57 protein-coding genes (2 of these 57 only partly in view) are annotated in these 55,807 nt (G+C 69.6%); 15 read left to right on the top strand and 42 right to left on the bottom strand.

Annotation, left to right across the window (positions count from 1 at the left end; translation table 11 throughout):
- Together ACZ5BU_RS17245 and ACZ5BU_RS17250 are read left to right on the top strand one after the other, a co-directional pair.
- Window positions 1–262, top strand: the final stretch of a protein-coding gene (locus ACZ5BU_RS17245) for an ATP-grasp domain-containing protein (RefSeq protein ID WP_465699935.1). It extends 689 nt beyond the left edge of the window; the window shows 262 of its 951 coding nt (coding positions 690–951); its start codon lies off the left edge, out of view; it ends in the stop codon at window positions 260–262.
- The gene (locus ACZ5BU_RS17250; protein WP_465699937.1) at window positions 259–657 is read left to right on the top strand and encodes an MAPEG family protein; all 399 of its coding nucleotides are present in this window, start codon (window positions 259–261) and stop codon (window positions 655–657) included. Before ACZ5BU_RS17245 ends, ACZ5BU_RS17250 begins: the two co-directional genes overlap by 4 nt.
- Window positions 658–796: 139 nt before the next feature.
- Here the strand turns inward: ACZ5BU_RS17250 and ACZ5BU_RS17255 are convergent, their stop codons facing one another.
- On the bottom strand, window positions 797–1,411 hold the full coding sequence (locus tag ACZ5BU_RS17255; RefSeq protein WP_465699939.1) for a TetR family transcriptional regulator: 615 nt from the start codon (window positions 1,409–1,411) through the stop codon (window positions 797–799).
- Window positions 1,412–1,500: 89 nt separating this feature from the next.
- On the opposite strand from ACZ5BU_RS17255, the gene ACZ5BU_RS17260 reads away from it, so the two are divergent.
- Window positions 1,501–1,707 (top strand): DUF7489 domain-containing protein, encoded by a 207-nt coding sequence (locus tag ACZ5BU_RS17260; RefSeq protein WP_465699941.1) that lies wholly within the window; start codon window positions 1,501–1,503, stop codon window positions 1,705–1,707.
- A 199-nt stretch (window positions 1,708–1,906) separates the two neighbouring features.
- Here the strand turns inward: ACZ5BU_RS17260 and ACZ5BU_RS17265 are convergent, their stop codons facing one another.
- The 6 genes from ACZ5BU_RS17265 to ACZ5BU_RS17290 form a co-directional block, all read right to left on the bottom strand.
- Entirely contained in the window at window positions 1,907–4,684 is a 2,778-nt protein-coding gene (locus ACZ5BU_RS17265; protein ID WP_465699942.1) for a hypothetical protein, read from the bottom strand.
- 28 nt (window positions 4,685–4,712) lie between these two features.
- Entirely contained in the window at window positions 4,713–5,423 is a 711-nt protein-coding gene (locus tag ACZ5BU_RS17270) for a hypothetical protein (RefSeq protein WP_465699943.1), read from the bottom strand.
- A gap of 294 nt (window positions 5,424–5,717) precedes the next feature.
- Window positions 5,718–7,304: an amidase gene (locus ACZ5BU_RS17275; RefSeq protein ID WP_465699944.1), complete on the bottom strand. Its 1,587-nt coding sequence runs from the start codon at window positions 7,302–7,304 to the stop codon at window positions 5,718–5,720.
- A complete protein-coding gene (locus ACZ5BU_RS17280; protein WP_465699946.1) occupies window positions 7,301–7,582 on the bottom strand; it encodes a hypothetical protein in 282 nt (93 codons plus the stop codon). Before ACZ5BU_RS17280 ends, ACZ5BU_RS17275 begins: the two co-directional genes overlap by 4 nt.
- A gap of 150 nt (window positions 7,583–7,732) precedes the next feature.
- Window positions 7,733–8,503, bottom strand: a complete 771-nt coding sequence (locus ACZ5BU_RS17285) for a maleylpyruvate isomerase family mycothiol-dependent enzyme (protein ID WP_465699948.1) — start codon at window positions 8,501–8,503, stop codon at window positions 7,733–7,735.
- 43 nt (window positions 8,504–8,546) lie between these two features.
- Window positions 8,547–9,710 carry an acyl-CoA dehydrogenase family protein gene (locus ACZ5BU_RS17290; RefSeq protein WP_465699950.1) on the bottom strand — a complete coding sequence of 388 codons (1,164 nt, stop codon included), beginning with the start codon at window positions 9,708–9,710 and terminating at the stop codon, window positions 8,547–8,549.
- A 135-nt stretch (window positions 9,711–9,845) separates the two neighbouring features.
- On the opposite strand from ACZ5BU_RS17290, the gene ACZ5BU_RS17295 reads away from it, so the two are divergent.
- A complete protein-coding gene (locus tag ACZ5BU_RS17295; RefSeq protein WP_465699952.1) occupies window positions 9,846–11,183 on the top strand; it encodes a UDP-glucose dehydrogenase family protein in 1,338 nt (445 codons plus the stop codon).
- Between the two features lie 3 nt (window positions 11,184–11,186).
- Here the strand turns inward: ACZ5BU_RS17295 and ACZ5BU_RS17300 are convergent, their stop codons facing one another.
- The 3 genes from ACZ5BU_RS17300 to ACZ5BU_RS17310 form a co-directional block, all read right to left on the bottom strand.
- Window positions 11,187–12,407 carry an MFS transporter gene (locus ACZ5BU_RS17300; RefSeq protein ID WP_465699953.1) on the bottom strand — a complete coding sequence of 407 codons (1,221 nt, stop codon included), beginning with the start codon at window positions 12,405–12,407 and terminating at the stop codon, window positions 11,187–11,189.
- A gap of 75 nt (window positions 12,408–12,482) precedes the next feature.
- Window positions 12,483–12,983: a 5-(carboxyamino)imidazole ribonucleotide mutase gene (purE, locus tag ACZ5BU_RS17305; RefSeq protein ID WP_465699955.1), complete on the bottom strand. Its 501-nt coding sequence runs from the start codon at window positions 12,981–12,983 to the stop codon at window positions 12,483–12,485.
- A 7-nt stretch (window positions 12,984–12,990) separates the two neighbouring features.
- Window positions 12,991–14,163 carry a 5-(carboxyamino)imidazole ribonucleotide synthase gene (locus ACZ5BU_RS17310; RefSeq protein ID WP_465699956.1) on the bottom strand — a complete coding sequence of 391 codons (1,173 nt, stop codon included), beginning with the start codon at window positions 14,161–14,163 and terminating at the stop codon, window positions 12,991–12,993.
- 154 nt (window positions 14,164–14,317) lie between these two features.
- Here ACZ5BU_RS17310 and ACZ5BU_RS17315 point away from each other — a divergent pair, with 154 nt between their 5' ends.
- The gene (locus ACZ5BU_RS17315) at window positions 14,318–14,878 is read left to right on the top strand and encodes a GtrA family protein (RefSeq protein ID WP_465699958.1); all 561 of its coding nucleotides are present in this window, start codon (window positions 14,318–14,320) and stop codon (window positions 14,876–14,878) included.
- A gap of 1 nt (window position 14,879) precedes the next feature.
- Here the strand turns inward: ACZ5BU_RS17315 and ACZ5BU_RS17320 are convergent, their stop codons facing one another.
- Window positions 14,880–15,764, bottom strand: a complete 885-nt coding sequence (locus ACZ5BU_RS17320; RefSeq protein WP_465699959.1) for a hypothetical protein — start codon at window positions 15,762–15,764, stop codon at window positions 14,880–14,882.
- A gap of 3 nt (window positions 15,765–15,767) precedes the next feature.
- Window positions 15,768–16,694 carry a hypothetical protein gene (locus ACZ5BU_RS17325; RefSeq protein ID WP_465699961.1) on the bottom strand — a complete coding sequence of 309 codons (927 nt, stop codon included), beginning with the start codon at window positions 16,692–16,694 and terminating at the stop codon, window positions 15,768–15,770.
- A 76-nt stretch (window positions 16,695–16,770) separates the two neighbouring features.
- On the opposite strand from ACZ5BU_RS17325, the gene ACZ5BU_RS17330 reads away from it, so the two are divergent.
- Window positions 16,771–17,982, top strand: a complete 1,212-nt coding sequence (locus tag ACZ5BU_RS17330; protein WP_465699962.1) for a GNAT family N-acetyltransferase — start codon at window positions 16,771–16,773, stop codon at window positions 17,980–17,982.
- Here ACZ5BU_RS17330 and ACZ5BU_RS17335 read toward each other — a convergent pair.
- The 6 genes from ACZ5BU_RS17335 to ACZ5BU_RS17360 all read right to left on the bottom strand — a co-directional run bounded on the left by ACZ5BU_RS17335 (window position 17,979) and on the right by ACZ5BU_RS17360 (window position 24,915).
- Window positions 17,979–18,614 (bottom strand): DUF1345 domain-containing protein, encoded by a 636-nt coding sequence (locus tag ACZ5BU_RS17335; protein WP_465699964.1) that lies wholly within the window; start codon window positions 18,612–18,614, stop codon window positions 17,979–17,981. The genes ACZ5BU_RS17330 and ACZ5BU_RS17335 overlap by 4 nt on opposite strands.
- A gap of 37 nt (window positions 18,615–18,651) precedes the next feature.
- The gene (locus ACZ5BU_RS17340; RefSeq protein WP_465699965.1) at window positions 18,652–19,266 is read right to left on the bottom strand and encodes a PH domain-containing protein; all 615 of its coding nucleotides are present in this window, start codon (window positions 19,264–19,266) and stop codon (window positions 18,652–18,654) included.
- A gap of 58 nt (window positions 19,267–19,324) precedes the next feature.
- Window positions 19,325–20,134: a biotin--[acetyl-CoA-carboxylase] ligase gene (locus ACZ5BU_RS17345; RefSeq protein ID WP_465699967.1), complete on the bottom strand. Its 810-nt coding sequence runs from the start codon at window positions 20,132–20,134 to the stop codon at window positions 19,325–19,327.
- A complete protein-coding gene (locus ACZ5BU_RS17350; protein WP_465699968.1) occupies window positions 20,131–22,758 on the bottom strand; it encodes a phosphoenolpyruvate carboxylase in 2,628 nt (875 codons plus the stop codon). The genes ACZ5BU_RS17345 and ACZ5BU_RS17350 overlap by 4 nt, the downstream gene beginning before the upstream one ends.
- Window positions 22,759–22,867: 109 nt before the next feature.
- Window positions 22,868–24,211: a hypothetical protein gene (locus ACZ5BU_RS17355; RefSeq protein WP_465699970.1), complete on the bottom strand. Its 1,344-nt coding sequence runs from the start codon at window positions 24,209–24,211 to the stop codon at window positions 22,868–22,870.
- A 77-nt stretch (window positions 24,212–24,288) separates the two neighbouring features.
- A complete protein-coding gene (locus tag ACZ5BU_RS17360) occupies window positions 24,289–24,915 on the bottom strand; it encodes a TetR/AcrR family transcriptional regulator (protein ID WP_465699972.1) in 627 nt (208 codons plus the stop codon).
- Window positions 24,916–24,980: 65 nt separating this feature from the next.
- Between ACZ5BU_RS17360 and ACZ5BU_RS17365 the strand changes: the two genes are divergently transcribed.
- Window positions 24,981–25,457: an SCP2 sterol-binding domain-containing protein gene (locus tag ACZ5BU_RS17365; protein WP_465699973.1), complete on the top strand. Its 477-nt coding sequence runs from the start codon at window positions 24,981–24,983 to the stop codon at window positions 25,455–25,457.
- Between the two features lie 21 nt (window positions 25,458–25,478).
- Here ACZ5BU_RS17365 and ACZ5BU_RS17370 read toward each other — a convergent pair whose 3' ends face one another.
- From ACZ5BU_RS17370 to ACZ5BU_RS17385, 4 genes are read right to left on the bottom strand one after another with little or no spacing between them, the layout of a single operon-like run.
- Window positions 25,479–27,809, bottom strand: coding sequence for a hypothetical protein (locus tag ACZ5BU_RS17370; protein WP_465699975.1), 2,331 nt, complete (start codon window positions 27,807–27,809; stop codon window positions 25,479–25,481).
- A 1-nt stretch (window position 27,810) separates the two neighbouring features.
- Window positions 27,811–28,233, bottom strand: a complete 423-nt coding sequence (locus ACZ5BU_RS17375; protein ID WP_465699977.1) for a hypothetical protein — start codon at window positions 28,231–28,233, stop codon at window positions 27,811–27,813.
- Window positions 28,234–28,270: 37 nt separating this feature from the next.
- On the bottom strand, window positions 28,271–28,819 hold the full coding sequence (locus tag ACZ5BU_RS17380) for a hypothetical protein (RefSeq protein WP_465699979.1): 549 nt from the start codon (window positions 28,817–28,819) through the stop codon (window positions 28,271–28,273).
- Between the two features lie 32 nt (window positions 28,820–28,851).
- Window positions 28,852–30,684: a hypothetical protein gene (locus ACZ5BU_RS17385; protein WP_465699981.1), complete on the bottom strand. Its 1,833-nt coding sequence runs from the start codon at window positions 30,682–30,684 to the stop codon at window positions 28,852–28,854.
- A gap of 90 nt (window positions 30,685–30,774) precedes the next feature.
- Here ACZ5BU_RS17385 and ACZ5BU_RS17390 point away from each other — a divergent pair, with 90 nt between their 5' ends.
- Window positions 30,775–32,352: an acyl-CoA carboxylase subunit beta gene (locus tag ACZ5BU_RS17390; RefSeq protein ID WP_465699983.1), complete on the top strand. Its 1,578-nt coding sequence runs from the start codon at window positions 30,775–30,777 to the stop codon at window positions 32,350–32,352.
- Window positions 32,349–32,549: an acyl-CoA carboxylase subunit epsilon gene (locus ACZ5BU_RS17395; RefSeq protein ID WP_465699985.1), complete on the top strand. Its 201-nt coding sequence runs from the start codon at window positions 32,349–32,351 to the stop codon at window positions 32,547–32,549. Before ACZ5BU_RS17390 ends, ACZ5BU_RS17395 begins: the two co-directional genes overlap by 4 nt.
- A 10-nt stretch (window positions 32,550–32,559) precedes the next feature.
- On the opposite strand, the gene ACZ5BU_RS17400 is transcribed toward ACZ5BU_RS17395, so the two are convergent.
- Together ACZ5BU_RS17400 and ACZ5BU_RS17405 are read right to left on the bottom strand one after the other, a co-directional pair.
- Window positions 32,560–33,822 (bottom strand): Maf family nucleotide pyrophosphatase, encoded by a 1,263-nt coding sequence (locus ACZ5BU_RS17400; protein ID WP_465699987.1) that lies wholly within the window; start codon window positions 33,820–33,822, stop codon window positions 32,560–32,562.
- Complete coding sequence (locus tag ACZ5BU_RS17405) at window positions 33,819–35,510, bottom strand: DUF885 domain-containing protein (RefSeq protein WP_465699989.1); 1,692 nt, start codon at window positions 35,508–35,510, stop codon at window positions 33,819–33,821. Before ACZ5BU_RS17405 ends, ACZ5BU_RS17400 begins: the two co-directional genes overlap by 4 nt.
- 95 nt (window positions 35,511–35,605) lie before the next feature.
- Here ACZ5BU_RS17405 and ACZ5BU_RS17410 point away from each other — a divergent pair, with 95 nt between their 5' ends.
- Window positions 35,606–36,754, top strand: coding sequence for a neutral zinc metallopeptidase (locus tag ACZ5BU_RS17410; RefSeq protein WP_465699991.1), 1,149 nt, complete (start codon window positions 35,606–35,608; stop codon window positions 36,752–36,754).
- On the opposite strand, the gene ACZ5BU_RS17415 is transcribed toward ACZ5BU_RS17410, so the two are convergent.
- Both ACZ5BU_RS17415 and ACZ5BU_RS17420 read right to left on the bottom strand, forming a co-directional pair.
- A complete protein-coding gene (locus tag ACZ5BU_RS17415) occupies window positions 36,734–37,072 on the bottom strand; it encodes an MmcQ/YjbR family DNA-binding protein (RefSeq protein ID WP_465699992.1) in 339 nt (112 codons plus the stop codon). The genes ACZ5BU_RS17410 and ACZ5BU_RS17415 overlap by 21 nt on opposite strands.
- Before the next feature lie 2 nt (window positions 37,073–37,074).
- Entirely contained in the window at window positions 37,075–38,484 is a 1,410-nt protein-coding gene (locus tag ACZ5BU_RS17420) for an MFS transporter (protein ID WP_465699994.1), read from the bottom strand.
- A 92-nt stretch (window positions 38,485–38,576) separates the two neighbouring features.
- Here ACZ5BU_RS17420 and ACZ5BU_RS17425 point away from each other — a divergent pair, with 92 nt between their 5' ends.
- From ACZ5BU_RS17425 to ACZ5BU_RS17435, 3 genes are all read left to right on the top strand, one after another.
- Window positions 38,577–39,128: a TetR/AcrR family transcriptional regulator gene (locus ACZ5BU_RS17425; protein WP_465699996.1), complete on the top strand. Its 552-nt coding sequence runs from the start codon at window positions 38,577–38,579 to the stop codon at window positions 39,126–39,128.
- Between the two features lie 85 nt (window positions 39,129–39,213).
- Window positions 39,214–39,399, top strand: coding sequence for a hypothetical protein (locus ACZ5BU_RS17430; RefSeq protein ID WP_465699998.1), 186 nt, complete (start codon window positions 39,214–39,216; stop codon window positions 39,397–39,399).
- On the top strand, window positions 39,396–39,812 hold the full coding sequence (locus tag ACZ5BU_RS17435) for a hypothetical protein (RefSeq protein ID WP_465699999.1): 417 nt from the start codon (window positions 39,396–39,398) through the stop codon (window positions 39,810–39,812). The genes ACZ5BU_RS17430 and ACZ5BU_RS17435 overlap by 4 nt, the downstream gene beginning before the upstream one ends.
- On the opposite strand, the gene ACZ5BU_RS17440 is transcribed toward ACZ5BU_RS17435, so the two are convergent.
- The 6 genes from ACZ5BU_RS17440 to ACZ5BU_RS17465 are packed head-to-tail and all read right to left on the bottom strand — an operon-like array spanning window position 39,809 to window position 45,203.
- Window positions 39,809–40,357 (bottom strand): hypothetical protein, encoded by a 549-nt coding sequence (locus ACZ5BU_RS17440; protein WP_465700001.1) that lies wholly within the window; start codon window positions 40,355–40,357, stop codon window positions 39,809–39,811. The genes ACZ5BU_RS17435 and ACZ5BU_RS17440 overlap by 4 nt on opposite strands.
- A 43-nt stretch (window positions 40,358–40,400) precedes the next feature.
- Window positions 40,401–41,714 carry a DUF58 domain-containing protein gene (locus ACZ5BU_RS17445; RefSeq protein ID WP_465700002.1) on the bottom strand — a complete coding sequence of 438 codons (1,314 nt, stop codon included), beginning with the start codon at window positions 41,712–41,714 and terminating at the stop codon, window positions 40,401–40,403.
- Window positions 41,711–42,685: an AAA family ATPase gene (locus tag ACZ5BU_RS17450; RefSeq protein WP_465700003.1), complete on the bottom strand. Its 975-nt coding sequence runs from the start codon at window positions 42,683–42,685 to the stop codon at window positions 41,711–41,713. Before ACZ5BU_RS17450 ends, ACZ5BU_RS17445 begins: the two co-directional genes overlap by 4 nt.
- Window positions 42,686–42,691: 6 nt before the next feature.
- Window positions 42,692–43,270: a hypothetical protein gene (locus tag ACZ5BU_RS17455; protein WP_465700005.1), complete on the bottom strand. Its 579-nt coding sequence runs from the start codon at window positions 43,268–43,270 to the stop codon at window positions 42,692–42,694.
- The gene (locus tag ACZ5BU_RS17460; RefSeq protein WP_465700006.1) at window positions 43,267–43,977 is read right to left on the bottom strand and encodes a DUF4129 domain-containing protein; all 711 of its coding nucleotides are present in this window, start codon (window positions 43,975–43,977) and stop codon (window positions 43,267–43,269) included. The genes ACZ5BU_RS17455 and ACZ5BU_RS17460 overlap by 4 nt, the downstream gene beginning before the upstream one ends.
- A gap of 17 nt (window positions 43,978–43,994) precedes the next feature.
- Window positions 43,995–45,203 (bottom strand): GNAT family N-acetyltransferase, encoded by a 1,209-nt coding sequence (locus ACZ5BU_RS17465; RefSeq protein ID WP_465700008.1) that lies wholly within the window; start codon window positions 45,201–45,203, stop codon window positions 43,995–43,997.
- A 95-nt stretch (window positions 45,204–45,298) separates the two neighbouring features.
- Between ACZ5BU_RS17465 and ACZ5BU_RS17470 the strand changes: the two genes are divergently transcribed.
- The gene (locus ACZ5BU_RS17470) at window positions 45,299–46,372 is read left to right on the top strand and encodes a CobW family GTP-binding protein (protein ID WP_465700009.1); all 1,074 of its coding nucleotides are present in this window, start codon (window positions 45,299–45,301) and stop codon (window positions 46,370–46,372) included.
- Window positions 46,373–46,380: 8 nt separating this feature from the next.
- On the opposite strand, the gene ACZ5BU_RS17475 is transcribed toward ACZ5BU_RS17470, so the two are convergent.
- From ACZ5BU_RS17475 to ACZ5BU_RS17490, 4 genes are all read right to left on the bottom strand, one after another.
- On the bottom strand, window positions 46,381–47,070 hold the full coding sequence (locus tag ACZ5BU_RS17475) for a maleylpyruvate isomerase N-terminal domain-containing protein (RefSeq protein WP_465700010.1): 690 nt from the start codon (window positions 47,068–47,070) through the stop codon (window positions 46,381–46,383).
- Between the two features lie 247 nt (window positions 47,071–47,317).
- Complete coding sequence (locus ACZ5BU_RS17480) at window positions 47,318–48,094, bottom strand: HpcH/HpaI aldolase family protein (protein WP_465700012.1); 777 nt, start codon at window positions 48,092–48,094, stop codon at window positions 47,318–47,320.
- Window positions 48,095–48,108: 14 nt separating this feature from the next.
- Window positions 48,109–49,638: an acyl-CoA carboxylase subunit beta gene (locus ACZ5BU_RS17485; protein WP_465700013.1), complete on the bottom strand. Its 1,530-nt coding sequence runs from the start codon at window positions 49,636–49,638 to the stop codon at window positions 48,109–48,111.
- A gap of 7 nt (window positions 49,639–49,645) precedes the next feature.
- On the bottom strand, window positions 49,646–50,809 hold the full coding sequence (locus ACZ5BU_RS17490) for an acyl-CoA dehydrogenase family protein (protein ID WP_465700014.1): 1,164 nt from the start codon (window positions 50,807–50,809) through the stop codon (window positions 49,646–49,648).
- 53 nt (window positions 50,810–50,862) lie between these two features.
- Here ACZ5BU_RS17490 and ACZ5BU_RS17495 point away from each other — a divergent pair, with 53 nt between their 5' ends.
- Window positions 50,863–51,264, top strand: coding sequence for a MerR family transcriptional regulator (locus tag ACZ5BU_RS17495; RefSeq protein WP_465700016.1), 402 nt, complete (start codon window positions 50,863–50,865; stop codon window positions 51,262–51,264).
- Between the two features lie 8 nt (window positions 51,265–51,272).
- Here the strand turns inward: ACZ5BU_RS17495 and ACZ5BU_RS17500 are convergent, their stop codons facing one another.
- The 6 genes in view from ACZ5BU_RS17500 to nirB are tightly spaced (at most 19 nt apart) and all read right to left on the bottom strand, a layout consistent with a single transcriptional unit that may run on beyond the window.
- Window positions 51,273–51,701 (bottom strand): SRPBCC family protein, encoded by a 429-nt coding sequence (locus ACZ5BU_RS17500; protein WP_465700018.1) that lies wholly within the window; start codon window positions 51,699–51,701, stop codon window positions 51,273–51,275.
- 19 nt (window positions 51,702–51,720) lie between these two features.
- Window positions 51,721–51,951: a DUF5652 family protein gene (locus ACZ5BU_RS17505; protein WP_465700020.1), complete on the bottom strand. Its 231-nt coding sequence runs from the start codon at window positions 51,949–51,951 to the stop codon at window positions 51,721–51,723.
- Window positions 51,948–52,661 (bottom strand): sirohydrochlorin chelatase, encoded by a 714-nt coding sequence (locus ACZ5BU_RS17510; protein WP_465700022.1) that lies wholly within the window; start codon window positions 52,659–52,661, stop codon window positions 51,948–51,950. Before ACZ5BU_RS17510 ends, ACZ5BU_RS17505 begins: the two co-directional genes overlap by 4 nt.
- The gene (locus ACZ5BU_RS17515) at window positions 52,658–53,785 is read right to left on the bottom strand and encodes a uroporphyrinogen-III synthase (protein ID WP_465700023.1); all 1,128 of its coding nucleotides are present in this window, start codon (window positions 53,783–53,785) and stop codon (window positions 52,658–52,660) included. The genes ACZ5BU_RS17510 and ACZ5BU_RS17515 overlap by 4 nt, the downstream gene beginning before the upstream one ends.
- Window positions 53,775–54,119, bottom strand: coding sequence for a nitrite reductase small subunit NirD (nirD, locus tag ACZ5BU_RS17520; protein WP_465700025.1), 345 nt, complete (start codon window positions 54,117–54,119; stop codon window positions 53,775–53,777). The genes ACZ5BU_RS17515 and nirD overlap by 11 nt, the downstream gene beginning before the upstream one ends.
- On the bottom strand, window positions 54,116–55,807 hold the 3' portion of the coding sequence (gene nirB / locus ACZ5BU_RS17525) for a nitrite reductase large subunit NirB (RefSeq protein ID WP_465700027.1). Its footprint extends 2,142 nt past the window's final position; only the last 1,692 of its 3,834 coding nucleotides appear in the window; the start codon falls outside the window, past its right edge — the gene reads right to left on this strand; its stop codon occupies window positions 54,116–54,118. The genes nirD and nirB overlap by 4 nt, the downstream gene beginning before the upstream one ends.

A 55,807-nucleotide genomic window follows, 5' to 3' on the forward strand; every position in this document is an offset into this window, starting at 1 on the left:
GCGCCCGGCCGGCAACGACTTCCGGATCGGTCCGCCGGTGGCACCGGCCGAGATCGACGAGGACGACCGCGCGATCGTCGCCGCCCTCGGACCGGAACTGCGCAAACACGGCCTGGCCATCGCGGGTGTCGACGTGATCGACGGCCGGCTGATCGAGGTCAACGTCACCTGCCCGGGCGGCATGCACAAGACCGACGCGCTGCTCGGCACCCAACTCAGCCACACGATCGTGAGCCACCTGTTCGAAGGAGCACTGCTATGAACCTCGACACCGTCACCGTTGTCTGCATCGCCCTACTGGGCATTCTGCTGTTCCTGCTCGGCGCCAACGTGACGCGCAACCGCGCGATCCGCGGCGGCGGCAACCAACTGCCGACCGATCCGGCGGACAAGCTCCTGATCGCGGTCCGCGCGCACGGCAACGCCGCCGAGTACATCCCGACGATGATCGTGCTACTGCTGGTCTGCTCGGCGCTGTCGAGCAGCTGGGTGATCGACGTACTCGCCGTTGCCTGCGTGGTCGTCCGGTTCGTCCACGCGTTCGCCATGCTGCGGTCCGCGACGCTCGCGAGCTACGGACCGCTCCGCGCCATCGGTGCCTCCGGCACCTATCTGGTCGGGGTCGCGCTCGGCGTCACCGCACTCGCGACGATCTGACCGTGATCGGCGTACTGCCGGTGAACTGCCGGAACACGCGGGCGAAGTGCTGGGCGTAACGGTGGCCCCTCTCCGACTGGGTTCAGCTGCAGCTCAGGGCCACGCCGGAGGGCTCTGCTCACCCGATCCGGAGGAGTCGTCACCGGTCTCGCGAGGGGACGAGCCCCTTCACCAGCGCGGTCAGGCCGAAGGTGAACTCGTGGTCCGGTCCCAGCCGCGCGAGCTGACCGGCCAGTGTGCGCAGGTGATCCGCCTCCGGGACGTCCGGCAGGCGGATGTTGCTGCCGTCGCGGGCGGTCTGCTGTTCGAGCGTGCAGCCGATCGTGTAGCGGGACACGGCAACGTACGCCAGGATCGCGTCCGCGCCGGTGAACCCGTGCCGTTCCAGGAACGACACCTGTGCGATCGCGTTCCCGAGCTCGGGCGCGCGCGGTCCGGCGAGCGCGACCAGCCGGGCACCGTCGCGGACCGCGAGCATCGCGCCGCGGAGGCTGTACGCGTTGCGGATCAGGAACTCGTGCCAGTCCTCGTCCGGCCGTGGCAGCCGCTCGGTGTGATGCCGGTCGAGCACCTCCGCGGCGACCGCGGCGAGGATCGCGTCCTTGTCCTTGAAGTGGTGGTACAGCGCCGGCTGCCGGATGCCGAGCCGCGCGGCCACCGCGTGCAGCGACAGCTTGTCCAGTCCGCGCTCGTCGAGAACCGCGATCGAGGCGGCCACGATCGCGTCGCGGTCCGTCCGTCGCTGCTGAGGCACCACCGCACCGTACCCGCGATCACCCGCCGCCGCGATGGTTATCGGTGATAAGGTTCAGCCGTCTACTCACCGTGACGAAGGAGTGACCGATGTCCGACGGAGATGCCTGGACCGGAGTCGTCGTGAAGAAGTCGCGCGCGATGTACGACGGCGCCAACCTCTACCGCAAACTCGAGGTACAGCTCGACGACGGCGAGACCCGCGACGTGAAGGTCAACCGCGACCTCTGGAAGTCCCTCGAGGTCGGCGACCGCCTGACCAAACAAGCAGGCGCCGACCCGCAGCGCGTCAGCTGAGGGCCTTCAACAGCCGGCGGGCCCCCGCACGTACAGATGTAGCGCTCCGGAGCATTGGCATAGGGCGGTTCGGCGTCGACCCTGGATATCCGATGCGCCTCCCCTGTTCGAGGGCTGTAGCACGCCGGTCGGGTACGAAGTACATGGGTGCTCCTCGCCGGTCGTTGCCCAGAGCACCAGGTTGCCCAGTGCTTCGGCGCTAGCCGGGAGGAGGTGGAATCGAGTTGCACGTTGCCGCATTGTTCAAGAGAGTCCAGGTTCGGCCGAGCAGATCGGTTGCCTGCGCGGCTGTCGCCGCAGGTGGGGCCGGCGGCGAGCTGCTCCCTGGGAACGGCGCGGTGCGTGTGGGCTGCAGGTACTTGAGCCAGCGCAGGGGCAGTTCACTGTCCGATCCGAGGTGCACCGCACAACTCGCCTGCCCAGATGCCGACGGAAGACCGCCGACCATCGCGTATTCGAAGGCGTTCCAGCCGTATCCGGTCGTACCGAGGACCACCGTCTCGCCCAGGGTCGCGCCACCGACCAGGCCCGAGCCGACCACGCCGACCGTATACGTCCAGCCCTCGATCAGCCTGTCCACCTTCCAGTTGTCGGGAGGCGGGTCGTTCGGGAGACCGAAGTAGCCGTAGATGACAGCAGCGGACAAGCCCGGCGTACCCCATCCGCGGTGCAGGCTCACGTACACCTCACCCGATTGGGTCACGGTCAGCGTCAGCCCGGCGACGTAGGCGTCGCTCGCACCTGAGATGTCGGCCGAGATGTAGTCAGGGCTCCGCTTCGGCCCGCGCACTATCGCCTTGAGCGCGGCGACCAAGTCGCACGTGGTGTGGTTGCCGACCAGCGCGAAACTGACCTGCGGCGCCGGCGGCAGCAGATAGTCCAGTCGCGGACAGGTAGACCCCGCGACGAGGTGGATCGAGTGGGTCACCCACTCGAGGGTCTCGACGCGGCGGGTCGACAGGTCGGTCAGCTTCACGGTCAGGTGGATGTCGTGGAGTACGGCGGCGTCGGTGAACACGTGCACCAGAATGTGCCGGGGAAAGTTGTCCTTCCACAGGTCGAACGTGGCGGGCTCAATACCGAACGGTTGCATCGCCTTGCGCACGGACTTGTCGTCGAGGTTGTTCCCCACGGACTTGACCAGGGCTAGGAGCCGCTGGAACTGCGTCTGCGTCGCGGGGGTGTCCGCGAAGGTGGTGTTCGCAGCTCCTCCCCGGCCGGGGAACTCCCAGTCGAACTCGGCGGCGCCCCAGCCTGCCGGAATCCCGTCGAGCTCCGGGTAGAAGAGAACGGGACTGCCGAGCGGCGACGCGGACGGCGGATCCATCCGGAATTCGGACCCCTTGTGCACCTGCACGCTCAGCGGCACGGTCAGCTCCGCCGTCCCCGGCACGGACCGTATTCCCCAGCCCGGAAGACGCAGCAGCGGGGCGTAGTTCCTGACCACGGAGTAACTGTGCCCGTTGCGCTCATAGACTCCAACGGTGATGACGCCGCCCGACGGTCCGACTTCCAGAGTCCTCAGCTCCTGTGTAGTGCCGCCAGGGCTGTACGCGTCGTTCCAGTCGGTGAAGGCAGGGGCGCCCGGCGGCGGCAGGCCGAGCGACGACGGATACGTCAGTACTGCGAGGAGTCCCTTGACAGGGATGCCGGCCGGAATGGACGCGGGCTGCGCCGCGACCAGAGCGCCCCAGGCGATGTACGCATGGCTGGTGAAGGACTGATCGCTCGACCCGCTACCAGGTCTGTGCAGCGTGACGACGAGCGTGTACGTGCCGGTGGTGAGATAGGTATGGTCAGCCCGAACGGTTCCCGTTGGCTTCTGCGGGTCACCCGAAAGCTCGACTGTCCCGGTGCTGGTCGCGGAGCTGTCCCCCCAGTCGACGGTGGCGGAGTAGCCGGCCGGCGCGAGCTGTGGGTTCAGAGCCGCGAAGTCCGCGACCGGAACCGAGACGAGCGGAACTCCGAAGCCCCCGTGAACATCGAGACCACGGCCTACCAGGAGGGCACTCCGGCCGCGGGCACCGCCCCACCGTGGGGAGGACCCGTTGTCGGGCGGGCCGAAGGCGAGCACCACGCGTTCGCCGGTTGGTCCGCCTGCCTGGAGGGCGACGAAGCGCTGGTCCAGACCCTGAAGCGCTCCCCGCTCCACCAAAACGGACGAGCCGTCCGGAGCCCAACTCGGCGACGAGTCGAAGCTTTGCGACGGCGTGTCGAGCCGGCGCGGATCGGAACCATCGGCGTTGGCCAGGCTGGTGCCCGACGGGGTGTAAGGGCGGGACGGGTCCCGCCACTCGGTGAACGCGATCTGGTTGCCGTCCGGCGACCACGCGGCGTCGCCGCCGCGAGGGATGACCATGGTCGCTGCCCCACCCTGCTGGGGCACCGTGTAGACACCCGGCGGATCGGTCCCGCCTGGGTCGACGACGAACAGGATCAACCGTCCGTCCGGCGACCACCGGCCGCTCCTGCCGAACGCGCTGACGGCACGGGTCCCCGTACCGTCGGCATTCATCACCGAGACGCCCCCGCCGGCCGCCGCCTGCGTGTACACCACTCGGCCGCCGTCCGGCGACCACGAGGGGTCTCCACCTGATCCCCGATCGACCGGATGCGACCCGTCTCCCGCGGCCAGCCAAAGGTGAGTGTCGGCGTTCGGACCGACGAAGTAGGCCAGTCTGCCGCCGTCCGGCGACAGCTCTCCGCCGTCGACGACCCCGGCAGAACCAGCTACCAACGTCGTGCGCCCGCCACCGTTGCCGTCGACGGCGCACAGCCCGAACGATGCCCCCGCCCTGCAGACAAAGGTGATTCGGGCCCCGGCAGTGTTCCCGGTCCCGGTGATCGGCGCGACAGTCGCAGCAGGGGCCGCCCCCGGGGGCGGGGAGTCCTTGCACCCGGCAACCAGGACCGCGATCGACAGGACCACGATTGCCGCGCCCGTCCCACGCCGGCGCTCCGGCGCACGGCGGATCATGGGCTTCGCGCGACGCGGGTACGTAACCTCATCGGAGCGGAATTGCCGGAGTGTACGGCGACTTGTTCGTGGCCACGGCCAGCTGGAAGGCTGCCATCGGCAGCGACTCCGGCAGGGCGGCGCTGAAAATATCCTCGGTCAGATCGGCGCCTGCGGGAATGGTCGCCGGTAGGTCCAGATGGTCCGTGAGCGACGACAGACTCAGCTGACACAGCTTCGGGTCGTGCTCGCTCCGGCCGCTGCTGATGTCCATGACGGAGACCCACGCCGCCGTGAAGCTGGTTGCCCCCGGCGCATTCTTCGCGCCCCAAGCTTCACAGTCCGGGTAGGGCCTGAACGCCTCCCCGGGCCCCTTCGTGGTGGTGATGCCAGGCAGGTTCTTCGAGTCGATGACCAGGACGAGGTTTCGTACGAGGTCGACGAACGGCGCGGGGCGATCGGTCTGCAGGTTGTGCTCGTTCAGCCGCAGAACAATGTTGGTCAGCCCTGGCGAAGCCGGGTTGGCCGGATCTGCGGTCGGTGACTCACCGGCGGACACCAGGCTGACGACGACCTTGAAGCCGTCGCTGCTGGTGATCAGCAAAGTTGGACCTCCGCCGGCAGCGCTGGAGCTCGCGCTGGGGCTGGGGCCGGACTGCGATCCGCTGCTGGCCGGCGGCGCGAGCGTCGCCGTCGCCCCGGGCGCTGACGCCGTACCGTTCCCACCGCAGCCGGTCAGCATGACTCCCAGCAACGGCAACAGCAGGGCTCCGCTGCGGAACCGAAGTCCGGCAGCATGGCTCCGGAGATGAACTCTCGACGGCCGCTCTCGCCCGGACTGGTCGCGATATGACTCCATAGGTCCCGCCCACGATTAGGTCCGAAACCTTCGCCCTCCGGGACCCGATGTCAGGTCAGGCAGTGGGCTGCTCAGCGGAAGCAGGGACACCCTCAGTGTACGCCTTGCCGATCGGGTCGGCCTACGACAGCGGCTACCGGATCACCATCTGCGCAGACGCCTGCGCAGAGGGTGATCCGACGGTCACCATGGCATTCATTGCATCAGGTCCGGAACCTCCTCGGCACGGATCCGGCCGCGGCTGGAGGCAGCAGTCTTGCGGGTGGCGGCGGTGGCTGGTGGGTCGGCGGGGCGGCGCTGGTGCCAGTCGGTGACACCTTGATAGGCAGCGGCGACGGCGAGCAGGCGGTCCTCGCCGAAGGGTTTTCCACCGAGGATGGTGCCGATCGGGATCCCGCTCGCGGAGAATCCGATCGGCAACGCCAGCTCGGGAAGGCCCAGTGCGTCGAACGGGGTCGGGCTGGTCTGTACGACGACGTCGCACTGGGCGAACAGATCCTCGAGGACCCGCTCGAGCAGCACGACCTTCGCCCGCTGACCGATCAGGTACTCGTTCGCCCCCAGCAACGCACCCTGCAGCCAACCAGTCACCGACACCCCGAAACCGCGCAGGTCCGACCGCAGCATCGGCAGGAACGGCTCGCTCCGTTCCGGCAACCGCACGTTGTTGAACGCCGCATTGGTGAGCAGGTCCCACTCGTCCGGCATCGTCACGTCGACAACCGACAGGCCATCGATCCCCGCGAGCACGTCGAGCGCCGTCTTGCGCGCCGCCGCGGTCTCCGACGTACCGCTGGTGAAACCGGGAATGACGCCGACCCTGGTCCGCCAGCGCATCCGGACGCGCCGGCCGACGCGCACCGGCGTGGCCGCACCGACGAGGTCCGGCACCGGCGGCAGTCCCTGGGTCCTCGGATCGTCCGGGTCCTCGCCGGCCATCGCGGTCAGCATGATCGCGGCGTCCAGCGCATCCCGCGCGAGGGTGCCGGGATGATCGCGGGTATAACTCAGCGGCACGATGCCGTGCAACGACACCCTGCCCATCGTCGGCTTCAACCCGGTCAGGTTCTGCGCGTTCGACGGCGCGGTGATCGAACCACCTGTCTGCGTCCCGACGCTCGACGTCGCCATCCGGGACGCCACCGCCGTCGCCGACCCGGACGACGAACCACCGGGATCCGTGCTCGGGTCCTCTGGCGTCCACGCGTTGACGGTGGTGATCCGCCCGTCCGGCGTGGTCGCCCGTGTCGTTGCCAACGGCCCCATCTGGGTCTTGCCCAGGACGATCCCGCCGGCCGCGGTCAGCCGACGGACCGCCGTCGCGTCGTACGGGGGCACGAAGTCGGCGAACAGGTAGGAGTTGGCGGTGGTCGTCACACCTCGGGTGTAGTAGTTGTCCTTGATCGCCAGTGGAATGCCATGCAACGCACCACCACGCGACCTGCCCAACGCCCGGGCACGATCCAGCGCCGCCTCCGCGAGCACCCGGTTGAACGCCTGGTACGTACTGTCGAAGCGCTCGATCCGGTCCAGGTAGGCCTCGACCAACTGCTCGGGCTTCAGCCGGCCCTGACGAATCAGCGTCGCCGCCTCCGCGATGGTCAGCTCACTGACGTCGACCGATCGCACCGGCACGTCGACCAGCGGCGCCGTACCCGTAGCCGCCGGGGCCGCATGTGCTACCGACGGCAACGCGACCGAACCGACCGTCGCCGCCGCCAAGGCACTCGCCCGGTGCAGAAACGAGCGCCGGTCCACCTGCGTGTCCAACGGCGCGCTCATCGCGCCTCCCGGACCACGTCGATCGATGGATAAAGCGTGGGTGGCGCAGCCTGCTGCGCCAATTGGGAATCGGCGGCGAACGTGTACGAACTCAACGGCAGGACAGTGGTCCGGACGAAGCTCCGCAGACTCGCCAGTACCGAGTCCTGTCCGGGGCTGCCGGTGTCCGGGTCCGGAGCGCTCCCGGCCGGCAACTGCTCGAGATCGATTCCGATCGATGCCAAGCGCGCCCGGATCATCGCATCCAGCTCGGCATCCGTGGGGTCACTGAGGCCCATGTCCCCTCCTGGTCGTGGCGGCAACCTGTCGGGCCCTTTATGTCACTCGCGACCGCCCCGAACGTTTCACCGAGATCGCCGGAACGTTACGGCTCCAGCCGCGTCAGGTGTTCCGTCACCGAGACCCCGGCCACCTCACGGCCGGCTGGTCTAGTAGCCAGGGAAGACCTTTCGCAACTCCTCGAGAGTGACGTTGCCGGTGACAGTCACGCCGGCGGCGCGTGTAGCACCGAGCCGTCCGCTCAGCAGCCGCACGACTGCCTCCGCCGGACCGTCGAACGTCGCCGTCGGGTCCTCGATCGCACCGGTCACGGTGACCGTGTCGGTGATGTGAATGCCGCCGCCCGGGATCGCCAGGCGAACCTCCTGGTCGACCTGATCGGCCTTGCCGGAGAAGCCGAGGAGGAATGCCAGCGGGCCGCCGAAGAGCTCGACGAGCAGCTCGGCCGAGTCCGGATCCACGGTCGCCGACGGATCGACTCCGACGCGCACGTCCCAGACATGATTGGCCACCTCGTTGAGCCGCATCGCGAGCGCGACGACCAGCGGCACCGGCTCCGGCAGGAAGCCAAGGTCGATCCGGAGTTCGCGCCGCTCGGCGTTGAGCGCCTCGACCGTGTCGAGGTAGGCCTGGTTGTACTTGACGAACCCGGCCGCCTGGTCGGCCGGGGACGAGGCGTCCCACCTGGCCCAGACCGACTGGTTGTCCTCAGCCTGGACGTGCTCGCCGGCGGCGGCCGCGATCGGCTTGCGGCCGATCTCGGCACCACTCCCGAGGTGTGAGAGCACCTGCGCGACAGTCCAGTCCGTCGCACCGCTCCCGGACCTCAGTTGCTCCTCGGACAAGGTCGGCACCAATGCGGCGAGGATGTCGTGGTTGGCACGCAATGCCGCGACTACGCGGTCGGAAAGTGTGGTCACAGGAAGCGCAACCTCACGGGCCACGACTTTCTTCCGCGAGCCCTCAGCTGAGGCCCTTCAACAACTGCCGGGCCATCACGATGCGCTGGACCTGGTTGGTGCCTTCGTAGATCTGGGTGATCTTGGCGTCGCGCATCATGCGTTCGACCGGGTAGTCGTGGGTGTAGCCGTAGCCGCCGAGGAGTTGGACGGCGTCGGTGGTGACGGCCATCGCGGTGTCGGAGGCGAAGCACTTGGCGGCGGCGCCGAAGTAGGTGAGGTCGCTGTCGCCGCGTTCGGACTTTGCGGCGGCGGCGTAGGTGAGCTGGCGGGCGGCCTCGATCTTCATGCCCATGTCGGCGAGCATGAACTGCAGGCCCTGGAACTCGGCGATCGCCTTGCCGAACTGCTTGCGTTCCTGGACGTAGCCGAGGGCGTAGTCGAGCGCGCCCTGGGCGATGCCGAGCGCCTGGGCGGCGATCGTCACGCGGGTGTGGTCGAGGGTCTGCATCGCGGTCGCGAAGCCGGTACCGGGCTCGCCGATCAGCCGGGACGCCGGGATCCGGACGTTGTCGAAGTACACCTCGCGGGTCGGCGAACCCTTGATGCCGAGCTTCTTCTCCGGCGCGCCGAACGACACGCCCTCGTCGGACTTCTCGACCACGAAGGCGGAGATGCCACGCGACCGTGCTGACGGGTCCGTCACCGCGAAGACCGTGTAGAAGTCGCTCACGCCGGCATTCGTGATCCAGCGCTTCACGCCGTTCAGCACGTACGAGTCGCCGTCGAGCACCGCGCGGGTCTTCATCGAGGCCGCGTCCGAACCGGCTTCCGGCTCGGACAGGCAGTACGAGAACATCGAGTCGCCCGACGCCACCGGCGGCAGGTAGCGCTGCTTGACCTCGTCCGAGGCGGACAGCAGCAGCGGCAGCGAGCCGAGCTTGTTCACGGCCGGGATCAGCGACGTCGACGCGCAGGCGCGGGCGACCTCCTCGATCACGATCACCGTGGCGAGTGCGTCCGCGCCCGCTCCGCCGTACTCCTCCGGGATGTGCGGGGCGTGGAAGTCCGACGCCTTCAGCGCGTCGTACGACGCCTTGGGGAACTCGGCCAGCTCGTCCACGTCGCCCGCGTGCGGCGCGACCTTGGCGTCGCAGACGTCGCGGACGGCCTCCCGGATCGCCTGGTGCTCCTCGGACAGCGCGTACAGCTCGAATGAGTTACTCACGAGTCACACAGTACGACGAACCATTGCCGCGCGGGGGGCGTCGTACGCCGAAAGTGACCAACAGCGCACGCCATGGAAGACCGGTGGCCATACTCCGGTCACGCGCTGATAACCATGATGGGTAGAGTCCCGGACATGAGTGAAGCGACGTCCCGTCCGCTCCGGATCGCCGTCATCGGCACCAACTACCTCGGCGCGAACACCGCCGCCGGAATGGCCGAGTTCGGTTTCGACGTGATCGGGGTCGAGATCGACGAGCACCGGCTCAAGCTGCTGAACGACGGCAAGGCCCCGCTGTACGAACCCGGGCTGGATCCGCTGCTGAAGAAACATGTGGACTCCGGCCGGCTGCGGTTCACCAAGGACTACAGCGAGATCGCCGACTGGGCCGACGTGCACTTCGTCTGCGTCGGCACACCGCAGCTCGAGGGCAGCGAGGCCGCCGACCTGGCGCAGGTGCACTCCGTGGTGACCATGCTCGCGCCGCTGCTGACCGAGCCGACCCTGGTGGTCGGTCGCTCCACGGTCCCGGTCGGTACGTCGAAGATCGTCGAGGCGCGCTTCCACGCCGAGTCCCCGGCCGGCACCGGCGTCGAGATCGCCTGGCAGCCGGAGTTCCTCCGCGAGGCGCACGGCGTCGACGACACGCTGCACCCGGACCGGCTCGTTTTCGGCGTCCAGTCCGACGCCGCCCAGGCCCGGCTGCGCGAGGTGTTCGCGACGCCGATCGGCGAAGGTACGCCGGTCGTCGTCTGTAACCTGCCGACCGCGGAGCTGGTGAAGGCCGGCGCGAACGCGTTCCTCGCCACGAAGATCTCGTTCATCAACGCGCTCGCCGAGATGGCCGACGCGACCGGCGCCGACGTCACCCAGCTCGCCGACGCGCTCGGGTACGACAAGCGGATCGGCCGCGGCATGCTGAACGCCGGCCCCGGCTACGGCGGCGGCTGCCTGCCGAAGGACCTGCGCGCGTTCATGCACCGGGCCGGTGAGCTCGGCGTCGAGGAGGTCATCACGCTGCTCCGCGAGGTCGACGACATCAACCAGCACCGGCGCGCCCGGATCGTTGACCTCACCCACGAGATGCTCGGCGGCGAGTGGTCCGGCAAGAACGTCACGGTGCTCGGCGCCGCGTTCAAGGCCGGTACGGACGACGTCCGCGACTCGCCCGCGCTCGACGTGGCCGGCCGGATCCAGCTGCACGGCGCGAACGTCACGGTGTACGACCCCGAGGCGATGGAGAACGCGCGCCGCGTCCGCCCGACCCTGCGCTACGCCCAGTCCGCCGTCGAGGCCTGCCGCGACGCCCACGCGGTACTGCACCTCACCGAGTGGCCCGAGTTCCGCGAACTCGACCCGGCCACCCTGAGGGACGTCGTCGCCACCCCGGTCGTCGTCGACGCCCGCCTGAACCTGAACGTCGACGCCTGGCGCACCGCCGGCTGGACCTATCGCGCCCCCGGCAAGCCCTAGCCGTCAGGAAACGCGGGCGTTCCGGATCACCGGACGGCCGAGAGCGATCAGGCCGATCAGCGTGATCGCGACGCCGATACCGAGGCACACGCCGGTGATCCGGATCCCCTGCACGTCCGCGAGGCTGCCCAGCAGCGGGTTCATCACGACCTGAGCCAGGCTCTGGCAGAGCACGATGACCGACTGCAGCCGCGACTGGTACTCGCTCTCGACCGAGTTCATCAGCAGCGGCAGTACGTGGCCGGTGAAGGCGCCGACGCCGATTCCGCTGGTCACCGCGAAGACGATGGCGAGCGGCAGCGCGTCCACCATGGACAGTCCGGCGAACCCGATCGCGGCGACCAGCAGGCCCAGCATCGCGACGACCCCAGGGCGCTGGAAGGCGCCCCGCATCAGGATCCGGATCGACACCACGCCGACGCCGATGCTCCGGGTCGCGATCAGGATCGCGGCCGTCTTCGCGTTCCAGTGATGATCGCGGGCCAGGAGCGGCAGCAGTAGCGCGTCCATCGGCATCAGCAGGCCCGCGGCCAGCGTCATCGTGATCAGCAGCGCCCGGGTGAGCGGCCGCCCGAACGCGGTGCGGACCCCCTCCGCGATCGACCGGAACATCCCGCTCCGCCTGGTGCCGTGCGGGGTCGTCGTACCGCGCAGCAGGTACAGGACCACGAGCATGATCCCGAAGGTGATCGCGTCGAAGCCGGCTGCGGCGGACATCCCGGCCCAGTTGACCAGCAGGCCGCCGACCGCCGTACCGCTGACCGCGAAGATAACCCCGGTGACCTGGAAACTTGCCAGCGCCCGAGGCACCTGCGGCGCCGGTACGAGCAACCTCGGCATCGCGCGCGACGAGGGCAGGAAGAACGCGTCGATGACTCCGACCACGACGGCGAGAATCGCCAGCAGCTCCACCGGTTCGCCCAGGGCACGCGTCACCGGCACCAGCGTCGCCGTCACCAGGAACATTGCCGTACAACTCACCAGCAGCACCCGGGGCGCCCCGAACCGGTCGCCGACAGCACCGCCGATCAACAACAGGACAGCTCTGGGAGCCGCGGCCAGCAACAGGATCAGACCGGCGACGCTTCCGCCGTGACGGGTGGCCGACCAGCCGATGCCGAAGTTCATCGTCAGGTCGCCGAGGAGGGATACGGCGGCGCCGAACAGCCAGATCCAGTAGCGGACCGGAATGCGCTGCGTATCCGATTCAGTGGGCGGAGTCACGATCGACGACCTTAAACGACATCCGATGGGATCTCATGACTACCCGCCCCCGTCCTGTGGAAACCAGCGCCCAGCTCAGCCTTTACGCAACTCTGCCGCCCCGTCACGCACCGTAGCGCCCTTCGCCCGGGCGACCTCCGCGAGCGACTCCTGGAAGCCGATCATCCGGCCCCGCAGCACCTCGTCGGAGGCGGCCAGGATCCGGACCGCCAGCAGCCCCGCATTCCGAGCGTTCCCGATCGAGACGGTGGCAACCGGAACTCCGGCCGGCATCTGCACGATGGACAGCAGCGAGTCCATCCCGTCGAGGTACTTCAGCGGTACCGGTACGCCGATCACCGGCAGCGGGGTCACCGACGCGAGCATCCCGGGCAGGTGCGCGGCACCGCCGGCGCCGGCGATCAGCACCTTGAGGCCACGCTCGTGGGCTGACCGTCCGTAGTCGATCATCTCGGTGGGCATCCGGTGCGCCGAGACGACGTCTGCCTCAAAAGGCACGTCGAACTCCGCACACACCTCGGCCGCAGCCTTCATCGTCGGCCAGTCGCTGTCCGACCCCATCACGATCCCGATCATGGTCGTCCTATTCGTCGATCGTTCCGGTCAGGTACGCCGCCGCGTGGCGTGCGCGTTCCCGGGTCTGTTCGAGGTCGTCGCCGTACGCCGTCACATGGCCGACCTTGCGGCCCGGCTTCACCGACTTGCCGTAGAAGTGCACCTTGAGACCGGGGTCGCGGGCCATGCAGTGCAGGAGTCCGCGGTGCATGTCCTCGACGTCGCCGCCGAGCACGTTCACCATCACGGTGTACGGCGCCCGCGCTGCCGGCGAACCGAGTGGCAGGTCGAGCACCGCGCGCAGGTGGTTCTCGAACTGGGACGTGACCGCGCCGTCGATCGACCAGTGGCCGGTGTTGTGCGGGCGCATCGCGAGTTCGTTCACCAGCAGGCGGCCGTCCCGGGCCTCGAACATCTCGACCGCGAGGACGCCGACCACTCCGAGCTCACCGGCGATCCGCAGCGCCGTCTGCTGCGCCTGCGCGGCCCGCTCCGGGGACAGGCCGGGCGCGGGCGCGGTGACCTCGACGCAGATGCCGTCGCGCTGCACGGACTCGACGATCGGGTACGCAACCGCCTGGCCGTGCGGGGACCGGGCGACGATCGCCGACAGTTCGCGGACGAAGTCGACCTTCTCCTCGGCCAGGATCGGTACGCCGCTGCCGAACGCGGTCGCGACCTGCGGGTCGTCCGGCCCGTCGACGAACCAGACGCCCTTGCCGTCGTACCCGCCGCGGGTGGTCTTGAGGATGATCGGGAAGCCGCCGACCCGCTTGGCGAAGTCCGCGACGTCGGCGGACGTCTCGACCACCTGGTGCGCGGGCGCCGGAACGTCGAAGGTGTCCAGCCGGGCGCGCATCACGGCCTTGTCCTGCGCATGCACCAGCGCGTCCGGACCCGGGTGGACCTTCACCCCGTCGGCCTCGAGCGCGTGCAGCAGGCCGGTCGGTACGTGCTCGTGGTCGAACGTCAGCACGTCGCACTCGGCCGCGAACCGCCGTACGGTCTCCGGGTCCTTGTAGTCGCCGACGGGGGCGTCCGCGACCGCCTGCGCGGCCGACACCGCCGGGCCTTCGGCGAGCACACGGAGCTGGACGCCGAGCGCGACAGCGGTCTCCTGGGTCATCCGGGCCAGCTGCCCGCCACCGACCATGCCGACCACCGGGGTACCGGTGGGGAGGTCCAACCGAGAGAACTTCACAGCCGTGAGCCTAATGTCCATACATCATCGGCCGTACGGCGGCCAGGTTTGACACTCTGGGGCGCGCGGGCGATTTCGGGGTCGGCCTGTTCGCCGGGTACCGTGGGAAGCTGCCCTCCCGTTGCGGTGTGATCACAGAAGGTTCCGAACCCCGTTGAAGCTCGTCACCAAGCTGTACCACCAGTTCCAGCACCTGGTGCACGAAGTGGCCAAGTTCGGTCTGGTCGGTGTCCTGGGGCTGGTCGTGGACCTCCCGATCTACAACTGGCTCGTGTTCAACAACCCGCTGGTCCTCGCGGACTCGGGCGAGGGCATGCTGCACCAGAAGCCGCTGACCGCGAAGCTGATCTCGACCACGGTCGCCACGATCGTGACGTACTTCGGGAACCGCTACTGGACGTGGCGGCACCGGGAGCGCAGCGGCCTGCACCGTGAGTACGTGCTGTTCTTCGTGCTGAACGGCATCGGCCTGCTGATCGCGGCCGGCTGTCTGGCCTTCTCGCGGTACGTGCTGGACCTGCACACCTGGCTGTCCGACAACATCGCGGCGAACTTCATCGGCCTCGGTCTCGGCACCCTGTTCCGCTTCTGGTCGTACCGGAAGTTCGTGTTCAAGGAAGAGATCCTGCTCGACGAGGCGGAACACACCCCGGCACCGGACTCCCCGGCCGAGCTGGACGGGGAGTCCACGGGCGATCTGCCCGTCGTGCGGTAGCTCAGTTGCCGGTCGCGACCCAGTGGAAGTACACCGGGTCGCTGAACTTGACCGGCACCTTGCCGAGGCCTTGGATCACGGTGCTCGTTCCGTTGGGCGCACCGACGGCGTACAGGTAACCGGCCTGGGTGTCCTTGTCGATCCCGAGCAGTACGAAGCCGTACTGGCCGCAGGTTTGCGCCATGAGCGTCTCGAAGCCCTGCCAGGTCGCGGCGCGGACGAGCTTCACCACGGGTTTGAGCGGCGCGGTGGCCGGGACGAGGATCGTGTACAGCGCGCCGCCGCGGGTGTTCGCGAGGAACAGGTCGTAGGTCCTGGTGGCACGCAGCAGTGCCATCGACTTCACCGCAGCGAACCCTGGTGCGGACGTCGGACTCCGCCACACGCCCTTGCTGTCGATGCTCCACCGGAACAGCGTGCCGTCGTTGCGTAGCCCGTAGGCGTTGTTCCGGCGCTGGACGGTGTCGGCGTACCCGGTCTGTTCGAGCGCGATGAAGCTCCCCCAGCCGCCGCCGATGCGCTTCGGCGGACGGTCCGCGGCGCCGCCGTCGGTCGCCGCGTACTGCGTGAGGTACAGCGCATCCCCAAGAACGCCGTAGCCGCTGACGAAGGACATGCTGATCCCGTCGTCCCCGAGACTCAGCGACGCGGTGATCCGCAGCGCGGCCGGCGGGTACACGTGCTGCGCGATGAAGCCGTTGAAGTTCGTTGTCGGCGGTCGCGTCGACGACACGGACAGCAGCTTGTGGTCACCGCCGGCGGTGACGGATCCGACGGCGATCCCACACGACGCCGCCGCGGTAGCTCGAGCGGGTGTCGTCGTCGCGGGCACGAGAGCTGTTGCGGCGAGCGCGGCGGCCGCGAGTGTTCCGAGTGGTTTGAACACTGGTCACTCCCCGGTGAGTGGGGCGCCGGGGTCCTTCAGGCGTGCGTAGGCGTTGTCGGCGAAGGTCGCGGGGACCTTGCCCAGCCCTTGGATCACGGTGCCCGTACCCGTGAAGCGACCGACGGCGTACAGGTAGGCCGTGTCGGTGTCCTTGTCGATGCCGAGCAGAATGGTGCCGTAGACCCCGCACTTCTGCGTGAGCAGGGTTTCGAATCCCTGCCAGGTACGGCTGCGGACCTGTTTCACCACCGGCTTCATCGGCGTGGTGAGCGGGATGTGAATCGTGTACAGCGCGCCGCCACGGGTGTTCGCAACGAACGTGTCGTAGGTCGCGGACTTGCTGACAAGCGCCATTGACTTGACCGCGCTGAACCCGGGCGCGGATCCGGTACTGCGCCAGACGCCCTTGCTGCTGACGTTCCACCGGAAGAGGACGCCGTCGCTACGCAGGCCGTAGACGGTCCACCGGGAGATACCGGCCTGGGTCGGACCCTGGTACTCGGCCTCCTCCACCATCGTGAAGTTCCCCCAGCCGCCCCCGATCCGCCGTAACCCTGCCGGAGGGTTGTTGACGATCCCGTCGCCGTGCGCGCTGTACACCGCCTGGTAGAGCGCGTCGCCGATGATCACGTAGCCGTACACGTCGTACTCGGAGCCGTCAGGGCCCTGGTCGATCAGGATCGACATCGTGGCCATGACCTTCACCTGGCCGGGTGTGAACGCACCGCGTCCCAGGACGCTCTTCGTCGCCTTGGGCGGCGCGGTCGACACGATGCCCACGGCGTTGTGATCACCTGCCGCGGTGACCGACGAAGCCGACAGGCCGCAGCTGGCTGCGGACGTGGCCGAAGTGGCGGACGCCGTGGCCGGCGTCAGCACAGCTGCTGCGGCGAGCAGGGCCGCCGATGTTGTTACGAGTGGTTTGAGCATTGGTACCGCCCCCTTTACCTGCCTTGATGGTCGCAAATGGGCTGCGGTTGTCGGCGGGGCGTAGGAAGATTCGGGAATGACCGAGATCCAGGTGCGGGCGGCGGAGGCCGGCGAGTACGGCGCGGTGCAGGCTGTGTTCGGCGGGGCGATGATGTTCGACCCGAAGCCGGACGAGCTCTGGCAGCAGCTGTTCGAGCCCGACCGGGCGTTGGTGGCGACCGACGGTGACCAGATCATCGGGACGACCAGGGCGTTGACGCGGGAGTTGTCGGTGCCTGGCGGAGTGGTGGACGCCGCGCACGTGACCGGTGTCGGCGTGCAGCCCACGCATCGGCGGCGCGGCGTGATGTCCCAGCTGATCGGGCGGCAACTGCGCGAGGTGCCGGAGGCGATCGCGGTCCTGTGGGCGAGCGAACCGGCGATCTACGGCCGGTTCGGGTACGCCACGGCCGCGTGGGGCGTGGAGTACAGCGCCGACCTGCACCGCGTTGGTCCGCCCAACGATCGGATCCGTCCGGGTGAGCTCGGCGTACTGACTCCTGACGAGGCGCTCAAGGAGCTGCCGGGGATCCTGCGCCGGCTGCAGGCGCGCCGACCTGGCGTGTCCGGGCGGTCCGACCTGCGCTGGCAGGCGCGCCTGCAGGACAAGCCGGACAATCGTGGCGGGCGGACCGAGCGCCGGATCCTGGTGCACCGCGACGAGACCGGCACCATCGACGGCTACGCGCTCTGGCGTGGGAAGCTGTCCTGGGGCCCGACGGGCCCGGCCAACGAGGTGTCCGTCGAGGAGCTGGTCGCGCCGGAGCTCCCGGCGTACAGGGCACTGTGGCAGCACCTGCTGACGATGGACCTGAGCGCGAAGCTCACCTACGAGCACGCCGCCGTGGACGAGCCGCTGCAGCAACTCGTCACCTATCCGACCGCCCTGGAGCGCCGGCTCGGCGAATCCCTGTGGCTGCGCGTGACCGACGTACCGCGTGCTCTCGAGCAGCGCCGGTACGCCGCACCGCTCGACGTCGTGCTGGACGTGACGGACAACCTCATCGAGTCGAACACCGGACGGTTCCGGTTGACCGCCGACGGTTCGGCGGTTACGTGCGACCGCACCGACGATGCGCCTGACCTGAGCCTGTCCGTGACCGAACTCGGCGGCGCGTACCTCGGCGGACGTGGCCTGACGGAGTTCGCCGCGACCGGCCGAGTCACCGAGCACACGCCCGGCGCACTCGGCCTCACGACCGCGGCCTTCGGCTGGCCGGTCGCGCCGGTGAGTCTGGAGGTGTTCTAGCCGCCGGAGCTGAGGCCGGCGACGAGGTTGACGGTGCCGGCCAGGATGACGGCGCCGAAGAGGTAGGACAGCAGGGCGTGACGCAGGGCGGTGTGCCGAATCTCGGAGGACTGCAGGTCGGTGTCGGAGACCTGGAAGGTCATGCCGATCGTGAACGACAGGTACGCGAAGTCCTGGTAGTCCGGTGAGGCATCCATGTGGAAGCTCACGCCGCCTTCCTCGTCCACGTAGTACAACCGCGCGTACCGCAACGCGTAGACCATGTGGACGCTGAACCACGAGACCGCGATGCTGGCGATCGCGTAGCCCGCCAGCAGGTTGCGCTGGCCGCCGTTGGCACTGGAGGCCTGGATCAGCAAGGTGCCGACCGCGACCAGGCTCGCGACCGCTGCCACCAGGAGTACCAGGTCACTGAGCGCCCGGCCCGGATCCTCCTGGGTCGCGTGCTCCGCGGTCCGCGCCGCATCCATCCGCCGGATCGTCAGCCACATCCAGACGACGAACAGCAGCGCCGCGACGTCCCAGCCGGCCAGCGGCGCGTACTTCCATCCGGCGGTCAGCCCAGCCACCACGGCCACGGCCAGCCCGCTGCCGAGCGTCACCGCCAGCCGCGCCCGCGACCGAGTGGTCACCCACCACGGATCGGACGGGCTCGCCATCGGACCCGGCTCAGCGGTCGTCGCCGGAGCTGAAGATCGTGCCGTCGTCGGGCCGCGGCTGCTCCGGCGGCTGGGGGCGGCGGCGCATGTGTTCCGGCGGGGCCTCGTCCTCGAGGATGCCGTCGCCGGGCTTGCCGTCGGGTCCGCCGAACAGCAGGTCGGACATCTGCAGGTGGACGTGCTCGACGTGCGGTACGTCGGGCAGTACGACCTGGCCGCGTTCGCCGGCGGACTCGATGTGCAGGGTGCCGCAGCCGAGCATCCGGTCGATCAGGCCGTGTTCGTAGGACACGTCGTTGATCCGCATCAGCGGGATGTCCCGGCCGGTGCGGGTGAGGACGCCGTGCCGGGTGATCAGCCGCCGGTTGGTGATCGTGTACGTCGAGAAGAACCAGTCCAGGAACGGCCTCAGCGCGAACGTCGCGAGGACCACCACCCCGACGGCGAGGATCGCGATCCGGGCCGGGGTCTGCAGTGATCCGGACGGCACGATCGCGGCCAGGAAGCCGCCCAGGCCCGCCACCACCAGCAACAGGAAGACCGGGCCGATCAGCGCCTTCCAGTGCGTGCGGGTGCTGACGACGACGTACTCGTCCTCGCCCAACAACTTCGCCGAGATCGCCATGACCCCAGTCTCACAGGTCGCGGGTTCGGTTGTCCCGTCCCGACACGATCCGTGGTTCTCAGGCAGTCCGCAGATGCGTGACGTCACCGGCGGCCAGCGGGCGCGGGCCGTCGGCGGTGTCGACGATCAGGCGTCCGTCGTCCGCCAGGTCGCGGGCGGTTCCCTCCAGGAAGGTGCCGTCGGGGAGTTCTACGCGGACGGCCTGGCCCAGCGTCGCCGACAGTTCGCGGTACTCCGGGAGTACTACGGACGGGTCCCCGTCGGTGTCTACCCAGGACCGATAGCGGGAGGCGAGTTCGCGGAGTACAGCGGCGATGACCGTGGCTCGGTCTGTGGTGGCGGCGTTTTCCAGCGCGAGGGACGTGGCGGCCTCGTGCGGCTTCTCGTCTTCGCGGAGGGTGACGTTCAAGCCGATGCCGACGACGGCGGCCGGGCCCTCGACACGTTCCAGGAGGATGCCGGCCAGCTTGCGGTTCTCGACCAGTACGTCGTTCGGCCACTTCACCTGGGCCGGGACCTCAGCAACGTTCCGTACGGCGGCTGCGACAGCCAACGGGACCAGCAGCCCCAGCCACGGCCACCGTGCTGCGTCAACGCTTGTTGGGCGCAGCAGGGCGGACATGAGTAAGGCAGAGCGGGGCGGTGTGGTCCACGTGCGGCCCAGACGGCCACGGCCGGACGACTGGTACTCAGCAGCGACCACCAGTCCCTCTGGCTGACCAGCTGCGGCTGCAGCCGCCACAACAGCGTTCGTCGACGGAGTCTCGGCGACAACGTCGATCTGCGTCCAGAACAAGCCAGGACGCACCAACCGCCCCCGCAGGAACTTCTCGTCCAGCGGGGGCCGTTCCAGGTCGCTGAAACTCATCCTGTGTTCTGCAGACCTGCAGCAACGCCGGACACGGTCAGCAACAGCAGGCGACGCGTACGGACGATCTGCTGCTCGTCGAGGGAGTCGTCGGTCCGCAGAGTGCGCAACGCCCGCAGCTGCAGGTAGCTGAGCGCGTCGACGTACGGGTTGCGCAGCTCGACCGCACGACCCAGCACGCGGCGCCCTTGCAGCAGCCGTTCCTCGTCGAGCACCTTCAGCACCCACTCGGTGGTCAGCGCGTGCTCGTCCATCATCTGCCGCGTGAGCTCGGGCCGGTCGCCCAGCTCGAGGTAGCGGCCGAGGATGCGCCGGTCCGTCTTCGCCAGCGACATCTCCGCGTTCTCCAGCATCACCTGGAACAGCGGCCAGTGCTGGTTCGCGTCGCGCAGCAGGTCGACGTCACCGACGGCCGCGAGCGCCGTACCGAGGCCGTACCAACCAGGGGCGTTCACACGTGCCTGCGACCATGCGAACACCCACGGGATCGCACGCAGGTCCTCCAGCGACGACACCGCGACACCACGCCGCGCCGGCCGCGAGCCGAGCGGCAGCTGGCCGAGCTCCTCCAGCGGGGTCACGGTACTGAACCACTCCGCGAAGCCGTCCGCCTTCACGAGCCGGTGGTACGCAGTACGCGCCGCCTCGTCGAGGGTCTTCTCCATGACCGCGAACCGCTGCGCCGCGGCCGCGGCCCGCTCCTCCACCGCAGGTGTCGACGCCAGCAGGGTCGCCGCGGTGACCTGCTCGATGTGCCGCTGCGCGATCGCCGCGTTCCCGTACCGGGCCGGGATCGCCTCGCCCTGCTCGGTCAGCTTGAACCGCCCGCCGACCGACCCCGGAGCCTGCGCCAGTACGGCGCGGTTGGCCGGGCCACCGCCCCGACCCAGCGCGCCACCGCGGCCGTGGAACAGGGTCAGCCGGATCGCGTTCCGCTGCGCCCACGCGGTGATCCGCGCCTGGGCGTCGTACAACGCCAGCGTCGCCGACACCGGGCCGACGTCCTTGGCGGAGTCGGAGTAGCCGAGCATGACCTCGAAGCGCCGGTCGTTCGCGGTCAGCCGGTGCCGGACCCGGGTCAGCTGGATCGCGTTGTCGAGCACCTCGACCGAGTTCTGCAGGTCCTCACCGGTTTCGAACAGCGGTACGACGTCCAGCTCGATCGGGCGCCCGTCGAGCGCCGCGTCGGCCAGCTCGTACACGGCGGCCAGGTCGCCGGCGTTCCGCGTGAAGGAGACGACGTACCGGCGGCAGGCCTCAGGGCCGAAGCGCTGCTGGATCTGGGCGATCACCCGGAGGGTCGCGAGCACCTCCTCCGTCTGGTCGGACAGCTCGCCGCCGCTGAGCACCTCCTCCAGCGCCTTCGCGTGGACAGAGGAGTGCTGGCGGATCTCCAGCTCGGCCAGGTGGAACCCGAACGAGTTCACCTGCCAGATGAGCTGCTGCAGCTCGCCGTACGCCTGCCGTGGTGCGCCTGCGGTCACGAGCGAGTCCTGCAGGACCTTGAGCTCGTGCAGGAAATCAGCGGCCCGCGGGTATCCGAAGTCGGCGTCACGGGCTCGCGTAGCGGCCAGACGGCGGGCAGCCAGCAGCAGGAGCTGCCGGTGCGGCTCAGCCGGCGAACGGGTCTCGATGTCGGTGATCAGCTCCGGGTTGACGGCCCTGGCGTCTTCCAGGATCCGCCGTACCGGGGCGGACGGCGGGGTGGTCGCGGCGTCCAGGGTCAGCGCGCGGCCGAGCTTCTCGGTGGCCTGCTCCAGCGCCCGGAGGACATGGTCGGCCTGGATCTGCATGGCCTCGCGGGTGATCGCCGCGGTGACGTTCGGGTTGCCGTCGCGGTCACCACCGATCCAGGAGCCCAGGTGGACGAAGGGGGCGACCATCGGCGTACGGGTCCCGGCGGCGTCACCGGCGAGCGCGTCGTCAAGCCGGCGGTACACGTTGCCGACGACGGTGAACAGGGTCTCCTCGAACACCGCCATCGCCGACCGGACCTCGTCCAGCGGCGAGGGACGACTGGTACGGAGCTGCGACGTACGCCAGAGCACGTCGACCTGCTCGACCAGGCGGCGCCGGTTCTCGGCCAGGTCGCTGTCACCGGCGCGGGGGTCGTGGCGCTCGTCCAGCAGCGAGGTGATCCGGCGGATCGTCGCCAGTACCGCGCGGCGCCGCGCCTCGGTCGGGTGCGCGGTCAGGACCGGGCGGAACTCCAGGCCGCTGAGCAGCGCGCGGGCCTGCTGCTCGCCGGAGTCGCGGGCGATCTGCTCGACGGCCTGGGCCAGCTCGGACACCACCGCCTCGCTGCCGGCCCGGTCACGCTCCCGGAGCACCCGGGCGCGGTGCAGCTCCTCGCTGAGATTGGTCAGGTGGAAGTAGCAGGTGAAAGCCCTCGCCACGTCCTCGGCGCGTTCGTGCGGCCACGAGGCGACCAGCTCTTCGGCCGCCGCGCCGTCGCCGGCGATCGTCAGCTCGCGCAGTTTCTCGACGTCGTCGAGCAGCGGCTGACCGGCGTACTCGACCAGAACCTTGCCGAGGATCTCGCCGAGCAGGCGGACGTCGGCCCTGAGTTCTTCAGGCACCTCGAACCGCGCGCGGGTACGGGTCTCACTTCCGGTCTCGGTCACGTTCGCCCACCCTATCGGCGGACGCCCGTCCACGCTGCCGAGTCCGCCCACTGGAAGCCGATCGTGACCGACCGTTCAGCTACTTCACAGTAGCCGGCACACTACGTCACTACTCCCGGCCACCGCGCTCCGGTTTGGCCGCCGGATAGTGCCGCGTTCCCTCGTTCGTCACCATCGTCACCGGCATCCCCGAGGCCGCGATCTGCTGTGCCATCTGCGCCCATCCCTCGGCCGTGGCCCGCTCGGCCTGGTGCTGGACGATCTGCCAGTCGATCGGTTGCCCCGCCCACCGGTCCGCCTCCTGCACGAAGCCGTCCGGGATGCGTCCACCCATGCGGTGGTCGTGCGCCCAGCGGATCGCGTTCGGCGTCCGGGCCTGCTCGTAGAGCGCGTCGAGCTGCCCGGCCAGCTGCGGATGCCGGGCCTTGGCCTCCTGCACAACCTCGTGCGTGCGCTCCGGGTGGGTCGCTTCGGTGATCGGTTCGTACCGATCTGCCTGGACACGCCGGGTGAAAGCTCCCTGCGGCGTCACGACCGTCTCCTGCTCGTAGCGCCCGTAGCTGGCCTCCGCCCAGTCCTGGTCCCGGACCGACAACTCGACAGCCTCCAGTTGCCCGTTCTCCGCAACACGCGTGGAGACTCTCGGGGTCTCGTTACGGTCCACGGCGCGCTCGTAGCCTGCGGCCAGCGCGCGAAGCTCGTCGTCGGCGACACCCGCGGTACTCAGGTCCTCGAGGGCCTTGCCGACCTGCTGCGGGTACATCAGCAAGCCCTCGGCGTACTCCGTCTCGATCGAGCGGAACTGTCCGTCCGCCCGGAGCGGGAACCGGCCACCCTCCTGCCTTTGCCCCTCGGAAACCTCCGCGTACCAGCCGTCCGGCTCCGACCGGATCTGCTGCAGGCCGGCGGTGTCGGCTCCGACGGTCTCGATCACCGGAAGACCACGCTCGGCGGCGAGGTCCGACAGCCACTCGGCGTCCCAGGCGCTGACCGGACCCGCGCCGTCCTGCTGCTGCGGAACGACCACTCCGGTGATCGTCACCCCGGCACCGAACGTGCTGTTCAGGTACACCGGCCGGCCCATCCGGCGTTCCTCCGCCATCAGGTCGTGACCGGTGATCGGGCCGTCGGAGGTGATGGTCAGACCGAGGTGTTCCGGCGGCATCGCGACGATCAGCCCGGCGTGCTCCGGCGGATGGTTCTCGTCGATCAGCATCGGGTTGTGCTCGATTCCGCCGTCCCGGGTGGCTTCCCACGGCTCACGAAGGCCGACGCGGTCCGGGTTCACCGTGTAGGCGTCCTCCTGATTCGCCCGCGCGATCCGGCTGTCCGGGTCGACCAGCGCGCGGAGCTTCGTACCGCGCGCGCTCAGTGGAACCATGACGTACCGCCATCCGGGGCCGTGCTCGCGTGGATCGGTGTCTCCGAGCAGTTCGTGGGACGCAGACTGCATGATCCTCCTCGACCGGGGCAACGCGCGGCCGGGCGGCCGCCGGAGTCGAGCAACCTATCGTGACGGCAGGTTCAAACTCAGACGTTGCCGAAGCCGGCGGCGATGACCTGGGAGACGGTGCGGGCCAGCTCTGTGGGGGTGCGGTCGGTGGTGCCGGTGACGAGCATCCGGGCGCAGGCCTCGGTCATCGAGGCGAGCAGTTCGGCGAGGACCGGGAGGTTCGCGTCCGGGTCGGTGACGCCGGGGAGCGACTTCATCAGCGTCAGGCGCAGGCTCTCGACCAGGAACGCGCGGGCCCCGCGGACGCGTTCGGCGACGACGGGCGCAGCGCCGTACTGCGCGCCGAACACGATCCGCCAGGAGTGCGGCTGCTTCGCGACGGCGGTGAGGAACGCGGTCAGGCCGTCGAGTACGTGCTCCGCGGGAGTGCCGACGCTCGGGTCCGGGGGCAGCGCGGCGACGATCGTGATCACCAGGTGCTGCTCCTCGCGGGCAAGCAGAGCCAGCAGCAGCTCGTCGCGGTTCGCGAAGCAGTCGTAGACGACCGGCTTGGTGACACCGGCGGCATCGGCGACGGACTGCATCGTCGTACCGGCGTATCCGTGCGCGGAGAACACCTCGAGGGCGGCGTCGAGGATCAGCGGGCGGCGCCGCTCCGGACCGAGATGCGGCGCCCGCCGGCGCTTGTCAGGGTCCCCAACCACTTGACAAACCTAGCGCACCATAGGAAATTCCTACGGTCTGGTAGGAACTGCCGCGGGGGTGGTCGATGACCGAACGAGGCAGTGCCGGTTGGCTCGAGTCCGAGGGCGTTGCCGCCTTGGACGCGAGCGAGCTGGCTCGGCTGGTCGACCGGACGTCGGAGCGGGAGCTTCGGCATCGACTCATCGGGGGAGTACGAGAGATCGCGTTGCGCGAGATCTTTCGCCGGATGCCGGAGTACCTCCGACCCGCCCGGGCCGCCGGGTTCGATGCTGTCATCAACTGGCAGATCACCGGCGCGGGCGGGGACGGCCGGGCGATCGACGAGTACTGGCTGCACGTCCAGGACGGCCGCTGCTCGGTCGTCACCCCGCGGGCCACACCCCCCGACATCTCGATCCGGACCGACCCGACCACCCTCCTGCGCATCGTGACCGGCAACGAGGACCCGGTCCTCGCCGTCCTCAAACAACGCCTCACCGTCCGCGGCGACCTCGCCCTGGCCGCCCGCCTCACCAAGCTCTTCGCCGTCGGCCCCGTCTGAAACCTTCTGGTTTGTAGGCCGTCACAGGCTTGGTACGTCGGTGGAGCGCGCCGCGGACTGCCCCACCTGATGAGTCCCACCGCGTCGTGCGGCAGCCGTCTGCCCCGCCACCGCCCGCGTCGCCCCAGCAGCCGGCGCCTGATGATCAAGCACCGCCCGCAAAGCCGCGACATCCTGCTCCCCCGCGGGCAATCCCCCACCAGCCGAGGCGCCCCCCTGGCCAGCCGGCCCTTGCGGCCAGCCCTGCTGCGGCTGCCCGTGAGCCACCGGCCCTTGAGCCGCTTGCCCCTGCGACCACCACTGCCCCTGCTGCTGAGCAGGCGGCTGCTGCTGAGCCTGCGGCTGATACTGCCCTGGCGCAGCCTGCTGCGGTTGGTACGGCGCGGACTGCTGCGACTGGTACTGCGCCGACTGCTGCGGCTGGACCTGCTGCTGTTGTTGCGGGTACGGCTGCACCGGCTGTTGCGGCCACCACTGCCCCGGCGGTTGCTGCTGAGCCTGCGGCTGATACTGCCCAGCCTGTTGCCACCGACCTGGCGCTTGCTGCTGCGATGGGTACTGCTGTTGCGATCGCCACTGCGGTTGCGGTTGCTGCTGGTACTGACCCGGCTGCTGGTACTGGCCTGGCCCTTGCTGTTGCGGTCGGTACTGCTGTTGCGGTTGCCATTGCGCCTGCTGTTGCGGTTGCTGCTGGTACTGACCTGGCTGCTGGTACTGCCCTGGCGCAGCCTGCTGCGACTGGGGGTGTGGCGCCTGAGCTTGCTGCCGAGACCTACGATGCCACCACCGGCGCTTCTGAGCCTGCTGCTGCTGCCCGCCCGGCCGTTGCGCCTGCGCCTGCTGCGACTGCCCCGGCTGCTGCCAGCCAGGCTGCTGCCAGCCAGGCTGTTGCCACTGGCCCGGCTGCTGTTGCGACGGGTACCCCGGCGGCTGGTGGAACTGGCCGGGTGCTTGCTGCACAGGCTGTCCGGGTTGCTGCCACTGCCCCGGCGCCTGCTGCTGAGGTGAGTACTGCGGGCCATGTGAAGCCTGCGGCGTCTGTGACTGGAACCGGCCAGGCGCCTGCTGCTGTTGCCACTGCGCCTGTGCCTGCTGCGGCTGCTGCCACCCCTGCGGCAGGGCTTGTTGACCTGGGGCCTGCTGGGCCTGCGGGTAGGCGGGCGCCTGCTGGGCCTGCGGGTAAGCCGGCGCCGGCTGCTGTTGCGGGTAAGCGGGCGCGGGCTGCTGCGGCGGCGGCTGTGGCGGCTGCTGCTGAGGTTGGCTTGGTGCCTGGTGCTGTGGCGGCTGCTGTTGCGGCTGTTGTTGAGGTTGGCTCGGTGTCTGCTGTTGGGGGGACAGCGGGCTTGGCTGCACCTGCCGCGTCTGCTGTTGGGGTTCGAGCCTGGGGAACTGGCGCTGGGTGTACTGCTGTTGTGGCTGGACCGTTGGTTGTTCGCGCGTGGTGGTCTGTTGGAGTTGCTGGGTTTGTTGCTGGGCCAGCAGGTCGCGGTAGTGCTTCTCGGTGGATCGGACCGTGTCTGTGGCGGCGTCGGCGATATCCATGCCGCGGGCGTGGGACTGCGAGCGGAGGTTGGGGGCCGTGCTCTCGCTCAGCGACTGGAGCTTGGCGAAGTCCTGGTCGATCTGCTCGGCGAGCTGCTGACGAACGCTCTCCTGCTGGTCGGCGGGAACCAGCTTGGGCAGGTCCGAGTTGTCGAAGAGAGTGTCGGCGGCGGCGCGCCCCTTCGACCGTGGTGGCTGGCTGGCCATCCGGCGGAGTACCTCGTCGCCGGTGATGTAGGCCTGAACGTTGGCGGCGTTGGCCTCGATGGCTACCTGGTTCGCGAACGCGCGCGCCGCGGGCTCGTACGCCGGGTACGAGTGCGGCGCCCGAACTGCCTTGATCTGGGCGGCCAGGTCGGGCGGCAGGACGCGGTCGGCGATCGCGTCGAGCTGGGCCTGGCTCCAGGCCTCGGTGACACCCTCCTCGAGCGGCCGGTACTCCATGGGCACGAGGTCGGCGTGCCACCGCGCGTGGGTGTGCCCTGCGGGACCGGCTAGATGGTTGAACTCGTGGATGACGGTCTTGAGCGCGTTTCGTCGCTCGATCCACTGGGCCTCCGTCGCCGGCTGTCCACGGGTGGCGAACATCTGCTGCAGCGGCTCGACAACCAGCTTCTGGTTGAGCTCCACCCTGCCGTCGGGGTACGCCAGGCCGCGGAACTCAGGATCGTTGGTGTAGTCCAGTTGCCCGGACCACAGCGACGTCCGCGAGCGGGACTCGATCGCGACCGCGTCCCGGACTCGCTCCCACAGCCCGTTGTCGAGATCAGGTACCTGGCTGGTCGCGCTGAGGGCGATCCGCTCGGCCATCTCAGTCCGCCACAGGCCCGAGGTCGATCACCGCGATGATCTCGGCCAGAGTCTCGTTCATCTCGAGCGCGGCGTCCCGCTCGCCGACCGTCGGAGCGGCGGACGCGATCCGCGCGATCTCCGTGATCGCGGCCTGTGCACGAGCGCGGCGCTCGGCTGCCGTGCCCTCCGGACTCGAGGCGCGCATCATCACGTCGGATGCCTCTCGTACCGTGACGCTCTCCGGGGTCCGGGCCTCCTGGACGAGATCGTCGAGGAGGCTCAGGTAGCGGATCGCCTTGGCCCGGTCGGCGTCCTCCGGCACGGTCGCGGCCTGGGTCCGGAGTCGTTCGACGGCCGCGGCCAGCTCGTCCGGATCGGTGAGCTCGTTTCCCCAGGCGCCCACGATCCGGCGCCGTTCGGCGTCGAATTCCCCGTAATTCATCCGATCATCATCGCATCCGGCCGGTCGAACCCGCCCGTCAACGGTCGCGGACAGGAGTGTTCGGGCTGCTGGTGGCGGCCGGACGCGACACCGGGGTACTGCTCGGCGCACCGATCCGGCTTGGCGAAGTCAGTGCCGAATCCCCCACGAACCTGGCGGTTTCGATGCCATCAGCCGGATTGCTCTCGCCGGTGGCGACAATGCCGGCCAGCGTCTCGTTCATCTCCAGCACCGCCGCACGCTCGCCGTTGGTCTGCGCGGCCGCGGCGATGCGAGCGATCTCAGTCATGCCGGCCTCGGCGCGGGCCTGCCGCTCGCCGGGCGTGCCCTCCGGAGTGGACGCCCGCAGCAGCACGTCGGAGGCCTCCCGCACCGACGCGCTCTCCGGCTCTGCTGCCTCGGCGACCAGATCGTCGAGGGCCGCCAGGTGCTGTGTGACCCGGTCCTGGTCGGCCGGGTCGGTGATGGTTGCCGCTTGTTCGTGCAGTCGTCGGACGGCGGCCGCCAACTGCGTCACGTCGGTGACATCGGTGCCCCAGGAATGGATGATTCGGCGGCGTTCGGTTTCGAACTCGGCGTACTCCACTGGTCAATCCTGACAGCCGAGGGGTTCGAGGGTCAGCGGCCGAGGTCGCGGGGTTTGGTTTGGGGGGCTGTGCCGGGGCGGGCTGCGGGAGACTCGGTGGGGCGGGCCGCGGTGTTCGAGGTCGCGGTTGCCGGGTCGCGGTGTGGGAGGAACTTGTAGCTGTGGTCGTCGTGCCCAAGCTGTACGCCTGTCCGTTCGGTCGTCGCTGTCTCGCGCTCGGCGACGAGGCGGCGGACCTCTGCGCCCAGCGCCTGCCCGTACGCGTACGACTTGTCCGCGAGGTCGGCCGTACCTGCGTCCTGCCAGGCGCGGACCTGGTCCGGCAGCAGCCGAAAGGCCTCCGTGACCAGCTGCGCGCCTTCTTGTACGACGGCCGCCCGGGCGTCACCCGGGATGTCGGACTCACGCACCAGTACCTCGACAGCCGCGGGCGCGATGCCTTCCGGATGCTGCCCCGCAAGCTCCCGGAGGGTCTGGCTCGGTACGGCGCCCCGCTCGTCGGCCTCGTCGATCGCGTGTGCGAAGCCACGTACGGCCGGTGCCCACGTCGTGTCGACGAACGGTGGCTCCGCCGCCGCGACCTGCGCGGCGAGGTCGGCGGGCAGCGTCCGTACGACGATCTCGTTGAAGTAGTCCTCGGAGAACGCGTGACTGGTGCCGAAGGCAAGCGCATCGAACTCGGTGGACCCGATCTCGCCGGTGCGTTCGGCCGGAACCGCCTGCGTGGCCAGCGTCATGCCGACCGACTGCACCGCGTCCCGGACGGCCGGCACCCGGTCGGCGGCGATCCAATCCGGCCCGTCGGCCGTCACCCGTCGCAGCACCCACGCCGCGCGATCCGCGTCGAGATAGATGGTGCCCGAATCGGTGTCATGGGCAACCAGGACGAAGTCGCGGGTGTACGGCATCGGCGCGAGCTCGCCGTTCCAGAGGGTTGCGTCGGCACCGGTCAGCTCGCGGATCGCATCCTTCGTCCGGGTGACGAACTCGTGGACCGATCCGGGCCGCTCGGCCGGCGGTTCCGCGGGCCGCAGCGGTGCCCAGCCCTTCGCCGCAAGGGTCTTGTGGATGCCCGCGACCTGGCCGTTGGCGCGAACACTCGCCGCGGTCAGCGCCTCGGCGCCCCAATTGGCGGCGAGGGTCCGCTCCTCGATCGTGGCGGCCATGACGTTCTCGATCTCGGACAGCGGCCGCGACGTCGCGAATCCCTCCTCCAGCCGGGCGGCGATGTCGTTCACCACGCTCTCCCGCAGCTTGCGTCCCGGCAGCGTCCGGAAGTCCGGTTTGGAGGCCAGCAGCAGCCGGGCCGCTGCGGTCGCGGTGCCGCCACGCCCGGCACGCACGAGATCCGCGAGTATGTCCTTCTCGACGCCGTCGGACCGCCCGATGATGCTGAGCACCAACGCCCGGGCGGCGACCGCGTCGCCCGTCTCGTCGGGTGCCGGGAACAACCCGATGTCGTCCGGCCGGCCGTTCGTGAACACGTTCGCCGCGAGCCGTGCCGGGGTCGCCAGCTCTGACCACGCCTGGCAGGTCGCCCGGCCCAGGCGGATCCGGCCCTCCGGGTGGGCGGGCGCGGGCAACGGGCGTTGCGGCTCCAGCGAGTAGGCGCAGTCGGCCGCGAGGTCCGTCAACAGCGCACGCAGCTGCGGCCGGTCGTCCTCCGCGCGTCCGCCGGCCGCTTTGAGCACGGCGTCCCGTCCGGGCGCAAGCCGCGACGGGAAGTCGATGCCCTCCGCCAGTCGCAGCAACAACGTCGCGTCGTACTCACGCAGCTCGGGCAACCGGTCGGGCACCGGCACCTCCAGGTCCTCGGCCACGACCTGCTGGACCCTGCGAACGAGCGCTTCGACCTTCGGATGCACGGCTGAAACCTACTGTCGAGCCGGGTTCACCGATCTGTTGCGGCGGAGGTCACAGGCGGTACGGCGTACTGGCGCGTAGGCTGCCCGTTCATGGGAGAGACCGTGAACATCCACACCACCGCCGGGAAGATCGCGGACCTCGAGCACCGGCTCGACGAGGCCGTGCACGCCGGGTCGGAGCGGGCGGTCGAGAAGCAGCACGCCCGTGGCAAGAAGACCGCGCGTGAGCGGATCGAGCTGCTGCTGGACGAGGGTTCCTTCTCCGAGCTGGACGAGTTCGCCCGGCATCGGTCGACGAGCTTCGGCCTGGAGGCGAACCGCCCGTACGGCGACGGCGTGGTGACCGGGTTCGGCACCATCGACGGCCGCCAGGTGTGTGTGTTCGCGCAGGACTTCACCGTCTTCGGCGGCAGCCTGGGCGAGGTGTTCGGCGAGAAGATCGTCAAGGTGATGGATCTCGCGATGAAGATCGGCTGCCCGCTGATCGGCATCAACGACTCCGGCGGCGCCCGGATCCAGGAGGGTGTGGTCAGCCTCGGCCTGTACGGCGAGATCTTCCGCCGCAACGTCCGCGCGTCCGGGGTGATCCCGCAGATCTCGCTGATCATGGGCCCGTGTGCCGGCGGCGCGGTGTACTCGCCCGCGGTCACCGACTTCACCGTGATGGTGGACGAGTCGTCGTACATGTTCATCACCGGCCCGGACGTGATCAAGACCGTCACCGGTGAGGACGTCAGCCAGGAGGAGCTCGGCGGCGCGCGGACGCACAACACCAAGTCCGGTAACGCGCACTACCTCGGCAGCGACGAGGAGGACGCGATCGAGTGGGTGAAGGCGCTCGTCGGTCACCTCCCGCAGAACAACCTCGAGGATCCCCCGGTGTACGACGCTCCCGCGGACCTCGAGCCGACCGAGACGGACCTTGCGCTCGACACGCTCGTACCGGACTCGCCGAACCAGCCGTACGACATGCACACCGCGATCGAGGCGGTGCTCGACGACGGCGACTTCCTCGAGGTCCAGGAACTGTTCGCGGCGAATCTGATCGTCGGCTTCGGCCGGGTCGAGGGCCGCCCGGTCGGCGTGGTCGCGAACCAGCCGATGCAGTTCGCGGGCACGCTCGACATCGACGCGTCGGAGAAGGCGGCCCGGTTCGTCCGCACCTGCGACGCGTTCAACCTGCCGATCCTCACGTTCGTCGACGTGCCGGGGTTCCTGCCCGGTACCGACCAGGAGTGGAACGGCATCATCCGCCGCGGCGCGAAGCTGATCTACGCGTACGCCGAGGCGACCGTGCCGATGATCACCGTGATCACGCGGAAGGCGTATGGCGGCGCGTACGACGTCATGGGGTCGAAGCACCTCGGCGCCGACATGAACATCGCCTGGCCGACCGCGCAGATCGCGGTGATGGGCGCGCAGGGTGCGGTGAACATCCTGCACCGCCGCGAACTCGCCGCCGCCGACGACGTCGAGGTCCGCCGGCAGGAGCTGATCACCGAGTACGAGGACCATCTGGCGAACCCGTACATCGCGGCCGAACGCGGCTACATCGACGCCGTGATCAAGCCCAGCGAGACCCGCGCCGAGATCGTCCGCGCCCTCCGCCTGCTCCGCACCAAACGCGACACCCTGCCCCCGAAGAAGCATGGGAACATTCCGCTGTGAACACTCTGAAGGTGGTCAAAGGCGATCCGACGCCCGAGGAGCTGGCCGCACTCGTCACCGTGATCGCAACCCGCGCCGCGGCACAACCACCCGCCCCCGAAACCGGCCGCGCCGGCAACTGGGCAACGTACTGGCGCAACGCCCGCACCCCGTTCCACCCCGGCCCGGGCCAGTGGCGGGCGTCTGCACACCCGTAACACTGCAGACTCAGACGCGCCGGAAGCGGACCAAGGGGTACGTCGGGGCCTCGCCGGTGTTGCGGATCGGGCCGGTGAAGGTGGTTGCGGCGTCGAGGACCAGGCCGTGGCGGGCGCCGACCGCGGTCAGGTGGGCGAGGGAGTCCTGGGAGCGGGTGTCGTTCGGGCCGCGGCCGTCGGCGTATCTGCTGGCTTCGGTCTTCTCGGTGGTGGTGACGAAGATGCCGCCGGTCCGCAGGACCCGGGCGACCTCGGCGATCACCGGTTCGCTGTCGTCGAGAAGATGAAGCAGCCAGACGGCGACCACCGCGTCACACCGGCGATCGGCCACCGGCAGCCGCGCGGCGTCCGCCGCCGCGACATGTCCGGGCAATCGGACTTTCGCCCGCTGCAGCATCGCCGTGGACAGGTCGAAACCGTGTACCAGGTTGCCAAGAGCAACAAGCTCGGCCCCGACGATCCCCGTACCCACAGCCAACTCCAGCACCCGCCGCTCCGCGGCGGGTGCGGCGGGTGCGGCTGCGGGGATCGAGGAGGCGGTGGAGACGCCGGAGGCGGGGGGTTGGAGGGGGTGGAGGAGGGCGTTGACGGCTGCTGCGGCCGCTTGGGCGCGGGGCTCGCCGCCTCGGGTTTCGTCGTAGCTGGAGGCTACGGATTCGTCGTACGTGAAGGGTTTCTGGGCGTTCCAGAGAGCCGGCCAGGAGATGCCTACCTCGGCGAGCATGCGACGGAGCAGCGGTAGCGAGAGGCCGACGACGTTGTGGTAGTCGCCCTCGATCGCGGTCACGAACGGGCCGCCCAGACCGTCGACGGTGAAGGCTCCGGCGACGACGAGCGGTTCGCCGGTCGCGACGTACGCGTCGATCTCCTCGTCGGTCAGGTCCGCGAACTGCACCTTCGTCGACGACAGTTCCCGCAGTTCTTGCTTGCCGGAGGTGTCGATCAGGCAGTGCCCGGTGTGCAGTACGCCGGTACGCCCGCGCATCAGCTTCCAGCGCTCCCGGGCGACGTCAGGCGTCTCGGGTTTCCCGTACGGCTGCCCGTCGAACTCCAGCACCGAGTCGCACCCGAGCACAGTCGCGTGATCGCTCAGGTTCGCGACCACGGCCCGCGCCTTCAGCGTCGCGAGCAACCGCGCCAGCTCGCCCGGGTTCTCCGCGGTCACGTCGTCCTCGTAGACGCCGGAGACGATCACCTCCGGCTCGATCCCCGCGCTGCGCAGCGTCTTCAGCCTGGCCGGCGACTTCGAGGCCAGGACGAACCGGATGCTCACAGCTTCGCCAGCGCCCGGCGCAGCGGGTCCAGCCCGATCGAGCCGAGGTTCAGCGCGTCCCGATGGAACTCGCGCAGGTCGAACGCGGATCCCTTGCGCTGCTTGGCCTCCTCCCGCGCCTGCAGCCAGATCCGCTCACCGACCTTGTACGACGGCGCCTGGCCCGGCCACCCGAGGTACCGGTTCAGCTCGGCCTGGAGGAACTCCTTCTCCATCCGGCAGTGCGCGCGGAGGAACTCGAACCCGAGCGCGGCGTTCCACCGCTCGCCAGGCCGCCACCCGAACGGGTTGTCCCGCGGCACCTCCAGCTCCAGATGCATGCCGATGTCGACGACCACCCGCGCGGCCCGGAAACCCTGCGCGTCCAGCATCCCGAACCGCGCGCCCGGATCCTCCAGGTAGCCCAGCTCCTCCATCAGGCGTTCGGCGTACAGCGCCCAGCCCTCGCCGTGACCGGAGACCCAGCAGGCGAGCCGTTGCCACCGGTTCAGCAGGTCGGTGCGCAGCATCGTCTGCGCGCACTGGAGGTGGTGACCCGGGACGCCCTCGTGGTACACGGTCGTGACCTCGCGCCAGGTGGCGAACTTCTCGACACCGTTCGGCACCGCCCACCACATCCGGCCCGGCCGCGTGGTCAGGTCCTCGCTCGGGTTCGTGTAGTAGATCGAGCCGTCCGACGTCGGCGCGATCATGCACTCCAGGGTGCGGATCTCCGCCGGGATGTCGAAGTGCGTACCGCCGAGCTCCGCGACGGCCGTGTCGGACAGCTGCTGCATCCAGTCCCGGAACGCGTCCTTGCCCTGGATGGTCCGCGCCGGGTCGTCGTCCAGCAGCGCGGCGGCGGCCTCGATGCTCCGGTCGCCGCCGTTCAGCCCGGCCGCGATGTCCTGCATGTCGTTCTCGATCCGGGCCAGCTCCTGCCAGCCCCAGGCGTAGGTCTCCTCGAGGTCGACCGTGGCGCCGAGGAAGCTGCGCGAGGCGAGCTCGTACACCTCCCGGCCGCACGCATCCCGCTCCGGCGCACGCGGCGCGAGGTCGGACGTCAGCCACGCGCCGAACTGGTCGAACGCCTTCCGCGCGGACGCGGCCGCTGCCTCGACGGTCGGCTTGACGGGACTGTCCGGCGCCTGCGCGGCGAGTCCGGCGAAGAAGTCGTCGCCGTCGGCACCGGTCCAGCTGGCGATCCGCTCGGCCAGCCCGGTCACCTGGCGGACCGCGGAGATCCGCCCGGCGCCGGCCTGCTCGAGCAGCGTGTCGCGGTACCCGTCGAGGGTCGTACCGATCTGGTTGAGCCGGATCGCGACGACCTCCCAGTCCTGGTCGGTGCCGGTCGGCATCAGGTCGAACACCTGGCGCAACGCGGCCGGTACCGACGAGATCGCGTTCAGCTGGTGCTGCGGTACGCCGGCCTCGTACCGCTCGAGCTCCAGCCCGAGCCGCTCCACGAAGGCGTCCTTGGCGACCTCCTCGCGCGGGCTGCCCGGCTCGATCGCCCGCGCCTCGGCGAGCGACCGCCGGGTCAGGTCGATCCGGGCCGCGAACCCGGCCGGGGTGAAGTCCGGCAGCTCGTGGTCGTGACCGGCGATCCCCATCTCGGTCGCACCGATCGGGTCCAGGACGATGTCCTGCTCGAGGTGCCGTTCGGCAAGCTGGTCGATCGGGCTGTTCGGCTTGTTGGCGTCCGTCACCTGGCCGACCCTACCCGTCGAGGGCGCTCGAAGCTGACCTGTTTGTTGCCGATACTGTGGCCGTTGCTCCAGCAAGAGGCACGAGAGGAACGGCGTTGAGCCAGCCACCCTACGGTCCGCCCGGCCAGAATCCGCCGTACCCGCCTTATCAGCAGCCCCCTGGGCAGTACGGCGGCCAACCGCAGCAGTACGCGCCGCAGTACAACCCGCAGTACGGCCCGCCGCAGCAGGGGCCCGGCTTCGGCTGGGGACCCAACTTCGGGCCCGGACCGGGTGGTCCCGGTGGACCGCGCTGGCAGCCGCCGCGGAAGAAGTCGAAGGCGCCCATGATCGCGATCCTGACGATCGTCGGGATCGGCGTCGTCGGCGCGGTGCTGATCGGCCTGGTGAAGAAGGCCGCCGATGACGTCACCACGCCGCCGGTCACGCCGACCCGGTACACGCCCAAGCCGGCCCCGTCGCCCACGGGCGAGCCGTCGTCGCCGACGGCAACGGGCTCGCCCAACGAGGCGTCGAGCGAGACGATCGTGGCGAAGAACCCGATCTACACCGTCGGGCAGATGGCCTCGGTCGGCTGCCGGGAACCGAACATCAAGCCGAACACGGCGCGGAACGCGGCCGCCTACTGGGCCGCGATCAAGCCCTGCCTGGACAAGTCCTGGAAGCCGCTGGTCGAGAAGGCCGGCTTCACGTTCACCCCGCCGACGATGACGTTCTGGTCGGGGACCACGGTCTCCAACCCGTGCGCGGGTGGTGCCGTCAACGTGCCGTTCTACTGCTCGGCGAACAACATGCTGTACATGAAGGTCGACGTGTTCGTGAAGGCGTACACGGAGTACCCGGGTGATCCGATCGGCGAGGCGTACGCGCGGATGTGGTACACCCGCTCGGTCGCGCACGAGTTCGGCCACGGCGTACAGAACATGACCGGCATCCTGCAGGCCGCGAGCAAGCTGCGGTACGAGCAGGAGGACTACGCCGGCCAGACGCGGATGACGCGCCGGATGGAGCTGCAGGCGAACTGCTTCGCCGGAGTGTTCCTGGCCGTGAACAAGGCCAGCTACCCGATCAACGGCAACCTGCTCTACGTCTGGAACAAGTACGTCGTGACCGCGGGCGACAAGCCGGAAGAGGGCGACCACGGCAGCGTCGCGAGCCAAGGCCGGTTCATGGGCAGGTCCTTCATGACCGGTAATCCGGCCAGCTGCAACACGTTCTCGGCGTCACCGGCCAACGTCAGCTGACAACTCCGGTGGCGCCACCTGCCGCCAGGAGTCGATCAGGATGTCGTGCAGCTCGTCGGCGTCCTCGAGCGCGGCGAGGCGGGCTCGAACCCAGTTCGAGCCCGCTTCGTGTTTCGGTACCCAGAACTTCTCCGGCTCCGCGGCGATCAGCTCCTCGCGCTCCAGCCGCGGGCACCGGACCGCGAACGACGTCTGGTCGTCCGGCACCGTGACGAACATCCGCCCGGCGACGTCGAACGTCGGATGCCCCCAGCGTTGCTTCTCCACCGTCTCCGGGAAGGACAGCGCGATCCGTCGTACGTCGTCTGCGTCGAGCACGGTCACACTGTAGAACGTCGGCGTCCCGGCAGCAGGAGGGCGACGAACGTACCGGCGGCCACGATCGCGGCGCCGGTCCAGACCGCGGGGACGATGCCGGCCGCGAACTCGGTCGGCGATGCGTACGAGCCGGCCGAGGCGAACACCGACGCGAGGATCGCGACGCCCATCGCGACACCGACCTCGCGGATCGTGTTGTTCGTCCCCGACGCCACGCCCCGGTCGGCCTCGGAGGCGCTGTCCATCACGACACTCGCCGACGGCGCGAACGTCAGCCCCATGCCGACGCCGGCGAGGACGAACGGCGCGACCATGTCGCCGTAGTGCGTCGTCGCCGTGGTGATCAGCGCGATCCAGCCGAGCGCGGTCGCGAGGAACGCCTGGCCGATCACGATCAACGTACGCGCACCGACCCGGTCGACGACCAGGCCCGCGATCGGTGCGACCACGAGCGGCGCCGCGGTCCACGGCAGCGTCCGTACGCCGGACTGGAACGGCGTGTACCCCTGCACGACCTGGAAGAACTGCGCCAGCAGGAAGACCGACCCGAACACCCCGACCGCGAACGTGAACGCCACCACGTTCACCACGCTGAACGAGCGGACCGAGAACAACCGCAGCGGCAGCATCGGGGCGTCCGCACGACGCTCCCACGCGATGAACGCGGCGAGCAGTACAACGCCCGCGATCAGCGTGCCGAGTACGCCGGCGGACGTCCACCCGTCGTCGGCGCCGTGCACGACGCCCCAGACGATCGACAGCACACCGGACGTGGCGAGCACCAGACCGACCAGGTCGAGGCGTTTCGCCGTACCCTTCGACTCGGTCAGGACGCGGGCCGCCAGCAGTACGGCGACGACGCCTGTCGGGACGTTCAGCCAGAAGATCCACTGCCAGTTCAGGCCGTCGACGACCGCGCCGCCGACCACCGGGCCGACAGCGACGCCGAGCCCGGAGATACCGCCCCAGATGCCGATCGCGGCGCTCCGCATTTTCTCCGGGACAGCGTCCGCGAGCAGGGTCAGTGACAGCGGCATCACCGCCGCGGCACCGATGCCCTGGATCGCGCGGGCGCCGGTCAGCATCCACGGCTCGGTCGCCAGCGCGCAGGCCGCCGACGAGAGCGTGAACAGCGCGATCCCGGCCAGGAACATCCGCCGCCGGCCGAGCCGGTCGCCGATCGCGGCCGCGGTCAGCAGCAGCGCGGCGAAGGCCAGCGTGTAGGCGTTCACGAACCACTGCAGGTCGGACAGCGACGCGTTCAGCTCGTGCTTGATCACGGGCAGCGCGTTCGTCACGACCAGGTTGTCGAGCGTGACCATGAAGGTCGGGATCCCCACGGCGGCCAGCACGACACCGAGTCCGCGGGTCGCCGGTGTTGCCTGCCTGTCCTCGATGGCGGTCGACGTCATCTCTCCACCCCTTGTTGTAATTGACTGATAACAACCTCGATGACGAGAGTATGCATTGACTGATAACATGTCAACCGATGAGAGGAGAACTGGTGACTCCCAAGGTTCGGCTGACCGCCAAGGAGCGCGGCGACGAGGTACTGCAGGCCGCCGTCCAGGCGTTCGCGGCGTCCGGCTACGCGGGCACGAAGACCGACGAGATCGCCCGGCTGGCCGGCGTCTCGCAGCCGTACGTGATCCGCCTGTTCGGCACCAAGCAGCAACTGTTCCTGGCCGCTGTCGAGAGTGTCTGCGGGCAGATCGAACAGATCTTCCGCGAGGCGGCCGCCGAACGCCCCGATCTGGCCAGCCTCGGCAACAACTACCACCGCCTACTCGCCGAGCCCGAACTCCTCCTCGTCCTCATGCACGGCTTCTCCGCCAGCGGCGACCCCGCCATCGGCGACCGCGTCCGCCACCACTTCGGCAGCATCTACCACCTGATCCGCGACCTGACCGGCGCGACCCCCGTCCAAACCCGCGAATTCCTCTCCGCCGGCATGCTCATGACCGTCATGTCCGCCATGCAGGTCCTCGGCCCCAACCCCATCCCCACCCCCTGGGCCGAAGAACTAGCCAAAACCTTCGACGACGAAGAGCCGTAGAAGAACAAGCAGAAGCAGGCATTGCTGTGCCCGGTTGTCGGGCGGTCGTGGGATACTCGGCGTAGTCGATCCTGGAGGTGACGTCGTGACCGCTGACAACGCTGAACACTCGGCGCGGCGGCGTGCGATCGCGTCGGTCGACGAGCTCTTCCGGGACGCCGCTCCGGTGCGCTCCGCCGAGGACCTCGCCGAGGACGGCGTCTTCGACGACGACGAGGTGCAGGACTTCCTCACCGATCTGAGTGAGACGCGGCGGGCCGACGTCGCGTGAGCCCGCGCAGGATCATTCTCGACACCGACGTCGCTTCCTTGAGCATCAAGAACGCCCTTCCTCCGGCGTTGCTTCGCGAGCTGCTGGGCGCCCAGGTCGGCATCACCTTCGTCACTCTGGGCGAGCTGAGCCGCTGGGCACATCTCCGCAACTGGGGGTCCACGAAGACAGCTGGGCTTGAGGCTTGGCTCAGTACGCGCCCGATGCTGCCGTACAACGAGGCCGTGGCGCGGCGGTGGGGGGAGAGCTCGGCGTACGCGACCAAGCGGGGCCGCCCGCGCCCCCAGAACGACAGCTGGATCGCGGCCTGCTGTCTCGTCTATGACCTGCCGCTGGCGACGCTCAACGTGAAGGACTTCGCGGACTTCGTCGAGTACGAGGGCCTGCGGATCGTAGGGCACGAAGAAGGCTAGTTGCGGTTTGGTTTTTGGCTTGTGGTCAGCCAGATGGTGGTGGCGGTCAGGGTTGTGGCGGTGGCGGTTATGGCTAGGGAGCCGGGGAGGTTGGCGTGGTGGATCAGGGCGGCCGCGCCGGCTGCTGCGGGGGCCAGGAGTAGGGCGATGGTGCCGGGGAGCCACCAGCGGTTCAGGGCGTTGGGGTGGACTCGGGCGTAGGACGGGAGTTGGGCGGCGAAGGCGGTGGCCAGGTGGAGGGTGGCCAGGGCCATCGCGGTGAGCGTCAGGGACCAGGTGATGGTGGCGGGGGCTCGCATCAGCCAGCCAAGGGTTGTCACCAAGAGGAACAGCGTGGCGGCGACCGAGTCGGGGATGACCACGGCGGCCAGCAGGAGTGGTACGGCAAGGTAGACGACGAGGTCCAGCTGGTCCCACGGCTGCAGGGCCGGTACGACGATCGCGACCGTGCCGGCCAGCCCGATGACGAAGCGGGCCAGGAGGACCGCGCGGCTCGCCGCCCGCAACTCCGCCAGCCATTGGGTGATCTTCTCGTCGGCGGTCATACGCAGCTCCTCGCGAGCCCAGATGGGCGCTGCTCGGTGGTGCTCATGAGCGGATCCTCGGGGCGGCGGACAGGCGGGCGGCGTCTCGTAGGACCTCGTCCAGGGTCCCGGAGCCCTGCCAAGGAACGGTTGGTACGCCCAGGTCGCTCAGGCGGTCGAGGTCGCGGCGGCGTTCCAGCAGGCGCAGACGCCAGGCGAGCGGCCAGGAACGGGTGTCGTGGGCCTCGATCTCCATCGTCGACGCGACGTCGGGTGGCAACGTGTCGATCGCGATCACCGTGCAGCCGGAGTGGACCAGCGTGACGATGTAGCCGAGCATCGTCTGGCGCAGTAGCGGGCTGAGGACCAGCACGAGGCTGTCCGAACGGACCCGGTGCCGCCGGGCCAGCTGCTGTTCGTCTTGTTGGCGTCCCCGACGATCCGCGTGAACGAGCGTGTCGAGGATCCGGCGCAGATGCCCGCGCCCGCTCCCGGAACGCACGCCGCGGAACAGGCTGCCGGTGTCGATCAACCGGACCCGGTCGCCGTTGCGCAGGTAGTGTTCGGCGATCGCGGCGGCCGCGCGTACGGCAGTGTCCAGGCTCGAGGACCGCCCGTCGATCCCTTCGCTGATGCCGATCTCGCCGCCGGTGTCGACCATGATCACGACCTCGGTGTCGCGGTCCGACCAGGTCGACGTCACGTGCAGTTCCTGCGTCCGCGCCGACACCGCCCAGTTGATCCGCCGCAACCGGTCGCCGGTACGGAACGGCCGTACGCCGGCCAGCTCCGTACCCTCCCCCGGCCGCCGGGACCGGTGCAACCCCACCAGCCCGGCCGGACGCGGTACGGCGTCCACCGCCTCGAACCCCTCCCGCAACGGCAGCGTGGTCACTGCCAAAGTCCCGGCCGACGTCACCTGGACCCGGTACGCCCCGACCGCCGACGTCGCCGTCACCGTTGGCCGCTCCAACGAACGCAGTCCCCAGCGCTTGGACCGGACGCCGACCTCGAGCGTCACCTCGCCGTGCGCGACCGGTTCGGCGATCGCGGCCTGCGGCGGGTCGTACTGGAACCACGCGGTTCGCGGGAGCGCCGCGACGATCAGGTCGATGTCCGGGTCGACGGATCCGGTGTTCGAAGGAGCCACGCGCAGGCGGTACGTCGTACCCTGCCCCTCGAACAGCACGTCCGCGTCCAGCTCGGTCCGTACGTCGGGCCGCTCGTGCGGCCGGAAGTACCGCCCCCAGCCCGCGAGGAACAGCAGCGGCAACCCGAACACAGCCGCGTCCGGACGCCGCAGCAGTACGGCGGCACCGAGCAGCACCGCGGCGACGACAACCACCCGGATCTGCGCGTGGGTGGGTCTCCAAGTCATTTGACGACCGCGACCGTGGGCGGCGCCGGGACCGACCCAAGGACAGTACGAACCACAGTCGCCCCGGTCACCTCGTGCAGCCACAGCTCGGGCCGTACGGTGATCCGGTGCGCGAGCGCCGCGACGGCGACCGCCTTCACGTCTTCCGGTACGACGTAGTCGCGCCCCTGGATGACCGCGTACGCCCGGGACGTCAGCAACAACGCCAACGACCCGCGAGGCGACGCGCCCACCAGGACCTGCGAGTCCCGACGGGTCGCCGTCGCGAGGTCCACGCAGTACTGACCGACGCTGTCGTCCACCGTCACCGTCTCGACCGTACGCTGCGCCGCGAGCAGACCGGCGGCATCGGTGACCGCCTCGACCGACTGGTCCTCGGTACGGCGGCTCATCCGGCGACGCAGTACCTCCCACTCCTCGGCCGGACTCGGGTACCCGAACCCGATCCGCAGCATGAACCGGTCGAGCTGTGCCTCCGGCAACGGATACGTACCCTCGTACTCCACCGGGTTGGCGGTCGCCAGTACGTGGAACGGCACCGGCAGCGGGAACGTCTGCCCCTCGACCGTCACCTGGTGTTCCTGCATCGACTCCAGCAGCGCGGCCTGCGTCTTCGGTGGCGTCCGGTTGATCTCGTCCGCGAGCAGCAGCCCGGTGAAGATCGGGCCCGGCCGGAAGACGAACTCAGACTCCTTCTGGTCGTACACGAACGCGCCGGTGACGTCCGACGGCAACAGGTCCGGAGTGAACTGGACCCGCCGGAACTCCAGTCCGAGCGCCTGCGCGAACGACCGCGCGGCCAGCGTCTTCGCCAGACCTGGGTAGTCCTCCAGCAGTACGTGCCCGCCGGCCAGGATGCCCGCGAACACGAGCTCGAGCGCCTCGCTCTTCCCGACGATGGCCTGGCCGACCCGCTCCAGCACCTGCCGGCTCAGCTCGGAGACCTCCCCCAGCGTCAGCTCCTCAGTCACTGTCCCTCACAGGTTCTCGATGGTGTGGATCGCGTCCTCGATCTCGCCGAGCGACGCGGTGCGTCTGTCGTCACCGCTGATCAGCGCCCAGTGCCGGTCGCCGACGATGGCGCGGGCCCGGTCCGGCTCACGCGTGGGGTCGACGCCGTGCTGGTGCACCAGGCGGTCGGTGGCCAGCTCCAGCAGCAGCGGCCGGATCCGGCGCACGAAGGTCTGTGATCCTTCACCCGCGCGCCGTTCGCGGCTCGACTCCTGCAGCCAGGTGGCGAGGAACTGGGTCCGGGTGTCGCTGTTCTGGGTACGGTTCCCGGCCGTTCGGTCGTCGTGCCGGCCCGGCCAGCTCGTCTCCAGGACCTGCGGCAGCATCAGCCGGATCGCGAGCGAGATGAGACCGACGGCAAGCGCCGTCACCACGAACCACAGCGGTCGCGGCGCCATCCCGGCCGCGCCGAAGATCGCCACCAGTACGAGGCTCGCGAGCACGGACAGGCCGAGGTGCTGCAGCAGCAGCTTGTTCGGCATCCGCCGCTTCTGCTTCTCCGGCGGCGGCCCCTTCTCCTCGAGGGCAGACCATCGGTACGTCATTCGCGCACCTCCGCGGCAGCTACCGAAAGCTCCTCGCGCAGCCGGAGCAGCGCCGTACGGGCCACGGTCCGGGCCTGTTCGGTCGAGCCGTGGGTGGAGTACCGCGCCTCCCGGTACAGCTCGCCGAGCCGGATCAGTTCCGGCTCCGAGATCCCACCGACGCCGAGCACCCGGACGGTGAACTCGGCCGGCGTCTCGGACGGGTCCCGCGGTACGCCCGCCGACGCGGCCGCCTCCTCCAGCGCGACCCAGCACGCCACGACCGCGTCGGTTGCCGTACCGGTCTCGATCTGCGCGAGACCGGTGTCGACGGCCTCGGCCAGCCGCTCGGCCTTCACGCGTTCCCAGTCGGTGTCGTCGGGCTCGCGTTTCGGCAGCCGGACCCGGCGGACGATCCGGAAGATCACCAGCGCGATGAGCACGACGATCGCCGCGACGATCAGGTAGATCAGGGTCTGCCACAGCGCCAGCAGCCAGCCCGGGGTGTCGTGCTGCGGCAGGATCCGCGGCGTCGGCGTGCCCTGCGGCGTCGGCGGCGTCTGGGTGACAACCTTCGGCGGCAGCGTCCGGGGCTCCGCGCGCAGCGTGCTGTCGCTCACCGGCCGCACCGGTCCGCTCGCGGACGCGAGGACGACGAAGCCCGCCACCACGAGCCCCACGAACAGGACGACGGCCGCCGCGAGCGCACCCCTACGCTGCGTCTGCATCTGGGCAGGTTACCCCGTCAGAAGCCTGTGTCGAGGAACGGAAGCCGGGATGTGGAAAACGCTTCCGAAGCTGCGTCCAGGGAGTCTGCGGTGTGCTCAGCGACCAGACCGGCGCGACCGAGCCTCGCCAGCGAAGGGCGGCCGAGGTAGACGGCGCCCAGATCGCGGACGTCGAGCGTGAGGTCGGCGGCGCGCGAGGTCGACTCGCACGCGGCGCCGTCCGTACCGCCGGACAGGTGCCACCGGCCCGCGTTCCACGGCAGGAAGTCGTCGACGATCTCGAGCACCACGTCGACGTCCCGCGCGTACGTCCGCCCGGCGAGCGCGCGGGCGACGTCGACCGGCCGCAACCACAGGCCGTCCCGCGTGATCGCGCCCGGCGCCCGCGGGTCGAGCAGCAGGTCCAGCAGCGGGTCGTCGGACGCGAGCAGCTCGCAGTGCGTCTGGCTGAGCAGATCCGGTTCGAGCAGGTACCGCCAGAGCGCCGCATGCGCCGCGATGTCGACGGCGTGCACGCGCTGTACGTCGACGTACCCCTTCTCGGCCCGCTTGGTCCGGTAGTAGGCGAAGCCGACGAGTTCACCGTCCCGCTCGGCGACGACGCAGCGGAGCTTGGACGCGCTCGCGAGGTCACTCACGACGGTCGCGCTGATCGTGTACTCCTGCCAGCGCTCGTCGTGCTGGAACATCCCCGGGCGTTCCAGCGCGAGCCGGTTCCGCAGCTCCGCGCAGCGCGGCAGGCTCTCGCGGACGTCGACATACCGGATCCGCACGTCGTCGATGCCGTCCACCGGACGCAGCCCCCGGGACGCCTTCGGTACGACGACCTCCTGGTGATCGGCCGCCAGCCCGTACCCGAACCGCGGGTAGATCACCGGCTCGCTCGCGGTCAGCGCCGCCAGCGGCTCCCCCGCCGCGTGGACGTCGGTCAGCTGCGCACGCATCAGGTCGCGCAGGATCCCGCGCCGCCGGTGCGTCGGCCGGACCCCGACCATCGTCACGCCCGCGACCGGCAGTTGCCCGCCCGGTACCGACATCCGCTGCGAGAACGTGCCGGTGTGCCCGACGAGTTGACCGTCCTCGCTCGCGACGATGCTGCGTTCGGCTTCCCAGATCCTCCGCTCGGACTCGTACTGCTCGTCGGTCCACGGCGCGGAGAACGCCACATCCAGGAGCTCGAGGAGCTCTTCCCACCCGCCCGCGTACTTCCCGATCTCGATCGCCATGTCCCTTGCCTACCAGAAGATCGGGGCCCGCGACCGGGATTTTCGGACACGCCGTACGGGTAGACTGATGAAAACCGTTTTCATATAATGACGGCATGACCGCCCAGGCGAAAACTCCGTTGTCCTTGCTGGTGGGGCTTTCCACGACCCTGCGGGCGCCCGTGCTGGAAGCGATGACCGATGCAACCACCGTGGTCGTCGTCGTGGACCAGGACGAGCTGCCCGAGCGCGGCGTGCTGACCTGGCGGGTGCAGGACCGGTCCGGTCCGATCGACGCGGGTGAGTTCACCGTCGGCGAGGACTGCGGCGGATGCCAGTTGATCGAGTCGCTCGTGCCGTTGCTGGAGGCCCTCGTCGCTCGCCGTCACTGGAATCACGTCGTACTGGCCGCGCCAGCGGCGATGGAGGCAAGGCCCCTGGTTAGCACGCTGGTGTCGGCTTTGCCGGAGATCGTCGTCGACACGGTCACCTGCGTCGTAGACGCCGTACTGCTGGTGGAGCAACTGTCCGGCGACGAGCTGCTCGCGGAGCGCGGTCTCGCGCTGGGGTTACCGGATCGGCGCAATGTCGCGGAGCTGACGGCACGCCAGATCGAGTACGCGGACGTGTGTGTGCTGGCCAATGCGCATCGGAGTACGGCGGCCGTCCGGCTCGGGCACCTGCTGGAGCATCTGAACCCGCGGACCTCAGTGGTGCCGGCTGGTCTGTCCGGCGTACCGGACGGGCCGGTGGCGCGGACCGGGCGGTTCGACTTCGACGCGGCCGAGGCGTGGGCGGGTGAGCTCGCGACGTCCGACCGGGTTCAGCCGAGCGACGACGGCGTGACGACGGTGCTGTGGACGTCGACGCGACCCCTACACCCCGCCCGGCTGAACGATGCACTAGAGGACATCGTCAACGGGGTCGTCCGCAGCCGCGGTGTCGTCTGGCTGGCGAACCGCCCGACGCAACGGGTCCGCTGGGAGTCGGCCGGCTACAGCGCCTCCCTCGGCATGCTCGGCGAGTGGTCCGAGACCGAGCACCTCGCGGAGTGCACCGTGGTCGCGACCGGCATGGGCCTCGACCCGGCCCGCCTGCAGGCGATCCTGGACGCCTGCCTGCTGACGGAGTCCGAGCTCGCCAGCCTCGACTGGAGCGATCTGGACGACCCGTTCGCCGGGGTGTTCTAAGGCGTGTCTTAGGCCAGCAAGGGCAGGCGGCTCGCGTACGGGCCGAGCATGTCGTGGTCGGCCTCGTCGAGCGGGAGCCGACCGGTCGCCTTCAGGACGTACGTCGTGGTGTCCCAGGCGATCACGTCCCACGCCTCGGGGCCGAACAGGCCGTCGAGCGTACGGGCGGTGACCTGCAGCGCCTCCGGATCCGGCTCCGGTGCGCCGGGCAGTCCGACGATCAGGTCCAGGTGATGAACCGTTGCCTCGAGCACCAAAGTGGCGACGAAGTCCTTGGCGCTCAGGACGTGGCCCTGGGTCTCGACCCGGTGGCCCTTCGTCGCCAGCCCGGCCGCGGCCGCACGGACGGCGGCCCCGGACACCTCGCGCCAGTGCTGCACGAGCTGCGCCGGTTTCCGGTACGCCGACGCGACGGTGGTCACGAAGCTGGTGTCGCCCTGCGGCGGGACGTCCTTCCAGTACGTGACGAAGTCCCGGTCCGGCGCGACCACGGCCGGGCTGGCGAACGCGATCAGCGCGCGCTCCGCGTCGTACAGCAGATGCACGAGCAGCGGACCGACCGGCATGCCGGGGCAGCGGGTCTCGCGCCGGAAGTCCGCGTCGCTCAGCCCCTGCACCGTTTCGGTCAGCCGCCCGTAGGCCCGTCCCAGCGTCGCCGCCAACCCCAGCGGCAACGCGCCGCGCTCGGGTGCCTTCATCCCGGCCTCCTCGATCTGCTTCCTCCGAACCTAACCCGAGAAGGCGCCGAGGTGTTCCGGACCTGCACCACTCATCAACCTGCGCAGGCGGCCGATCGCCGCGACCGGCGGAGCGTGAACCGCGCCGGCGACAGCTGGTTGATGAGTGGTGGCGGACCGCCACGCCATCGCAATTGCGGCTTCGCCGCCGCCGTGAGCGGGAACCGCCCGGCGTGCGGTGGATTGTGATGGCGTGGAGGTCCGGGTGCTACGACCGAGCTGTCTCCAGGTGGGCCGCCGCGATCGCCTCGAGGTGGCTGAGGTCCGACGAGACCGTGGCGAACGTGTAGCCCTGGTCGAGCCGGAGCTTCGCGGACTCGCCGTCGAAGGTGTGGATCCCGGCCGCGATCCCCGCCTCGCGGGCGGTCCGCGCGATCAGCTCGATCGCCTCCTCGAACGGTCCGTCCACCTCGGGGTCGCCCGGGAACCGCGCACCGAGCGCGAGGCTGAGGTCCGACGGCCCGACGTACACGCCGTCCAGACCGGGCGTCGCGCAGATCTCGGCAACGTTCTGAAGGCCGGGCAGCGTCTCGATCATCGCGAGGACGACGGTTGCGTCGTTGCTGTCCGCGGGCACCGGGCCGATCCGCAACGAGGCCCGCATCGGCCCGTACGACCGCGCCCCGGCCGGCGGATACTTCGCCGCCCGCACCGCACGCGCCACGTCGACCGCACTGTCGACCAACGGCACGATCACGCCGGTCGCGCCCGCATCCAGCGCCCGCCCGATCGCCGTCGGATCATTGGCCTCGACCCGTACCAGCCCCACCGACGCCCGCGGCCCGACCGCCGCGCCCGCGTCGATCGCGAGCAACCCGGTCATCAACCCCTGGTACCCGATCAACCCGTGCTGCCCGTCCAGCACCACGTAGTCGTACCCGAGCCGCCCGATCCGCTCTGCCGCCGCCGGCGAATCCAGCGTGATCCAGTACCCGACCAGCTTCTCCCGACCCCGAACCTTCAGCGCGAAATCGTTGGCACTCATGGCCCGGACCCTACCTACACCGGCGGGACCCCGTGGCGGCGGTGGGAGAAGGTCCGGTCCTTGGACTGGGCGGCGGCGAGACGGGCGATCAGGTCGGTGCGGAGGTTCTCGGGTTCGACGATGGCGTCGATGACCAGGTCGGCGGCCAGGCGGAGGATGTCGATGTCGGTCTCGTACTCCTCGCGGAGCTTGGAGACGTACTCGACCCGTTCGGTCTCGTCGGTGATCTCCTGGATCTTGTTGTAGTACACGGCGTTGATCGCCGCCTCCGGACCCATCACCGCGATCTTCGCCGTCGGCAGCGCGATGCACGCGTCCGGCGAGAACCCCGGGCCGCACATCGCGTAGAGCCCCGCGCCGTACGCCTTCCGGACGATTACCGACACCGTCGGTACGGTCGCCTCGGACACCGCGGTGATCATCTTCGCGCCGTGCCGGATGATCCCGGCCCGCTCCACCTCGCTGCCGATCATGAACCCCGGTACGTCGCACAGGTACACGAGCGGCACGTTGAACGCGTCGCACAGCCAGATGAACCGGGCCGCCTTGTCCGCGGAGTCGACGAACAGTACGCCGCCCTTGACCGCCGGCTGGTTCGCGACGATCCCCACCACCTGGCCGGCCAGCAACCCGAACCCGGTCACGAGCTCGGGCGCGTACGACGGCTTGATCTCGAAGAACGTGTCCGCGTCCACGACCGCGTCGATCACGTCGTGGATGTCGAACCCGATGCTCTCCTCGGCCGGTACCAGGTCCCGGGTGAAGTCGCGGCCCGCTTCCGAGGCGTCGTACGACGGGGGCCGCGAACGCCACGAACCGGGCAGGTAGGAGAAGTACTGCTTGGCGAGCTCGATTGCCTCGGTGTCGTCGGACGCGAGCAGGTCGCCGCAACCGGAGACGCTGGTGTGCATCCGGGCGCCGCCCATCTCCTCCAGCGTCACCTTCTCGCCGACCACCATCTCGGCCATCCGGGGCGAACCCAGGTACATCGACGCGTTGCCGTCGACCATGATCACGATGTCGCAGAACGCCGGGATGTACGCGCCACCGGCGGCCGACGGGCCGAACAGGCAGCAGATCTGCGGGACCTTGCCGGACAGCGCGACCTGGTTGTGGAAGATCCGCCCGGCGCCGCGGCGGCCCGGGAACAGCTCGACCTGGTCGGTGATCCGGGCGCCGGCGGAGTCGATCAGCCAGAAGATCGGCAGCTCGTCGCGGATCGCGACCTCGGTGACGCGGACGATCTTCTCGACCGTACGGGCGCCCCAGGAGCCGGCCTTCACGGTCGGGTCGTTGGCGACCAGCAGCGCGGGCCGGCCGTCGACGAGCGCGCGGCCGGTGACCACGCCGTCCGCGGGCAGGCCGGGGTTCAGCGCGTTCGCGAGCTGCGCGTCCTCGACGAAGCTGCCCTCGTCGACGAGCAGCGCGATCCGGTCGCGGACGTACAGCTTGTTCTGGTTCTTCAGTTTCGCCGCAGCCTTCTCAGGCGGCGCCAGGGTTGCCTCGCGAGCGACCTTGACCTCGGTCCAGTGATCGTGGGTCATGCGGCCATCATTCCACCGGGAGCCCGAGGCTCCGCGCGATCAGCATGCGCTGCACCTCCGACGTACCCTCGCCGATCTCCAGGATCTTCGCGTCGCGGTAGAACCGGGTGACCGGGTACTCCTCCATGAAGCCGTAGCCGCCGAACACCTGGGTCGCGATCCGGGTCGCCGTCACCGCGGACTCGGTCGCGTACAGCTTGGCGACCGCGGCGGCCTGCTTGAACTCCTGCATCGAGGCCCCGGCATCCTTCAGCGCGGCGGCCCGGTACACGAGCAGCTCGGCGGCGTCGGCCATCACCTTGAGGTCGGCGATCTGGAACGCGACGCCCTGCTTACGGCCGATCGGTACGCCGAACGTCTGCCGCTCGCCGGCGTACTGCACCGACATCTCCAGGCAGGCCCGGATACAGCCGAGTGCGACCGCGCTGATCGCCACCCGGCCGTCGTCGAGCGTCGCGAGGAACTGGCCGAAACCCTTGCCGCGCTGCCCGAGCAGATTCCCCTCGGGGACGCGGCAGTTCACGAACGACAGCGGATGCGTGTCGGAGGCGTGCCAGCCGAGCTTGTCGTACGCCGCCTCCGCGGTGAATCCTGGCGTACCGCTCGGGACGATGATCGTGGAGATCTCCGGCTTGCCGTCTGCGCGCTCACCGGTGCGGGCCGTGACGGTGACCACGCTTGTGATGCTCGAGCCGGAGTTGGTGATGAACTGCTTCGAGCCGTCGATCACCCACTCGCCGTTGTCCAGTACCGCGCGGGTCTTGGTGGCGCCGGCGTCCGACCCGGACTCCGGCTCGGTCAGTCCGAACCCGGCCAGCTTGGTGCCCGCGACCAGGTCGGGCAGCCAGGTGGCCTTCTGCTCGTCGGTACCGAACGTCAGGATCGGGTTGATCCCGAGCCCGACCGCCGCCTCGAGCGTGATCCCCATCGACTGGTCGACCCGGGAGATCTCCTCGATCGCCACGCACAGGCTGGTGAAGTCGCCGCCGGCGCCGCCGTACTCCTCCGGCGCGGTCAGCCCGAACAGCCCGAGCCGCCCCATCTTCTGCACGACCTCCACCGGGAAGTAGTGCTTGCGGTCCCACTCCGCCGCGTGCGGCGCGATCTCCGCCTCGGCGAAGTCGCGAACGCTACGACGGAACTCCTGATGTTCCGCGGACAACTCGAACATGCGGCACTCCTTCGTGCTTGACGCTTACGTAAACGTAAAGCACGCTAGGCAGCATGCACAACACCCAGGTGCAGACCTGGTCGATCGCCGAACTGGCCGCCGAGTACGACGTCACGCTCCGCACGATCCGGTTCTACGAGGACCGCGGCCTGCTCACCCCCGAACGCCGCGGCACCACCCGCGTCTACCACCCCCGCGACCGCATCCGCCTGGCCCTCGTCCTGCGCGGCAAACGCCTCGGCTTCTCCCTCGACGAGATCGCCAAGATCGTCGACATGTACGACGCCGAACCCGGCGAGGAAGGCCAACTCGTCTACCTCCTGGACCAGATCACCGCCCGCCGCCAGGAACTCGAACAACGCCGCCAAGACATCGAACAAACCCTCCAAGACCTAGCCGAAGTAGAAGCCCGCTGCCACGCGGACCTACAAGCCCTCCGCACCCGCAAGGGCTGAGCAACGCCTCAGCTTTCCAGGATCTCCTTGGCGCGGTCGAGGGCGGCGACCTCGGCGTGCATCGACTGCTGCACGGGTCCGCTCATCAGCAGTTTCTTCAGGCCGGTCAGTTCGGCGGTGAGTTTGAAGGTGACCTCGGTGCCGTCGTCTACCGTGGCGAACCGGTAGTCGCCGACCGGGCGCACCGGGCCTGCGGTCACCTCGAAGGCCAGGTGGGTGTCGGGTTCGTACGCCGTCACCCGGTAGTCGGACGGGATCGCCCAGCCACCAGGACCCGCGATGCGCTGCCGGTACGTCGTACCCAGGCCGATCGGGCCGCTCCGGCTGATCTCCTTCACCGCGGGACGCCACTTCGGGGCGTTCTCGCCGTCCGCGAAGAACGTGAACACGTCCGCGGCCCGACGGTTGATCCGGACCGTGCGTTCAGCCTCAGGCATCGTGCCCCCAACAAAACCGCTAGGTGGTCTTGCGCCGCCCGAACAACCAGTACACGACCGGTCCCGCGCCGACCGAGTTGAACAACGTCAGGAACGCCGCCCACAAGGGTTTCGGCCCCCGGACCTGATCCGCCGGACGCCGGGCAAGGTCCGCGAGCGCGATCGCCTTCAGTACGCTCTCGACGACAGCCCCAGCCACCACCAGCCGCCGGCTCCGCGGACTCAGCTCATCCCACTTCTTCCCGCTCACACCCCCACGATGCTCCCCGCGCCGTCCCACAAGCAAGCACCGGCCTCGGCCCGCGCGGCGTCGTACCGGCGGAGGGCGAGGGTGGCGAGGCGGGGGTCGGGCGCCAGGGGTGGCGTGACGAGGTGGGGGCCGGCGTGGCGGTGGACGAGGGTGTTGAAGAAGCCGGGGGCCAGCAGGTACTTCGCGATGGCGAGGCGGCCAGGGGTACGGGCGACTACGGCGGGGAGGCGATCGCCGGCGCCGGAGATGTAGCCGATGTGGACCGGGCGGTCGACCCGCTGGGCGAGGAGCGTGGCCGTTGTCTCGCAGTCGGCGAGGGCGCGCGGGTCGGACGAGCCGGCCGCGGCCAGGACTACCTGGTCGATGCGCGACAGGTCGCCGAGGCGGTCGGCGAGGATTTCGACCAGTACGGGGTCGGGGCCGAGGGCTGCAGCGGCGTGGACGCGACCTGGGTACCGGCGGGCTTCGGCGGCCACGTCGACGTACACGTGGTAGCCCGAGCTGAGCAGGAGCGGTACGACAACTGCCTCGTCCACGTCGGTGGTGATGCGGCGCACGAGGGACGGCAGCGCAGGCGTGAGGACATCGACGAAGCCCAGCGAGATCGGGAGGTCCGGGCGTTGCCGGGCCATCTGGCGGACCAGCTCGTGGACGACCGCGATCCCAGCAGGATCAGCCGTTCCATGGGCCACCGCGACAAGGTCGGTCATGTAGGAACTCCCGCCGGTTCGACGGCCAACCGATAACCACGTCGTACGACCGTCCGCACCAACTCAGGCCGTCCGACCGCCGTACGCAGGCGGTTCACCGTCACCTCCACCGCGTGCACGTCCTCCGCACCTGGCAGCACCGCCAGCAGCTCCGGCCGCGACACCACGTCCCCACCGGCCGCGACCAACGCAGCCAGGACGGCCCGCGGACCAGGGCCCAACGGCAGTACGACGCCGTCGAGCACCGCCGCGCCGCCGCGGATCACCAGCTGTCCGAACGTCGTCTCGATCGAGCGCGCGTTGTCGTCGGTGAGCCGATCCGTCACGATCCGGATCAACGCCCCCAGCCGGAACCGGTCGGGCACCAACGGCTCCAACCCCAACGCCACAAAGGGTCCTGCCGTCACCGGGCCGACGCATGCGTTCAGCACCCGCCCGGTCCGCAACGCCGCCACCAACTCGTCGTACTGGCCGTTCAGCGCCGCCGCGTCGAGCATCGCCTGCGCACCCGGCGCCGACGTGTGCACGACGGCATCGACCGTCCCGCCGCACACCTGCGAGATCATCCGCTCGACCACCACCGGATCCGGCGCCGGCCCCCACCGGTACACCTCCAGCCCCCGCACCGAAGCACCCGCTGACCGCAACGCCTCCTGCAAAGCAGGGTCCGACAACCCGTGCAGCTGTACGACGATCTTCCGGCCGCCGACACCCTGCTCCCGCAGCCAGTCCACGACCTCGGCCGTCGTCTCGGACCGCGCCGACCAGTGCTCGACCAGCCCGGCCGCCCGGATCGCGCCGCGCGCCTTCGGACCGCGGGCCAGGATCCGCGCCTGGTCCAGCGTCCCGAGCAGCTCCGCCGCAAGCCCCGCGGTGTCGGCCGCCTCGACCCACCCGCGGAACCCGACGGCCGTCGTCACCACCACGTCGTCCGGCGGGTTCGCGATCACCCGCCGGGTCGCCTCGAGCAGCGCGTGGTCATCGGCGACCGGCACGATCTGCAGCGTCGGCGCGTGCAGCACCTTCGCGCCGCGCCGTTCGAACGACGCGACCAGGTCGTCCGCGCGCCGGTGCGCGGTGACCGCGATCGTGCAGCCGCTGAGCGGCCCGTTCCTAGTGGTCACCCGAACCCACCACGACCTGACCGTCGCGAACCGTCACCGGGTAGACCGGCAGCGACACCGACGGATCGTCCAGGCACACTCCGGTCCGCAGGTCGAAGACCTGCTTGAACATCGGCGACGCGACCGTCGGTACGTCGCCGCGGCTGCCGACGATACCCCGCGACATCACGTTCGCCCCGCTGAACGGATCCTGGTTGCCGAGGGCAAACACCTGGTCGTCGTGGGTACGGAACAACGCGATCTGCGCGTCGCCGAGCAGCGCGGCGACGCCACGCTCCGGCAACAGCGCGTCGAAAGCGCACACCACCGTCGAACCAACAGCCGCGATAGTCATCGGCGTACCTCCAGTCGGGGGCCGGCCAGCAGTACCGGCTCGAGCTGCCCGCGTTCGGCCGGGGTGGCCGGGCGCGGCTGGTTGCGCTCGACCACGTACCGCAGGTCGGCGTCGGGCTGGTCGGGGGCGTTCACGAACGACACGAACCGGGCCAGCTTGTCGGGGTCGTTCAGCGTCGCGCGCCACTCGTCGACGTAGGTGTCGACGTGCCGCGCCATCGCGGCGTCCAGGTCGGCGGCGATCCCGAGGCTGTCGTTGAGTACGACGTCCCGCACCTGGTCGAGGCCGACCTCGCGCAGCCACACCGACGTACGCTGCAACCGGTCGCCGGTGCGGATGTAGTACATCAGGAACCGGTCGATCGCCTGGAACAGCTCATCGTCGGTCAGGTCCGACGCGAGCAGCTCGGCGTGCCGCGGGGTCATCCCGCCGTTGCCACCGACGTACAGGTTCCAGCCCTTCTCGGTCGCGATCACGCCGACGTCCTTGGCGCGCGCCTCGGCGCACTCGCGCGCGCAACCGGAGACGCCGAGCTTGAGCTTGTGCGGCGACCGCAGCCCGCGATACCGCAGCTCGAGCGCGATCGCCATCCCGACCGAGTCCTGGACGCCGTACCGGCACCAGGTGGAGCCGACGCAGGACTTCACGGTCCGCAACGCCTTGCCGTACGCGTGTCCCGACTCGAACCCGGCGTCGACGAGCCGCTTCCAGATCGCCGGCAGCTGCTCGATCCGGGCGCCGAACAGGTCGACCCGCTGACCGCCGGTGATCTTCGTGTACAGCCCGAAGTCGCGCGCCACCTCGCCGATCGTGATCAGCCCCTCGGGTGTGATCTCACCACCGGGGATCCGCGGTACGACGGAGTACGTACCGTCCTTCTGCATGTTCGCCATCACGTGGTCGTTGGTGTCCTGCAGCGTCGCGCGCTCGCCGTCCAGGACGTGCCCGGCCGGGTCGATGCTGGCCAGGATCGAGGCGACCACCGGCTTGCAGATGTCGCAGCCGCGGCCGGTGCCGTGCCGTTCGACGATCTCGCTGAAGGTCCGCAGCTCGGTGATCCGGACCACGTCGAACAGCTCGGCGCGGGACAGCGCGAAGTGTTCGCAGAGCGCCTTGCTGACCTCGACACCGGCCTTCGTCAGCTCGGTGTTCATCAGCGTCTTCACGATCGGCAGGCAGGAACCGCAGCTCGTGCCGGCCTTGGTACGTCCGCACACGGACTTGATGTCGGTGCAGCCCTCGTCGCGTACGGCGCACCGGATCGTGCCGGCGGAGACGTTGTTGCACGAGCACACCGGCGCGTCGTCCGGTAGCTCGAGCTGGACCGGCGCGGCGCCTTCGGGCAGCAGGAACGCGGCCGGGTCGGCGCCGAGTTCACGGCCGACCATCGGGCGGAGTCCGGAGTACGCCGACGCGTCGCCCACCAGGATGCCGCCGAGCAGGGTACGGGCGTCGTCGGACAGCACGAGCTTCTTGTAGACCCCGGCCACCGGGTCGGCGTACACGATGTCCAGCGCGCCTTCGGTCGTACCGAACGCGTCACCGAAGCTCGCGACGTCGACGCCGAGCAGCTTCAGCTTCGTCGACGTGTCCGCGCCGGGGAACGTCGCCTCGCCACCCAGCAGGCGGTCGGCAACGATCTCCGCCATCGTGTAGCCGGGGGCAACCAGTCCCCAGACCCGGCCGTT

The sequence above is a fragment of the Kribbella sp. NPDC031520 genome, assembly GCF_055580825.1.

Bases quoted from the DNA above. Each gene is read 5' to 3' on its own strand.
- ACZ5BU_RS17265 (WP_465699942.1), bottom strand. From the start codon at position 4,684: ATGATCCGCCGTGCGCCGGAGCGCCGGCGTGGGACGGGCGCGGCAATC.
- purE (WP_465699955.1), bottom strand. From the start codon at position 12,983: ATGATCGGGATCGTGATGGGGTCGGACAGCGACTGGCCGACGATGAAG.
- ACZ5BU_RS17250 (WP_465699937.1), top strand. From the start codon at position 259: ATGAACCTCGACACCGTCACCGTTGTCTGCATCGCCCTACTGGGCATT.
- ACZ5BU_RS17345 (WP_465699967.1), bottom strand. From the start codon at position 20,134: ATGAGTTTCAGCGACCTGGAACGGCCCCCGCTGGACGAGAAGTTCCTG.
- ACZ5BU_RS17390 (WP_465699983.1), top strand. From the start codon at position 30,775: ATGGGAGAGACCGTGAACATCCACACCACCGCCGGGAAGATCGCGGAC.
- ACZ5BU_RS17480 (WP_465700012.1), bottom strand. From the start codon at position 48,094: ATGAGTGCCAACGATTTCGCGCTGAAGGTTCGGGGTCGGGAGAAGCTG.
- ACZ5BU_RS17260 (WP_465699941.1), top strand. From the start codon at position 1,501: ATGTCCGACGGAGATGCCTGGACCGGAGTCGTCGTGAAGAAGTCGCGC.
- ACZ5BU_RS17280 (WP_465699946.1), bottom strand. From the start codon at position 7,582: ATGGGCCTCAGTGACCCCACGGATGCCGAGCTGGATGCGATGATCCGG.
- ACZ5BU_RS17330 (WP_465699962.1), top strand. From the start codon at position 16,771: ATGACCGAGATCCAGGTGCGGGCGGCGGAGGCCGGCGAGTACGGCGCG.
- ACZ5BU_RS17455 (WP_465700005.1), bottom strand. From the start codon at position 43,270: ATGACGTACCGATGGTCTGCCCTCGAGGAGAAGGGGCCGCCGCCGGAG.
- ACZ5BU_RS17365 (WP_465699973.1), top strand. From the start codon at position 24,981: ATGACCGAACGAGGCAGTGCCGGTTGGCTCGAGTCCGAGGGCGTTGCC.
- ACZ5BU_RS17295 (WP_465699952.1), top strand. From the start codon at position 9,846: ATGAGTGAAGCGACGTCCCGTCCGCTCCGGATCGCCGTCATCGGCACC.
- ACZ5BU_RS17465 (WP_465700008.1), bottom strand. From the start codon at position 45,203: ATGGCGATCGAGATCGGGAAGTACGCGGGCGGGTGGGAAGAGCTCCTC.
- ACZ5BU_RS17375 (WP_465699977.1), bottom strand. From the start codon at position 28,233: ATGAATTACGGGGAATTCGACGCCGAACGGCGCCGGATCGTGGGCGCC.
- ACZ5BU_RS17325 (WP_465699961.1), bottom strand. From the start codon at position 16,694: ATGCTCAAACCACTCGTAACAACATCGGCGGCCCTGCTCGCCGCAGCA.
- ACZ5BU_RS17485 (WP_465700013.1), bottom strand. From the start codon at position 49,638: ATGACCCACGATCACTGGACCGAGGTCAAGGTCGCTCGCGAGGCAACC.
- ACZ5BU_RS17370 (WP_465699975.1), bottom strand. From the start codon at position 27,809: ATGGCCGAGCGGATCGCCCTCAGCGCGACCAGCCAGGTACCTGATCTC.
- ACZ5BU_RS17510 (WP_465700022.1), bottom strand. From the start codon at position 52,661: ATGACCGACCTTGTCGCGGTGGCCCATGGAACGGCTGATCCTGCTGGG.
- ACZ5BU_RS17500 (WP_465700018.1), bottom strand. From the start codon at position 51,701: ATGCCTGAGGCTGAACGCACGGTCCGGATCAACCGTCGGGCCGCGGAC.
- nirD (WP_465700025.1), bottom strand. From the start codon at position 54,119: ATGACTATCGCGGCTGTTGGTTCGACGGTGGTGTGCGCTTTCGACGCG.
- ACZ5BU_RS17460 (WP_465700006.1), bottom strand. From the start codon at position 43,977: ATGCAGACGCAGCGTAGGGGTGCGCTCGCGGCGGCCGTCGTCCTGTTC.
- ACZ5BU_RS17340 (WP_465699965.1), bottom strand. From the start codon at position 19,266: ATGGCGATCTCGGCGAAGTTGTTGGGCGAGGACGAGTACGTCGTCGTC.
- ACZ5BU_RS17355 (WP_465699970.1), bottom strand. From the start codon at position 24,211: ATGCAGTCTGCGTCCCACGAACTGCTCGGAGACACCGATCCACGCGAG.
- ACZ5BU_RS17495 (WP_465700016.1), top strand. From the start codon at position 50,863: ATGCACAACACCCAGGTGCAGACCTGGTCGATCGCCGAACTGGCCGCC.
- ACZ5BU_RS17490 (WP_465700014.1), bottom strand. From the start codon at position 50,809: ATGTTCGAGTTGTCCGCGGAACATCAGGAGTTCCGTCGTAGCGTTCGC.
- ACZ5BU_RS17470 (WP_465700009.1), top strand. From the start codon at position 45,299: ATGACCGCCCAGGCGAAAACTCCGTTGTCCTTGCTGGTGGGGCTTTCC.
- ACZ5BU_RS17275 (WP_465699944.1), bottom strand. From the start codon at position 7,304: ATGAGCGCGCCGTTGGACACGCAGGTGGACCGGCGCTCGTTTCTGCAC.
- ACZ5BU_RS17445 (WP_465700002.1), bottom strand. From the start codon at position 41,714: ATGACTTGGAGACCCACCCACGCGCAGATCCGGGTGGTTGTCGTCGCC.
- ACZ5BU_RS17475 (WP_465700010.1), bottom strand. From the start codon at position 47,070: ATGAAGGCACCCGAGCGCGGCGCGTTGCCGCTGGGGTTGGCGGCGACG.
- ACZ5BU_RS17420 (WP_465699994.1), bottom strand. From the start codon at position 38,484: ATGACGTCGACCGCCATCGAGGACAGGCAGGCAACACCGGCGACCCGC.
- ACZ5BU_RS17440 (WP_465700001.1), bottom strand. From the start codon at position 40,357: ATGACCGCCGACGAGAAGATCACCCAATGGCTGGCGGAGTTGCGGGCG.